Annotated in this window: 31 protein-coding genes and 3 pseudogenes (2 of these 34 running past the window's edge); 18 read left to right on the forward strand and 16 right to left on the reverse strand. The window is 37.4% G+C overall.

From position 1 onward, the window contains the following. The 4 genes from J0M08_01470 to J0M08_01485 all read right to left on the reverse strand — a co-directional run. Nucleotides 1–975: the start of a gliding motility-associated C-terminal domain-containing protein gene (locus tag J0M08_01470; GenBank protein MBN8701710.1), read on the reverse strand. It extends 2,919 nt beyond the left edge of the window; the window shows 975 of its 3,894 coding nt (coding positions 1–975); its start codon is at nt 973–975; its stop codon lies off the left edge, out of view. A 141-nt stretch (nt 976–1,116) separates the two neighbouring features. Continuing rightward, on the reverse strand, nt 1,117–5,253 hold the full coding sequence (locus J0M08_01475; protein MBN8701711.1) for a gliding motility-associated C-terminal domain-containing protein: 4,137 nt from the start codon (nt 5,251–5,253) through the stop codon (nt 1,117–1,119). A 9-nt stretch (nt 5,254–5,262) separates the two neighbouring features. After that, nucleotides 5,263–8,646, reverse strand: coding sequence for a gliding motility-associated C-terminal domain-containing protein (locus J0M08_01480; protein ID MBN8701712.1), 3,384 nt, complete (start codon nt 8,644–8,646; stop codon nt 5,263–5,265). 79 nt (nt 8,647–8,725) lie between these two features. Further along, nucleotides 8,726–11,584: a PKD domain-containing protein gene (locus J0M08_01485; protein MBN8701713.1), complete on the reverse strand. Its 2,859-nt coding sequence runs from the start codon at nt 11,582–11,584 to the stop codon at nt 8,726–8,728. 251 nt (nt 11,585–11,835) lie between these two features. Between J0M08_01485 and J0M08_01490 the strand changes: the two genes are divergently transcribed. The 8 genes and pseudogenes from J0M08_01490 to J0M08_01525 all read left to right on the forward strand — a co-directional run bounded on the left by J0M08_01490 (nt 11,836) and on the right by J0M08_01525 (nt 19,490). Further along, nucleotides 11,836–12,384: a YceI family protein gene (locus tag J0M08_01490; protein MBN8701714.1), complete on the forward strand. Its 549-nt coding sequence runs from the start codon at nt 11,836–11,838 to the stop codon at nt 12,382–12,384. Between the two features lie 21 nt (nt 12,385–12,405). After that, nucleotides 12,406–13,341 (forward strand): hypothetical protein, encoded by a 936-nt coding sequence (locus J0M08_01495; protein MBN8701715.1) that lies wholly within the window; start codon nt 12,406–12,408, stop codon nt 13,339–13,341. Nucleotides 13,342–13,369: 28 nt separating this feature from the next. After that, nucleotides 13,370–14,275, forward strand: coding sequence for a DUF4271 domain-containing protein (locus tag J0M08_01500; protein ID MBN8701716.1), 906 nt, complete (start codon nt 13,370–13,372; stop codon nt 14,273–14,275). Between the two features lie 94 nt (nt 14,276–14,369). Beyond that, nucleotides 14,370–15,110 (forward strand): annotated as a pseudogene (locus J0M08_01505) (uroporphyrinogen-III synthase). A gap of 378 nt (nt 15,111–15,488) precedes the next feature. After that, nucleotides 15,489–15,881: a ribonuclease P protein component gene (rnpA, locus tag J0M08_01510; GenBank protein ID MBN8701717.1), complete on the forward strand. Its 393-nt coding sequence runs from the start codon at nt 15,489–15,491 to the stop codon at nt 15,879–15,881. After that, nucleotides 15,874–16,098: a membrane protein insertion efficiency factor YidD gene (gene yidD / locus J0M08_01515; protein ID MBN8701718.1), complete on the forward strand. Its 225-nt coding sequence runs from the start codon at nt 15,874–15,876 to the stop codon at nt 16,096–16,098. Before rnpA ends, yidD begins: the two co-directional genes overlap by 8 nt. 37 nt (nt 16,099–16,135) lie before the next feature. Further along, complete coding sequence (locus J0M08_01520; GenBank protein MBN8701719.1) at nt 16,136–17,863, forward strand: S41 family peptidase; 1,728 nt, start codon at nt 16,136–16,138, stop codon at nt 17,861–17,863. A gap of 85 nt (nt 17,864–17,948) precedes the next feature. Next, complete coding sequence (locus J0M08_01525) at nt 17,949–19,490, forward strand: O-antigen ligase family protein (GenBank protein ID MBN8701720.1); 1,542 nt, start codon at nt 17,949–17,951, stop codon at nt 19,488–19,490. On the opposite strand, the gene J0M08_01530 is transcribed toward J0M08_01525, so the two are convergent. Then, nucleotides 19,461–20,465, reverse strand: a complete 1,005-nt coding sequence (locus tag J0M08_01530; GenBank protein ID MBN8701721.1) for a glycosyltransferase family 9 protein — start codon at nt 20,463–20,465, stop codon at nt 19,461–19,463. The two genes, J0M08_01525 and J0M08_01530, sit on opposite strands and share 30 nt — an antisense overlap. Nucleotide 20,466: 1 nt before the next feature. Then, entirely contained in the window at nt 20,467–21,219 is a 753-nt protein-coding gene (locus tag J0M08_01535) for a glycosyltransferase family 2 protein (GenBank protein MBN8701722.1), read from the reverse strand. Nucleotides 21,220–21,293: 74 nt separating this feature from the next. Between J0M08_01535 and meaB the strand changes: the two genes are divergently transcribed. Next, a complete protein-coding gene (meaB, locus tag J0M08_01540; GenBank protein ID MBN8701723.1) occupies nt 21,294–22,190 on the forward strand; it encodes a methylmalonyl Co-A mutase-associated GTPase MeaB in 897 nt (298 codons plus the stop codon). Nucleotides 22,191–22,209: 19 nt separating this feature from the next. Here the strand turns inward: meaB and J0M08_01545 are convergent, their stop codons facing one another. The 4 genes from J0M08_01545 to J0M08_01560 form a co-directional block, all read right to left on the reverse strand. Next, on the reverse strand, nt 22,210–23,166 hold the full coding sequence (locus tag J0M08_01545) for a glycosyltransferase family 9 protein (protein MBN8701724.1): 957 nt from the start codon (nt 23,164–23,166) through the stop codon (nt 22,210–22,212). 101 nt (nt 23,167–23,267) lie between these two features. Beyond that, on the reverse strand, nt 23,268–24,182 hold the full coding sequence (locus J0M08_01550; protein ID MBN8701725.1) for a T9SS type A sorting domain-containing protein: 915 nt from the start codon (nt 24,180–24,182) through the stop codon (nt 23,268–23,270). 59 nt (nt 24,183–24,241) lie between these two features. Beyond that, nucleotides 24,242–26,086 carry an ABC transporter ATP-binding protein gene (locus tag J0M08_01555; protein MBN8701726.1) on the reverse strand — a complete coding sequence of 615 codons (1,845 nt, stop codon included), beginning with the start codon at nt 26,084–26,086 and terminating at the stop codon, nt 24,242–24,244. A 101-nt stretch (nt 26,087–26,187) separates the two neighbouring features. Further along, a complete protein-coding gene (locus tag J0M08_01560) occupies nt 26,188–26,559 on the reverse strand; it encodes a hypothetical protein (protein MBN8701727.1) in 372 nt (123 codons plus the stop codon). Nucleotides 26,560–26,758: 199 nt separating this feature from the next. Between J0M08_01560 and J0M08_01565 the strand changes: the two genes are divergently transcribed. The 6 genes and pseudogenes from J0M08_01565 to J0M08_01590 all read left to right on the forward strand — a co-directional run bounded on the left by J0M08_01565 (nt 26,759) and on the right by J0M08_01590 (nt 40,243). After that, nucleotides 26,759–33,652 (forward strand): gliding motility-associated C-terminal domain-containing protein, encoded by a 6,894-nt coding sequence (locus J0M08_01565; protein ID MBN8701728.1) that lies wholly within the window; start codon nt 26,759–26,761, stop codon nt 33,650–33,652. 57 nt (nt 33,653–33,709) lie between these two features. After that, nucleotides 33,710–36,454, forward strand: coding sequence for a gliding motility-associated C-terminal domain-containing protein (locus J0M08_01570; protein MBN8701729.1), 2,745 nt, complete (start codon nt 33,710–33,712; stop codon nt 36,452–36,454). Nucleotides 36,455–36,519: 65 nt separating this feature from the next. Then, nucleotides 36,520–37,587 (forward strand): annotated as a pseudogene (gene prfB / locus J0M08_01575) (peptide chain release factor 2). 167 nt (nt 37,588–37,754) lie between these two features. Continuing rightward, on the forward strand, nt 37,755–38,105 hold the full coding sequence (gene arsC / locus J0M08_01580) for an arsenate reductase (glutaredoxin) (GenBank protein MBN8701730.1): 351 nt from the start codon (nt 37,755–37,757) through the stop codon (nt 38,103–38,105). Nucleotides 38,106–38,164: 59 nt separating this feature from the next. Further along, nucleotides 38,165–39,562 (forward strand): class II fumarate hydratase, encoded by a 1,398-nt coding sequence (gene fumC / locus J0M08_01585; protein ID MBN8701731.1) that lies wholly within the window; start codon nt 38,165–38,167, stop codon nt 39,560–39,562. Nucleotides 39,563–39,574: 12 nt separating this feature from the next. Next, entirely contained in the window at nt 39,575–40,243 is a 669-nt protein-coding gene (locus J0M08_01590) for a hypothetical protein (GenBank protein MBN8701732.1), read from the forward strand. Nucleotides 40,244–40,247: 4 nt separating this feature from the next. Here the strand turns inward: J0M08_01590 and aspS are convergent, their stop codons facing one another. Beyond that, nucleotides 40,248–41,993 (reverse strand): aspartate--tRNA ligase, encoded by a 1,746-nt coding sequence (gene aspS, locus J0M08_01595; GenBank protein ID MBN8701733.1) that lies wholly within the window; start codon nt 41,991–41,993, stop codon nt 40,248–40,250. 63 nt (nt 41,994–42,056) lie between these two features. Here aspS and J0M08_01600 point away from each other — a divergent pair, with 63 nt between their 5' ends. Beyond that, a complete protein-coding gene (locus J0M08_01600; GenBank protein MBN8701734.1) occupies nt 42,057–42,494 on the forward strand; it encodes a nucleoside deaminase in 438 nt (145 codons plus the stop codon). Between the two features lie 19 nt (nt 42,495–42,513). Here the strand turns inward: J0M08_01600 and greA are convergent, their stop codons facing one another. The 5 genes from greA to J0M08_01625 form a co-directional block, all read right to left on the reverse strand. Beyond that, on the reverse strand, nt 42,514–42,987 hold the full coding sequence (gene greA / locus J0M08_01605) for a transcription elongation factor GreA (GenBank protein MBN8701735.1): 474 nt from the start codon (nt 42,985–42,987) through the stop codon (nt 42,514–42,516). Between the two features lie 90 nt (nt 42,988–43,077). After that, nucleotides 43,078–44,139 carry a PorV/PorQ family protein gene (locus J0M08_01610; protein MBN8701736.1) on the reverse strand — a complete coding sequence of 354 codons (1,062 nt, stop codon included), beginning with the start codon at nt 44,137–44,139 and terminating at the stop codon, nt 43,078–43,080. Between the two features lie 43 nt (nt 44,140–44,182). Then, the gene (locus J0M08_01615) at nt 44,183–48,271 is read right to left on the reverse strand and encodes a T9SS C-terminal target domain-containing protein (protein MBN8701737.1); all 4,089 of its coding nucleotides are present in this window, start codon (nt 48,269–48,271) and stop codon (nt 44,183–44,185) included. Between the two features lie 22 nt (nt 48,272–48,293). Next, nucleotides 48,294–52,103, reverse strand: a complete 3,810-nt coding sequence (locus tag J0M08_01620) for a TonB-dependent receptor (protein MBN8701738.1) — start codon at nt 52,101–52,103, stop codon at nt 48,294–48,296. 139 nt (nt 52,104–52,242) lie between these two features. Further along, a complete protein-coding gene (locus J0M08_01625; GenBank protein ID MBN8701739.1) occupies nt 52,243–52,806 on the reverse strand; it encodes a hypothetical protein in 564 nt (187 codons plus the stop codon). 146 nt (nt 52,807–52,952) lie between these two features. Here J0M08_01625 and mutL point away from each other — a divergent pair, with 146 nt between their 5' ends. Together mutL and J0M08_01635 are read left to right on the forward strand one after the other, a co-directional pair. Then, nucleotides 52,953–54,761, forward strand: a complete 1,809-nt coding sequence (gene mutL / locus J0M08_01630; GenBank protein MBN8701740.1) for a DNA mismatch repair endonuclease MutL — start codon at nt 52,953–52,955, stop codon at nt 54,759–54,761. A gap of 3 nt (nt 54,762–54,764) precedes the next feature. Next, nucleotides 54,765–55,148 (forward strand): annotated as a pseudogene (locus tag J0M08_01635) (rhomboid family intramembrane serine protease) (it continues 510 nt past the right edge of the window).

Here is a 55,148-nt window from a genome sequence, read left to right on the forward strand (position 1 = left end):
ATTGCACAACACATTAGTAACACTTCCATTTATAGCCACAACCGATGGCTGCGAAATGTTTACAACAACAGACTTTGTACAAAGTGGGTCTGCCTCAGCGCTTCGAGCAGAAACAGTATATGTGCCAGGGGTTAGATTAGCAAATGTATTGGATGTGCCCCAAACTCCATTATTTAAGGCATATTGATGATTTTGATTCCCTCCCCAAGACATGGCAGTAATTTGTCCATCTCCACTACCATTGCAAAACAATGGCTCAGTAGTTGCAGATTCATTAAACAGTTTTATATCTCCATAGTTATAGGTCTTTAGAACTCTTGTAGCGCCAGTTGCGGTTGCAGTTCCTGTCCAAACACCAAAATTTTTCTGATTCGAAAAATCAAAATCATAATCATAATACGCTATCAAATTTGTTTCCATCCAATAGGTAGGAAGAGTGTTCATATTCGCCCTTATTTGAGTTTGCGTTCTAGCAGCATTCCAAATTCTCACTTCATCAATATATCCATAAAAAAGCTCATCCGGGGCACCGTAATTCCATCGACTCCCAATAGAAGTGTTGTGTGCATTCTGAACCATTGTGCCCGAACAACTCATTGTGCCAGTCAAACAACCATTTGTATAATAACACAATACTGTTCCATCGTATGTTGCTGCAACGTGTGTAGGAGTGTTAAGGGGAATAGATACCGAGTTCACAACACTTTTATATCCATTTGTAGTTGTAACTTCAAAAGAACCAGGACGTAATAAATAATTTACATCTGCAGGGGAGTGATGTTTTGAAACGATATTATTAGCAGATGAATTGTTTGTCACAGTAATAATTGCCTCTACAGTTATTTTATCCCCAGAAACATCCAAGTCGCCCAAATTAACTGCTCCCCCATTTGTATTTAGCCAACTATTTTGAGTGAAAGCGGAAAAAGTAAAAAGTAAAAAAAATGTTGAAACAATCAGATTATTGAAACGCATAAGCCTAAGAGTAGTTTATAAATTGACACTATAAAGCTACGCTTTAACACACTTTTATTCAAACCAATGTTGAAATAAAAGAATATATCTGAAATGCTAAGAAATAATCAATTTGGCACTTACGTGCTGAAAAACAACCACCTATCTTCTTATTTCCAAATACCCTTTATAGGTGTCTAAGCCCTCTATTGTAAGTACATAATAGTACGTACCCGCAACAACCTTCCCATCCCCAATATTTACTACACCTTTGTTAGGAACTCCATCCCAATCATTTTTGTATGGATTTGCTTCATACACCTTATCTCCCCAACGATTATATATCTCTACTTTGTTATTTCCATTTCCAAATCTATCTAAATTTCTTACCACCCATTTGTCATTTATATTATCTCCGTCAGGACTAAATCCATTGGGAACATTTAATAATACTTCCTGCAATACTCGAATATATAATTTTGCTGTATCGCATTTAAGTGCACAAAACTGATCACAAATTTCATAAACCAACGAATCGTTTCCTGTAAAATCTTGATTAGGCTTATATTCTATAAGTCCATTACTGATAGAAACTACCGTACCATTAACAGGAGCTATTAGAACACTAATGTTTGCAGAACTTACAGCAGTATCGTTCTGATACACATCAAACGATTTTGTTGTGTTGTATTCTGTACTATCATTATCATTTAGCGCAATTACTATTCCATTAGAAGAATTGGATATACTAAAAGTAAAATCATTAAAGCATCCTAAATTATCAGTAACTTGAACAGTATATGAACCTGCGGTAAGTCCTGCAAAAACTCCAGTAGTATTAGTAGCCGAAGATGGCTGAAGAAGATAAGAAAATCCGCCATTCCCACCTGTTGCAGTAACAGTAGCACTTCCATCTGCATCGCCAGGACAAGACTCATTCACAAGACCCGCATTAGTAGATATTGAAATTGCAGCAGGCTGTGTAATTGTATGCACAGCACCAACAGGAGATACACAACCAAGTGTATCGGAAACAACCACTGTATAGGTGCCTGCAGCCAGCGCAGTGAACAAGCCTGAAGTATTACTTACTGCACCCGGACTTAAAGAGTAGGTATAACTACCACCTCCGCCAATAGCCACTGCTGTAAGCTGAGCAGAAGAAGCTCCGTTACATGTAGCATTTGTACTGCTTGTAACTGTTACGGTAATAGGAGTGGGCTGTGTAATAACAATAGAGTTTGTTCCATTGGCAAGTGCCGTACAACCATTGGCATCACTAACAGTTACAGTAAATGTTCCAGAGCCTAATCCAGAGAAAACTCCGGTTGTATTCGTTGTATTACCAGGCTGAAGAATATATGAGTATCCCGAAGTCCCGCCTGTAGCAGTAACTGTAAGAACTGCATTATTAACATTTGCGCAAGCAAGTGTGGTGGTAACCGCAGCGCCTGCTGTTAAAGAAAACGTAGGTTCGGTAATTGTTACAGTAGCTTGAGAAGAACAATTATTTGCATCCAAAACAGTAACGGTATAAGTACCTTGAGCAAGATTATTTGCAACGGCACCAGTAGCTGCATTGCTCCACAAATAAGTTATAGCAGGTGTTCCATTTGTAACAGTAGCGGTGGCAGAACCATTATTTCCAGCGTTACAACTTACATTTGTCTGTCCTGAAACGCTCACTACCGGACCTCCCGAAGAAGTAACGGTTGTAGATAAAGTAGTTGTACAGCCATTAGCATCGGTAACTAAAACACTATATGCGCCTAAGCCTAATCCATTAATACTTTGTGTTGTTTGCGTAGTATTCCAAAAATAAGTATAAGCTCCTGTTCCACCAGTAGGATTAGCCGTTGCAACACCATTGGTATTTCCGGAACATGCTGAAACAGAATTTGAAATGACACCTCCTAAAGCCAATGTAGGCTGAGTAATACTAACGGTAGCAAAACTAGAACATCCATTAAAATCAGTTATTACAACTGTGTAGGTTGCGGCAGATAAACCATTAACCACTTGGGCTGTGGAACCATTGCTCCATATATAGGTAAACGGAGCTTGACCTCCTGTCATATTAGCCGTAGCAGAAGCATTAGAACCACCATTACAGCTTACATTACTATTGGTAGTAACGGATGCTGTTCCTCCGGACAAATTTGTAAGAGTTGTAGAAACAATTCCTTTACAACCATTTGCATCGGTAACAGTACAAGTATAAACTCCCGATGATAAATTGTTAATTACATTCGTATTCCCCCCATTACTCCAAAAATAAGTATGTCCACCAGTTCCTCCACTCGAAGTAATTGTTGCTGAACCTATACTGGTAGTACATCCGGAAGGAGTTGTTGCAATAGTACCTGAAACGGCAGTAGCAGGCTGTGTTACGGTTGCACTCACAACCGAAGTACAAGAATTTGCATCCGTCATAGTTACTGAATAAACACCTACAGTTAGTGTAGTAATGGTTTGTAATCCAAAACCATTGCTCCAACTGTAACTAAATGGTGCTGTTCCTCCGTTATTGGTAGCAGTAAGCACTCCAGTTGCTCCGCCAAAACACAATACATTTGTTTGAGAAGCAATGGTTACAGTACCCCCGGCAATATCTGTTAATGTGGTAGTAGAAACAGATTTACAGCCATTGATATCAGACACGGTAAGCGTATAAACACCCGCAGGCAAATTAGTTAAATTAGTAGTAGTATTCCAACTATAGGAATAGGTAGGACTTCCACCGGAAGCAGAGGCAGACACAGAGCCATTAGCAAATCCGCATTTAGGTGATATGGAAGTAACGGTAACACTAAGAGCTGCAGGCTGAAGTACAGTCGTTGTACGAACTACTGTACAGCCATTGTCGTCTGTAACGGTAACAGTATATGTTCCTGCCAGTAAGTTTGTATTGATAGAGGTAGTCGCACCATTGCTCCACAAATAGGTATAATTAGGCGTTCCACCACCGGCAGTAACAATTGCACCACCATCTGCAATTCCATTACAAGAAGTAGAATCAGAAGTAACTGTAGCCGAAAGTGCCGATGTAGGTTGATTGATAGTGGCAGTATAAGTAACAGAGCATCCGTTTGCATCTGTTAAGCGAATAGTATAAGAACCTGCGGAAAGTGAAGTGTTTGAGGCAACAACTCTTCCATTACTCCATGAATAAGTATATGCACCTGTTCCTCCAGAGGGAGTAATTAGGGCTGAACCTGTAGATCCTCCAAAACAAGCAACATTGGTAGTAGTTACAGTTCCTGACAAAGGAGCTGCTGGTTGAGTTATAGTAACCGTGGCAGTAACAATACAATCATTATCGTCTTTAACGGTAACAGTATAATTACCGGCCGCTAAACCTGTTTGGGTTTGGTTTCCAAATCCTGTACTCCAAGTATAACTAAAGGGACTTGTACCACCTGTCATTGTAACTTTTGCAGAACCAGTTGAATTTCCATAACAAAGCACATTTGTTTGGGTAATTGCAGCAGTACCTGCGGGGGTATTGGTAATACTTGTAGATGCAGAAGCAGTACATCCGTTATTGGCAGTAACGGTAACTGTATAAACACCTGCAGAAGCTCCTGTTATTGTTTGGGTTGTTTTTGCATTACTCCATAAATACGTATAAGAAGTTCCTCCCGTTGGATTGGCAGTAATGGAGCCATTTGCAGAAGTACACGTTTCGTTTGTTTTAGTAAAGGATATACCAACAGTAGGTGTAGAAACAACGCCACCTGCGGTAGCTTGACCATAGCAAGTATATGTATCGATTACGGTTACAGTATATGTTCCAGGACACAGACCCGATATTGCATGAACCGTTGATGCAGTAACAGCAGTAACACCATTACTCCAACTGTACGTGTAGGGTGGCGCCCCACCTGAAACCAAGGCCGTTGCAGTACCATCACAAGCCCCTAAACAATCACTTACATTGGTAGCAGTTAAAGTTACGGTTGGATAAGATGTAGGTGGCAAATAAACAGATTGAGAAACAGTATTGCCTTTATCATCCGTTACTGCCAATAAGTACGTGCGGTCAAACTCATAATTATACAACTTTAATGTTGTTTCACCATTACTCCATTTGTATTTGTAATTACCAGAACCTCCTGTTACAACAGGTTTAACAGGAGACAATGTTGCTTGAAGCGCGCATTGTGGTATTGGAATTGCTTGTAGTGAAAGTGAAAGTTTTTCAGAATTAACTGTTGGGTTATAAGCACTTTGTGCATTTGCTAACGAAAAACAAATACTCAATGCAACAACGAAATTAGCTAGTAGTCTTTTTTTCATAATTCACTTTTATCTTCTTAATTCAATATATCCTTTGTACGTTTCTTTTTTATTTACAGTTACATTCAAAATATAAAAATATGTTCCGGAAACAACCTTACTGCCTCCTATCTTTGGAGCATCTGTATTACACACTCCATCCCAATTATTCAAATACGGGCTAGAGGTATAAACCAAACCACCCCATCGATTATAAATCTCCAAACTATTTTCCGGAAATCGCTCCAGATTCTTTATCACAAACACATCGTTTACACCATCGCCATCAGGGCTAAATCCGTTAGGTATAGAAAGAACAAATTCCGGTAATACTTTAAAATAAACCCATGTTGTATCACATCTAGTCATACAAAATGGGTCGCAAATTACATATTTTAATGAATCATTCCCACTAAATCCATTACTAGGTTTGTACAAAACTATTCCATTAGCCAACGACTGCACCTGACCATTGATTGGAGGCACTAGGATAGTTATGCTAGAAACAGATCCTGTATCATTTTGGTAAATATTAATCGATTTAGAGCCATTGAACATAATACTGTCTTTATCGGCATTTGCTACAACAAATCCGTTTGAATTGCTTGTAATTTGAACCGTTGTGGAATACATGCAACCCTTTTGATCTTTACTTATTACAGTGTACGTGTTTACAGCCAGATTTACAAAATCTCCAGTTGTATTTATTTGTGCACCAGGCTGCAAGGTATATGAATAGGACGGAGTGCCTCCAATAGCAGAAAAATCAATAGCGCCATCCATCATACCAAGACAAGATTCGTTTGTAATAGAATCTGCTTGTAACAACAAAGGCGGTGGCGCAGAAATTACAACTACAGTATCTATACTACAACCAATAGCATCTGTGGCTTGAACGGTATATGTACCTGCAAGTAAGTTTGTAAATGAGCCTGTAGAATTTACTGTTCCAGAAGGAGCTAAATCAAAGGTATATCCAGGAACTCCTCCAATAGCTGCAACGGAAAGCTGTCCGACAGTATCAGTACTGCAAGACAAACTAGTTGTAGTAACTGTGTTAAGTAAAAAAGCGGAAGCCGGTTGTGTGATTACAAACGTTTGAACAGTAGGGCATCCATTAGCATCGGATATAATACAAGAATAGGTACCCGCTGCTAAATTAGCCGCAGACGGACTTGTTGAAACGACAGTACTAGTAGAATTAAGCCATGTATACTGATAAGGTGGTGTACCGGAAGAAATAACCGGTGTAGCCGAACCGGTACTTGCTCCTTTACAAAGCACATTAGCAATATCAACAGAAAATGTAGGCGCAGGTGCAGTAGTAACAGTAACCGTCTTAATCAATGTATACGGTGGACAAGAACCATCTCTAATTGTTACGTTATATACACCGGCATTCAATCCTGTTATGGTAGCTGTAGTTTTGCTATTGCTCCAAACATAAGTATAACCACCCGGGGCGCCTCCGGTTATATTTGAAACAGTTGCAGTTCCTTTAATACTGCCACATACAGATGTAGCACTGATGCTTGCACTCAATGGAGCCGAAATAGTACAAGTAGTTGTAAAAGCCGTTTCCGAAACAAATCCATTTCCGCAAGCATATACTTTTCCATTTCTACCTACTATCACATCAAACACGTTACCTGTTGTTGTTTGCAAACCTACTTGGTTCAAATTAAGGTCGTATTGATATACACCATTCTTTGACCCTACAAATACATTTCCGCAGGCATCAACCGCTAAACCGCCAACAGTATAGAATTGACCATTGGGTACATTCACAAATGCAGAAGAGTTCCCGTTTGATTTATCCCACCTTTTAACTGTTAGCCCATCGTACGTAAAAACATAATTGCCGTAGTTTGTAATGCAATTCATTCCCATCCCCATACTAGCAGTACTGAAACCGGTATTAACAGTTGGATAAATATTATTTGACATTGTTTCAACAATACTATATCCACTTGGTACTGTCCACTGAATGTTGTATTGAAATACATTAGGTCGCACTTTCATTAAATCGTTTCCATTTGAAATATTCATCGGTTGTGCAAATAAAAGATATGCATCACCATTATCATCCAACGTAACACCCACCGCATCATTACAACAATTTGTATTTCCGCTATATAAAATGGTTTGCTTGTCAATTCCCCAAAATGCAGGCTTAACCAACCCAATATTTACAGGGGGACCGCTACCTCCAGGACCAAAAGGATTGTACTCCTTACCTGTTCCACCTCCAACAACTAGTATTTCGTTCGATTTGCAATTGTTGGTTAACCTCCACGCCTCTTCCATAAAATTATCGGTGGTGTAATAAATATAGTATGAACCACCGGAAGTAACATTCTCCAAATAAGCCCCTCTTACAGGAGGAACAACACTATTGGCTAATGAAAAACCTTCTGATAAATAACACTCTCCATTAGGCATGGTAAGTAAATCACCATAATACGTTGTCTTAATTTGACCGGGAGAATAAGTCCATTGCTTTGACCCAAAACTATTGTATTTGATCAATTTTAAATTATTTATTCCACCACCATATACATAAACATTTCCGGCAGTATCAACTCCAATATCATATGCTTTAGCGCCAGACAAATCGCTATTCGTAATAGTAGTAGTCCAAGGGTCGATAATAATTTGTTCTGTTATCTGTGCAATTCCTCTTAATTCAAATTGTACTGCGTCAGGTTGCAAAATAAAATCACATACAATATTCCTTTTTTTTGCAGACGATGCAGATGGAGCATGATCTATAATATCTCCGGAACGGGTATGAATAATGAGGTTTCCAATTTGGTCCTTTTCTATGCCCGATGTGTTTTTATAAGACAGTTTAATGGCATTTAAATCGGCTCCAGGATTTAAAATCAGATTATATTTTATTCCTCCTCGTGTATCTGTAGTATATTCAATATCTACCTGGGGATACATGTTTTTGAATACAATTTTTTTAAATGCATTACAAAATAAGGTGGTCGCCTTTTTTGTCTTACCCTCTGCCTCCAATACATAATGGTGCTTGAATGGCAATGCTGTTGAGGTTTCTATGGCAGCTGATGAGCTACCTCCCACCCATTGGGCATTTACAAAGGCTTGATTCAACAAAACATCGCGTTCTTCTTTTTTAGGATTATCGTCCGGCTCTTGTTCTCCGTGCTTTGACGCAATTTTTACTACTTCATAGGTAAGGGTAAAATCGGAATTGAAGTATACATTGAAAAGTCCCTGATGCGCAGCAAAAAGAATTGTTTTGCCATTTTCAGATTTAAACTGCCCTTTATTTTCTACAAAATAGGTTTCGCCAAAAGTAGTATCTACCCAAGGAGCTTTTTCGAATGAATAAGCAAATTGAGAAAAAAACAACAAACTAATTATTGGCAATAATCTACCAAACATAGGTGTAAAGGAGTCTTTTGAATATCGCAATATACTGAAAAATATAGAATTTATATACTTTTAGAACCCACCATTATTGTTAACGAATTAAAGTAACATGCCCAAGCAAATTATGTATTTTACTTTGGGTGTCTTTTATTCGCACCTTCCACACATACACATCTTGCTGCGCAATTCTTGTATCTCCCCCAACTCTTCCATCCCACCCTTTTGTAATATCAGTAGTATAGTAAATTGATTTTCCCCATCTATTAAATATCCACATTTCAAACTCATCTACCCCAACACCTTGTCCCCTAAAGGTGTTATTTACATCGTCTCCATTACCCGGAGTAAATGCGTTAGGTGCAAAAAAGATAAAGCCCGGTTTTATTTCTACGGGCTTAGTGGCTGTATCTCTACAACCATAAGAGTTTTCAACAATAAGTTGTGTTTGATACGTTGCCGGATTGTAACTATCGTAGTAATGAGAAATATTAGTATTTACAGAATCTATGGATGAAAAATCGCCAAAATCCCACCACCACTTGGTATAATCAACTGAGTTGTTGATGTAGTAAATAAGAGGAGTAACTACAGTTGTATATGGTGGATCTGGAGTATAATCTGCTATGGGGTTTGGGTACACTGAAATAGCGCTAACATCAACCACAGAGTCTTTACAGCCTTTATTGGTAGTAACAACTAGCTTAACATCAAACAAAGCAACTTGGGTGGTGCTACTATTATCGTAGCAATGCAATTGAGTAGAATTTGTAGTTGAAGATATTTTTGAACCGTCTCCAAAATACCAATCCCATATAGCATTTTGAGAAGGATTTATACCGGAAGGTGTTGCATCTGTAAATGTAACGCAATGAAGCGGACAGCCCGCTGGCTTATCTAACGTAAATGCCGGAACAGGATTTGCAAAAACATTTACCGGCTTAGTAATAGTATCCGCACAACCATGCACAGATGTTGCAATCAAGCTTACATCATAAATTGCATTCGCATTGCCACCGAGCGAATATTGATGCGTTGGATTTGCATTCGTTGAAACAACAGACCCATCGTCAAAATTCCAAGTGTAGTTGGGTGTGCCGCCTACATTGGCGTTGGTAAGAATATCGGTAACGTCCGTAAAAATTGTTGAGCTTCCAAAACAAGCATCTGTTGCAGTAAAATTTGCTATTGGATACCCCCAAACATCAACAGGCACAGCAGCGGTATCTTTACAGCCGTTTTCCGAAACAACTATCAAACTAGCGATATAATTACCGGATGCAGGAAAAACAAAGGTTGGAGAAGCGGTGGCATTATCTACAGTGCCATTGGTTGTAAAATCCCAATACCACTCGGCTACCTTATTGGGCAATGGATTGGCCGGTGTAGATAAATCAGCGAATGTGGTAGCAATTCCTTCGCAAACCGATGTTGCATTAAATGCTGCAATTGGCGCAGGCTTTACGTTAGCCGAAAAAGAAGTATCGTTCGTGCACCCAAAATTATTTGTTACGGAATAGGTATAGGTATAATTGCCCGAAAGCGCTTGTACCGTGCACAATGTATCTCCATTCGAAGAAAGAGAAAAAGCTCCCGGACCTGTAAAGCTTGTTCCAGTTACCGTTGCAGAGAGTGCAGGTAAATTTACATACAAACTGGTATCAAAATTCATCCCCCAAGCCCAAACATCTCCTTGGTCTTGTGCCCACATATCGCAAATGCGAAGTGTCCAAGTTCCGTTTAGCTCGCTGCCTACAAGTCCAGATAGTGGCTGCACACTCTCGTATGTTCCAGGTCCACTATAATTAGTAGCCCACGTGCCATTAGTTGAGTTAGGATCCCAATAATAATCGCCTCCTAAATTGGCGCCACCACCACCTTGCTGATGTAGGATTACAGATTGTCCAGAAGGGCTGATAATAGTAATGATTAAATCGCCAATAAACGTATGCGACATGTTTGCATAAATATTATTTAGCTGAGAAATGTTTGTAAGCAATGCCCCCACAGGGAAAACACTGAAATATTGGGTAGCTTCAAAACACTGACCCACATTATCGGGAATGTGAATTCCATCGGCAAAAACATCGTTCTTTGGTTTTGGGAATGGAGGTAATTCGGCAGCAACATCCAAGCAATAAGATTCATAAGGGCAAACAGCGGGCGGAGTTGTAATAGTATAGGTTGGCTCCATAGCTACCAACACTTCTGTAAATGCAGCATTCTTATTTTTACATCCATTGTTATCTAATACATCTAAACTAACAATATAGCGTCCGCTACTTGTAAATGTATGATTCGTGGTAGGAATAAGAGTTGTATCGATATCACCATTCCCAAAATCCCAAATATATTTTGAAATAGTAAATGTTGGCATGGCTGTAGATGCGCTCCCATCAAAAGCCACAACTTGATCTTTACAAATTTGGATTGTAGGTGTGGTAGGTAAAACAACGCCTGCATTAGGATATGCACATGGAATTTCACATTTAACTGCTCCATTAAACACACCATGATTTGTGGCATCGGAAACAAAATGCAATGTTAAACAGCCGGAAGGATTATTAATTGAAGCGTATGAAACTTTATTGTTTAGCTGGCTTCCGGAATACGAACCAAGACTTGGAGCAGACATGGAGTTGCCATCATACAATTCCATAAAATCTCCGGAGCCTAAATTAAAGGTAAACCATGTAATGTTTATTGCCGACCCAGGATTATCTGGACAGATTGTAAGAGTAAAATCTTGATTGGCTGAATATCCTGCAGCGCTTACTCCACCTGTATCATAGAGCGTAAAGTCGCAATCACTCTCTGTTCCATTATGAATTAATATTTGTTGTGCAAAGTAAGATGGAGAAAACAACCCAAAATAGAAAAGTGCAAATAAAGAATGGATAAAATTTGTGCATCTACTTTTGCTGAACACAAAAGATTGAAAATGGGGTTTCATAAATTGGGTAATAGGGTTAAGCATTAGTAAGTTACCTTAAAAAAAAATAAAAATCAAGTACTCTCTGTACTTTATTATTACAGCACACATGGCAAGAAGTAACCGGTGTTTCAAAATTAGCTTTCCTATTTAACAGTTAGCGTTAGAAAATTGTAAATAAATAAGAAAAACCTGGCGCTGTTAATTTTAACTCACATAAAAATTTATTTATAATAAATGTTAAATTGCATGATATTTGCAATCCATACAATATGAAAAAAACAACACTTATCCTTTATATACTTTTTGTTACTACAATTGTAGCAAAATCTCAGATTTACAAATCTAAATCGTGCGAAATAAGTTTCTTTTCCTCCTCACCGCTAGAAAACATAGAAGCTAAAAATAAAGTGGCTGTGCCTATTATGAATACTGCTACCGGAGATTTTCAAGTGCGAATTCCTATTGTCAGTTTTAAGTTTGAGAAACCTTTAATGGAGGAACATTTTAATGAAAACTACATGGAAACAGACAAGTTTCCGTATGCCATTTTCAAAGGAAAAATTTCCGAAACCATAGACTATACAAAAGATGGAGAACACAAAGTAACCGTAAAAGGGAATCTTGAAATACATGGAGTAACAAAAGAAAGAACTATTGATGGAACTCTTACCATTAAAGGCGGAGAAATTACCGTTGTTTCTAAATTTAATGTACACATAGCCGACCACAATGTGAAAGTGCCCAGCTTGTATGTAAAAAACATTGCCGAAGATGTAGAAGTAAAAATCAACTCAACACTTGAACCTTTTAAAAAATAATTAATTAGCTCTTTTTAGATTATGCAAAAAATAAACACCCTACTTGTTTTTATCTTTATTACAACCAATGTTTTTTGTCAAGAAGACTTACTTAGCCTTGTAGAACCGGATGCCAAAAGCGAAGCATTAAACGAGAAAGTAAGCGCTACCTTTAAAACTACCAAAATCATAAACGCACAAACAACTGAATCGGTAAAAAAAAACACGCTAGATTTTAGAATAACACATCGGTTTGGGAATATGGGTGAAAAAAGCAACGGTGGAGTACATACACTTTGGGGATTAGACAACTCCAATGACATCCGCTTCTCTTTTGACTATGGAATAACCGACAAACTTGCCGTTGGAATTGCTCGCAGCAAAATGAACGAATTAATAGACGGTTCTATAAAATTTAGGTTTTTAGAACAAAAGAAAAAAAAGATGCCCATTTCGGCTGCACTTTTTTTAATGGCTGGCTATAATCCACAACGATCTACCGACTTTTACGCAGGAACAGTGGGGGTAATTGAAAACAAAGCAATACACCGAATTTCATATACAAGCCAGCTGATTATTGCCAGCAAACTTTCCGACAGAATCTCAATAGAAATTTTACCAACATATGTTCATCGCAATTTTGTAAAACGCTATATTAATCCTGATAACGGAAAAGAAGATGAAAATGGGATACTATCCGTTGGATTTGGAGGACGTATTAAAATAACAAAACGCTTTTGTTTATTAGCCGACTACTTCTATGTAGTTTCTGATTACAGAACTAAAAACCCAACCACCCCTTTCTACAACCCTTTGGCAGTAGGATTTGAAGTAGAAACCGGAGGGCACGTATTTCATGTCGATTTTACAAATGCAACAGGCATTGTAGAAAACAATTTTATTCCCTTTACAAACGATACTTGGACAAAAGGGGGATACAAGTTAGGATTCAACATTTCTAGAGTATTTAATTTTTAATTATTCTTAATTTCTGTTTGCCATATTCATGCTTGACTCATTAAATACAAAAAAGAAAAAAGAAAAAAGGCAGGAGAGGAAGAGCAAAAAAAAAGAGAAATTAAAAGAAGAAAAAAAAACTTCTAAAAAAAATCATTCCGAGCCACAAACAAAGGCAGATGATTCTTTACAAACAAAAAGCGTAATTAAGGTAGCCGAGCCAACTAAACCAGACTCGTTAGCCTCATTCAACCTTTTTAAAAACCACGAACTCCAGCCCAAAAGCACCAAGCCCAGCATACACTATTTTAATAACATCACATGGTTGGGATGGATTCTCATACTTTGTTATGCCCTATTTATTTTGGTACGGAAAAATTATCGCAAACGCTTAACTGGCTTATTGGAATCTTTTTTGTCTAACAGAAACACAGAAGGTGCAACACGAAAAGACAATCCAATAGCCAATCGGTTAACTATTGTTCTTTCCGTATTGTTTTTAACCTTGATGAGTTTGTTTTGCTTACAAGTAAACACCAACTTTCATTTTTTTGACTCTTACATTGGATTAACACCGCACAACTACTTTCGTATTTTTACTTTTGTTTTTATTTTCTACGCAATTAAGATTGCTGTTATTTCATTAATAGGAAACACCTTTAGCGCAACAGCACAAACCAATCATCATATTTCAAGTGTAGTGCTTTACAACTCGATATTGACCTTTTTTATATTTCCGATCATTGCCATTATTCAATTTACCCCTTTTGTTTCTTCGGATAAATTATTTGTTACATCCTTCTTTTTATTATTGTTATTCAACGCATACAAGCTTTTCCGAATGTTTGAGTCGGGATTTTCGCAACTTAGAGTTGGAAAATTCTATTTGTTTTTGTATCTTTGCACCCTTGAAATTTTACCATTGGTCGTATTAATAAAGCTTTTAATAAGTTAATTTTTTGTTTTGGCAGAAAACCAAATTGAGAACCTATAAAAAGCTATTATTAAGTTAAAGTGGGGCATTAACAACTTAAAAAAAATCTATTCACGTGAAAATAAGTAGCATTCTAGTAGCGCAACCTAAACCCGAAACAGAAAGATCTCCCTATTTTGACCTGGCTTCTAAGTATAAAATAAAAATCGACTTTATTCCCTTTACACACGTTGAAAGCGTAGTTGGAAAAGAGTTTAGAAAAGAACGTGTAAATATCTTAGAGCATCATGCCATTATAATGACAAGTCGTAATGCGATTGATCATTTTTTTAGAGTATGCAGTGAGCTACGCATAAATGTTCCTGAAACAATGAAATATTTTTGCCCTTCGGAAGCTATTGCTTATTACTTACAAAAGTACGTGGTGTATCGTAAACGTAAAATATTTCATGGCGTAAAAGCGCTTAGCGATATTGCTGATGTATTAAAAAAACACAAAGAGGACAAATTTTTGTTCCCTTGCTCAGATACCCACAACGAAGACGTTCCGGAACTGCTTAAAAGCCTTAATATTAATTTTTCCGAAGCAGTTTTGTTTCGTACAGTATCTAGCAACTTATCAAAACTTGCAAAAGTTAATTACGACATGCTGGTATTCTTTAGCCCGAATGGCATCCGCTCGTTGTTTGATAATTTTCCAAAATTCAAACAAAACCAAACTAAAATTGCAGCTTTTGGCGTAAATACAGCCAAGGCGGTAATTGATGCCGGACTAAAGCTAAACCTGTCTGCCCCTACTCTAGAAGCTCCGTCTATGCCTATGGCAATTGAACTTTTCATAAAAAATCCTGATAAGGCTCCACAAATTTTACTTACCAAACCCGAACTGAAGCCTGTAGTTATCGAAAAACCCAAAAAAGAAGAAACGAAAAAAGCTGTGGTGGTTGTAGAAAAAACCGCTACAAAAAAAACAAAAGCTGCAAAAGCGGTTGCAAAAAAGACTATAATAAAAAAAGTAAGCAAACCAGCAGCAAAAAAGATAAGTAAGCCAATCAAAAAAGCTGCAAAACCCAAAAAGGCTGTAAAGAAAATAAGTAAACCCGCAAAAAAAGCAACTAAGCCTGTAGCAAAAAAGACTTCAAGCAAAACCAAAAAAATTCAAAAAAGCCCAAAACCTAAAAAAGCGTTAAAAAAGAAATCAAAAAGATAATTTTTTAATGCACATTTGTGCTTTATGGTTTTAGCCAACTATCCTAAAGCATTGCGTATTTGCAGCAAAGCTGACTTTGATTTACTTTTTAAAAAAGGAAAAGGATTTACTGTTTTTCCAATTAAGCTCAGCTATTTAAAATCGGACAACCATCCATCACAACAACCTTTTTTATTTGCAGCAACAGCCCCAAAAAGACTGTTTAAGAGGGCTGTTGACAGAAATAGGATTAAGCGCCAATTAAAAGAATCGATTCGAAAAAATAAGCACTTGCTATTGGCAAATACTAATCTAAATAGCCCCAACCAAACCAACTTACTGCTATTTACATATATTGCTGCCGAAAAATCATCGTCTGAGGTAATTGAGAACGCAACAATTAAATTAATCAACCGTTTAATACAAAGTAATGAATAGGTTAATTGGCTCTATTTTTGTATATTTAATTAAAGGGTATCAGGTGTTTATTTCGCCATTGCTAATGCCATCGTGCAAGTACACACCAAGTTGTTCGCACTACGGTATTCAGGCAATAAAAAAACACGGTCCTTTTAAGGGCGGATACTTAACGTTTAAACGCATTTTGTCCTGTAACCCATGGAACAAAAAAAGCGGATACGACCCGGTACCTTGATTTAGTTTTTTCTAGTAGCTATTTTATACATTTTTATATGAAAAACATTTTTTCTTTCGTAAAAAAAACAAAACATTTCTTCATCGGGCTTTTAATCGGAGCCTCTGTAATAAGCTCCTTTGCCTTTGTTGATGATTACTTCGAAGTGTCTAAAAACCTAGACATTTTTGCCACCCTTTATAGAGAATTAAATGTGTATTATGTAGATGAGACGAAGCCAGGAGATTTGATGAAAAAAGGAATTGATTCTATGTTAGAGTCGCTCGATCCTTATACTAATTACATACCCGAATCAGATATTGAAGACTACCGATACATGACTACCGGGCAATACGGTGGAATTGGTTCGCTAATTCGGCAAAAAGACGAATATGTAGTTGTTTCAGAACCATACGAGGGCTACCCAGCACAAAAAGCTGATTTAAGAGCTGGCGACATTATTTTGGAAGTAAATGGCGTTTCTGTAAAAGGAAAAAAAACAGATGAAATTAGTAAGCTCCTAAAAGGTCAGCCGGGAACATCGGCTAAGCTATTAATTAAACGAGAAGGCGAAGCCGCAACGATTGAGAAAACAATTGTTCGCGAAGATATTAAAGTAAAAAATGTTTCATATTACGGAATGATAAATGAAAATAGCGGATTGATAAAGCTTACCGGATTTACAGAAAATGCGGCAGGCGAAGTAAAAAGCGCTTTTTTGGAACTTAAAAAAAATCCGAATTTCAAGTATTTAATACTCGACCTGAGAGGAAACCCGGGAGGTTTGCTAAAAGAAGCCGTTGATATTGTAAATCTTTTTGTAGAAAAAGGAACTGATATTGTAAACACGAAAGGGAAAATAAAAGAATGGGACAAATCTCATAAAGCTACAAACAACCCTATTGACACAGAAATTCCGATTGCAGTATTAGTTGATAGAGGCTCGGCATCTGCAGCGGAGATAGTTTCCGGAGCTATACAAGATTTAGACAGGGGCGTAATCATTGGTCAACGCACTTACGGCAAAGGCCTAGTTCAGCAAACTCGTCCGTTAAGCTACAACGCGCAATTAAAAGTTACTGTTGCCAAATATTACATTCCTAGTGGAAGATGTATTCAAGCACTTGATTACGCGCATCGTAACGAAGATGGCGGAGTTGACAAAATTGCCGATTCGCTTATTACGGCATTCAAAACAAAAAATAATCGTATTGTTTATGATGGTGGTGGAGTAAAGCCGGACATATCGATGGATGACAAGAAATACAGCAACATTTCGGCTACCCTCAGTTCTAAGGGACTAATATTTGATTTTGCTACCCAATATCGAATTAAAAATCCGACTATTAAAAGTCCAAAAGAGTTTACACTCTCTGATAGCGAATACGAATTATTTGTAAAATCATTAGAAGGAAAAGATTACGAATACACCACCTTAAGCGAATCAGCACTAAAAGAGTTTAAGGAAGATGCTGAGAAAGAAAAATACTATGAAAGTATTAAATTAGAATACGAGGCGTTGAAAAATAAAATTGCAAGCAACAAAAAGGAGGATTTAAAAACGTATAAACAGGAAATTAAAGAGCTACTTGAGTCTGAAATTGCATCACGCTACTATTACCAAACCGGACGACTTGAATCTAGCCTTAAGTATGATGTAGAAGCTAAAGAAGCTATTGCATTACTAAACGACAAGGCTAAATACTCTGGTATTCTAACAACAATAGAAAAAGCAGACAAACCTTTCAATCAGCAGGTTTTAAACAAAACTCCAAAAGACAAATAAAATCAATTTTAGTACTTTGATTAGCGCGTTGTTTAATACCCCCGAAAACAAAAGGAAGTTTCACTATTACACTTACCTAATTGGCATGTCCATGCTAATGATTGGCATGCCATGGTCAAAATTTCTATTAAGTGTTGCACAATTTACATTGCTCGGAAATTGGATACTTGAAGGTGATTACAAAAAAAAGTTACGTGTGTTTATTTATTCTACTCCCGCTATACTTATAAGTATTATTTTTTTCATTCACATACTAGGGCTTTTTTACTCTTCCGATTGGGCCTATGGATTTGAAGACATACGAAAAAAAATCCCTTTACTACTGCTACCTCTATTAATTTCAACCGGACCACAATTAAAAAAGGAACACAAATATTTTTTGGTCTACTTATTTTTATCTTTTGTCTTAATTAGCTCCATTGTTAGCGTATTAGTATTAAAAGGCTATACAAGCACCATCGTAAACGATGCAAGAGACATTTCCATATTTGTATCCCATATTCGCTTTTCATTAATGGTTTGTTTAGCAATATTTTTTTCGTTCAATTTGATTTTCACACAAGGAAAATTGAGTACAAAAATAATTTGTATTCTACTGGCAATTTGGTTTACCTATTTTCTTTTTTTACTTCAATCGCTTACAGGAATTATTGTAATTGCATTTACGGGCACAGCAGTTATTTTATTTTACAGCTATAAGAATGTACCCCCTTTTTACAAAATGGGAATTTCGTTTGTTGCAATATCATTAGGGATTAGCGTTGTTGCATTTATATATTACCAAACAAATAGTTATTACAAACTAAAAAACAAAGCCTTAAACAGTAAAGAAATTGCATTGGAAAAAACTGAAAAAGGAGCATACTACTTGCACGATTTAAAATCGAGAACAAGTGAAAATGGGAGATTAATATGGATAAATGTTTGTTTTCCTGAATTAAGAGAAGAATGGAGTAAACGAAGTCAACTAAACTTTGATTCACTAGATAAAAAAGGAAATACGCTGCAACACACACTCATCCGCTTTTTGACATCGAAGGGTGAATTGAAAAATGGCGAGGCGCTGAAAAGACTTACAGATAAAGAGATTCTGGCAATTGAAAATGGAATTCCCAATTATACCTATCTGCAAAAAAATTCTATTGCGATACGAATACATCAAATAATTTGGGAGATTGATAGCTATATTGATGGCGAGAATCCAAGCAACCATTCCGTTACCCAACGATTTGAATATTGGCAAACCGCTATTCGAATTATAAAATCAAACCTATTTTTTGGTGTAGGAACGGGGGATGTGAAACAGGCTTTTGCTCAAGAATACGAAAAAATGAATTCTCCGCTAACACCAGAAAACAGGCGAAGAGCTCACAATCAATATTTAGAAATTGCCGTGGCACTTGGTGTTGTGGGCATGATAATATTCTTGGTTTGTCTTCTTACGATTGTTAACTATAATAAGTCGCTTTTATTTTTGGCGTTTTACGCTATGCTTTTATTGTCAATGCTTACAGAGGACACGCTAGAAACACAGGTAGGAGCAACATTCTTTTCGCTGTTTACATGCTTCTTCTTATTCATTTACAACCCGCGTTTATCAAGCAGTATAGCTAGTAAGTCGGAGTAAAACCTGCTTAGGAGTAATTTCATTAATACATTTACACAACCTGTTTTTCTTGCAATCGTTACACGATTTATCTAACACTAAATATTCGGCCTTTTTTCCAATTGGCGCCCATCTACCCGGATGAATCGGTTTCATTGGAGGATAAATACCCAATGCAAATTTACCCAAGGCAGCTGCAATATGCAGTGGACCTGTACTACAAGCCAATAATCCATCGCACATAGAAATTAAAAGTATAAATTCATCCAATTTCAACTTACCTACCACATTTACCACATTGGGTTTATTTACAAGCACTTTTAGAGCCTCTGCATCTGCAGGTACTCCACTAATAATAATATTATATTTTTCCGGAGGTAATGCATCAATTAGTTGGCTATAATTTTCTATCGGCCACTCCCTAGCGCTGCCTTTAGATTTGGCGTGTATTATTAAATTAAATTTTAGAGGATCGATAAAAGTTTTCGGAAGCGCGTGCGTTGCCGATTTCAATTTAGTTAATCCATAATACGCATGCATCTCCGAAAGTGTTGGAATGGCAGTTATTCCTAATGGTTGTAAAAGTTTAAAATTTAACTGCGCTTCATGTAAATCAGATTTCTTTCTCGTAAAATTTACTAGCCTATTACATGTAAACAAATGAAAAAAACGATGAGAAGTTCCAATTCTATTTGGGATCAGAGCCTGCTTAGCTAGCTTTGCCACCAACTTATTAGGGAAAACATGAATCAGTATATCAGCCGAATAGTTCTTTAATTTTTCTGCACCATCTCCGCTTTTCAGCTCATCGAAATTTATTATTTCATCTACATACTCGCAACAAGCAACAACCGGTATCGTATAAGCACTTGCCAAAAAATAAATTTTTATAGCAGGATACTTCTGCTTTAAATATCCACACAGCGGAAGTGTTAAAATAACATCTCCTATGCTATCCGTTCTGCTAATAATAATTTTGGAATTTTCTTTCAACATGCTATTGTAGCTTCATCATTTTTCTATATTTCAAAAAAGTTGCATAGGCAGATATTATACAAATCTGTAAGCCATACCAACCATCCAAAAAGCCAAGTTTGAAGATATAATCTTTAAAAAATTTTACAATGGGACTAACAAGCAAATGAAACACAGTAGCCCGGCTTCCCTTTTCGTAATTGGCTTTAGCGGCTATATCGGTAAAATAATTTACTTGCTTAAAATGGTCTGCTTTGGTGTAATAACTATAATGCAATATATCGCCCGTCAATTGCCTTACAGTACTTTTAGCTTCGTGCAATTCGAATTTATCATGTGGATTAACACCCGCCCAACTTCCCTTCCTGCTATCCCACAAACGTAATTTCGTATCCGGATACCAACCACAATGGCGAATCCACTTTCCACAATAATTTGTTAGCCGATTCATTGCATATCCGTCTGCTTCCCAATTTTCCTTTACATGCATAATCGACTTTTGCAGTTGCTCATCTAGCGCTTCATCTGCATCTAGCGACAATACGTATGGATATTGAGCTTGCGTAATAGCATAATTTTTTTGTTGAATGTGTCCTTCGAAAACATGTTGCACAAAACGAACGCCTTTCGATTTACAAATTTCCTCAGTCTTGTCTTTCGAAAATGAATCAACAATCACAATATCATCAGCAATTGATAAAACCGAATCTATGCAACGAGCAATATTTTTCTCCTCGTTATAGGTTATTATTACTACAGACAATTGCACTTGCATATACTAAAATTATAAATAAAATTGAATACCTAAGGCACTTCCTTTTTGTTACAGATAATTAGTATTTTAGGGTTATGCATCCGTTAGCAATCGATTTAAGTTACTCCAATTTACGCTCGTTAGCGAGATGTATTACTATTGTAGAAAATGAGCTAGATGGATTTGAAGATATTCTATCTAGTTTAAAAAATGTAACCACAATTCCTGTTATAGGAATAACAGGGCCTCCTGGAGCCGGGAAAAGCAGTTTGCTGAATGAACTTATTTCGAAAATAACACTGCAAAAAAAACGTGTTGCAGTGCTTGCAATAGACCCAACATCGCCTTTTACCAGTGGTTCTATCTTAGGAGATAGAATTCGCATGAGCGACCACTTTAACAATCCCGATGTATATATACGTTCTCTTGCTACGCGAGGTGCACTTGGAGGCTTATCTGCAAAAACGGTTGAGGTGGTTGAGGTTCTTAAAAATGCACACTTCGATTATATTTTTATAGAAACAGTTGGGGTAGGACAATCGGAAGTAGAAATTGTTGGATTGGCGGATACGGTGGTGCTGGCGCTGGTACCCGAATCCGGAGATGAGGTGCAAACCATCAAATCTGGCATTATGGAAATTGGGCACATTTACGTTGTAAATAAAAGCGACAGGGCGGGAAGCGACAGCTTTATAAAAAATTTAACGCAGTTGGCACAAAGCCGACACACCCAAAACTGGGAAGCTCCGGTACTTAAAACCGTTGCCACAAAAGGAGAAGGGATTGACTTGCTTTTAAGTAAAATAAACGAGCATCAAAAAATTGCAGCAAACACAGGCAACAGGGCTATTTTACTTGCTGAAAAAATTTTTTCATTAATTCAACACAATAAAATGAGAGCCATAAATAAAAATGACATACGAAAAGAGGTTGAGCAAGAAATAGGCAAAGATAATTTCAACCTTTACTCTTTTGCTAAAAAATATTTTTAATTCCAACCCAACACTTACATCAAATGCTTTTCAAAATACTGTTTTCATCAATAGCATTCATGCATTTAAAATGCTTTTTCGGGCAAGCATTAAATCCAATTTTAGAACACGGACGACACGAAAGATTTTTAACCTCAATTAGTTGAGAAGCCGGCCCCGGCAAGTAGGGATACATTCCAAATTCCGGAATTGTATTGCCCCATATAGAAATAATTTTTTTCTTTAATGCAGCTGCAATATGCATCATACCACTATCGTGTGTTAATACGGTGTTTGCATACTTTAAAACAATTGCCGATTCATGCAACGTAAGCAAACCACACAAATTTATAACATCTACCTTCGATGCTATACTGGCTGCATTAGCAACATCTTCCTTCCCTCCTATCAGTACAATCGGTTTATTAACCTTAGTTAGGAGCGAATAAATTTTTTCGTTCGGCAAACGCTTTGTTGCAAATTTTGCTCCAATTGCAAACACAACATACCTATTCAGAACGGCTCCCAGCTTCTCCAATAAAGGCTTTTCATCTGTTTGAATAAAGAAATCTAAGCCATCATTATCGTTTACAACACCTAACTTCTCAACTGTTTGCAAATACCTATCTACAATATGTGTGTTGGGTAGTGCTTTTAATTTAAAATTAACCGATAGCCATTTTTCGATATTTAATTTTTTAAATGCAACTGACTTTTTTCCCAAACTAGACTTCACTAAAAAGGATCGAAGGTTGTGGTGCAAATCAACTACATAATCGTATTGCTCTGCTTTCAAGCTAGGCAATACTTCCTTCAAGCTCGCATCCAAAGTATATACCTTAGATACATAGGGGTTTGGAGCCACTAAATCTACGTATGCTTTTTTGGTTAGGTAATGAATTTCAACATCGCTTAATTGCTTTTTAAGACATCGAATAACAGGCGTTGTTAAAACGATATCTCCAATAGAACTAAAACGAATAATTAATATTTTCATTTTTATGTAAACCGAAAGCCGAAAGTAAATATTGTGTTGTATATAAACAAAGAAAGGGCTTATCGCCCTTTCTTTGTAATCAAATTTTAATTTATGCTATTCTAATGTTTTATCAAGACCTTACCTCTGTAAACTGCATTCGACTTACTGTCTAGCAACTCATAAGAATATGCTCCTGCATTCCACGATTGTGTATCTATATTCAAACTAACACTTGTTAGATTTTGCTCTAACTGTTTTCTACCGGCAATGTCGTACACAATAATTTTTGTGGCAGAAGAAGGAACGTTAGAAAAATTTAACTCCGTGTTTGCTGGATTAGGAAACACAGATACTTCCGGTGCATCTATTGCATTCACGCTATTGTATGTTCCAGTAAGAGTAACATCATCAACATACAACACACTTCCAACTTTTCTGTTTGCCTCATACAATGCACTTGACGAGAACACAACTACCATTGTATCCGGTGTTAAATGCGCATAATTAGGATTGTAATTCAATACGGTTGTATATTGAGCATATGTGGATGTTGTACCTGTTAGAATAGTCCCACCAGCAGCAATTGTATCCACTTGAGAACCATTTCTTTTTTGCAACCAAACTAATGCAATTGCAGTATCAACTCCGTTGGGAGTGTACTTTGCATAAAACTCCATTTGCAATGGTTTTTGAGTACTTGCAAAACCTTGCTTTAGATTAGGAAACGCAACATAACCTGTCATACAAATCCCCCAAACGTCATCTAGCATAGTTGGTAATGGATTTGTTACTAACGAAACAGTATGTATAGCCATAGCAGAAGCACCACCGTGCACATCGGCTGTTGCGGTAGCTTGGTAAACCGAACGAGGGTTGCTTGGATTTGCAAACACCAAAATATTGGCAGATGGCCAACCCACTGGATCGGGATATGTGGCAACTGTCCAGTTTTCAAATCCTCCATTAGGAACTTGAGCAAATCCGCTAAGTACAAAAGAGGTGATAGCTAAGATTGATAGTAGATATTTTTTCATCTTTTAAATTTTATATGTGAAAGGCTAATTTAGTAAGATATAGGGTTAAAAGCAAACAATTATGCAGTAAACGATTGCATATCGTATAGTTTTTTATACGTGCCGTTGTGCAACAGCAATTCTTGGTGTGTACCACGTTCTACTATCTCTCCTTGCTGCAACACTACAATTTCGTCTGCATGCATAATCGTTGACAAGCGATGTGCAATGATTATAGAGGTTCTATTACGCATTAAATTATCTAATGCGTCCTGCACCAATTTTTCCGATTCAGTATCTAATGCAGATGTGGCCTCGTCCAAAATTAAAATAGGAGGATTTTTTAACACAGCACGAGCGATGCTTATCCGTTGGCGTTGTCCTCCGGATAATTTACCACCTCTATCGCCAATATTAGCATCGTAGGTTCCATCCATTTTCATTATAAAATCGTGGGCATTGGCAATTTTTGCAGCATTTATAACTTGTTCTTTAGATACGCCTGGTATTCCAAAAGCAATATTATTAAAAACGGTATCATTAAATAAAATAGATTCTTGTGTAACAATACCCAATAAGCTTCGCAAATCTTTTATCTTCAAGTCTTTTACAGAAACACCATCGATAGACAAATTTCCCTTATCGCAATCGTAGAAGCGAGGAAGCATATCTGCCATTGTTGTTTTCCCGGAACCGGACTGCCCAACAAGTGCAATTGTTTTGCCTTTCGGGATAACAAGATTAATATCTTTTAACACCCATCCCGAATCGCCCTTTTTATAAGAGAAAGAAACACCCTCATATTTAATTTGTTTCTGAAACGAATCAATTGGCTTGGCCCCTTCCGATTCATAAATTACAACATCTGAATTAAATATTTTTTCGATACGTTCTATAGAAGCAACTCCCTTTTGCGCATTGTACCAAGCAATTGTAAGCGCCTTAGCCGGTGCTAAAATTTGCGAAAACATGGCAATGAAAGTTATAAATAACGATGCTTTCAAATCTTCGTCAATTACCATTTTCCCTCCTACATAAATTAATACTACCAAAACAGCAACTCCCAAAAACTCGCTTAACGGGGAAGCCAAATCGTTTTTTCGATAGGTTTTAATTTGTATATCGGTGTATTCTTGATTTAATTTATCAAACCTATTTTGCGTAAACTGTTCTGCATTAAACCCTTTAATAATACGCATTCCCGAAAGAGTTTCTTCTAAAATAGAAAAGAGCAATCCTAATTTTTCTTTTGCGTTAAACGAACTTTTTTTCAAACTAGAAGCTATCTTCCCAATTACAAAACCCGGAACAGGCAGTAAAATAAACACAACCAAGGTTAGTTTTGCGCTCATAAACAACAGCGTAGCTAACACCAAAATAATATTTATTGGGTCTCTGAATAGCATTTCTAGCGAACTCATAATTGCCCATTCTATATCGTGCACATCGGTTGTCATACGCGACATTACATCTCCTTTTCTTTCGTTATTGTAATAAGAGATTGGAAGTTCTAATGTTTTCTTATACAAATCATTGCGCAAATCTCTAACAACACCATTGCGAACATTTGCCAAAAAGAATTGGGCAAAATAACGTGTGATATTCTTAAGAAAAATAAATACGATAATAAGGATGCAAATAAAAATTAATGCGTTCAGTTTTCCTTCCTCTACTATTAAGGAGCTGAGTTGATAGTAAAATACATCCACAATAGAGTCGACATTTGCCGCAAGTTCGGGCTTACCCTTCAACAAATACTTTTCATATTCTTTAGGGTCCTTCATAAATAGCAAATCCAGGAATGGAGCTACCATGGTAAGAGAAAACAACGAAAAAACAATGGAAAGTCCGTTCAAGAATATATTTAATGCAGCATATCCTTTGTAGTTTTTAATATACTTTAAAACAGTGGCAAGTCTTTTCACTTGGTTATTATTTTGTTTTCACAAGAAATCAAAGGTACTTAAAAGAATTTGTTTGTAGAATTTTGTAACGGTAATTTAAAAAACGAACCCTAAAAGGTGTTCTAATTATTCTGGGCTCCTTCATCTAGCCATTTTCTTATCAACGCTTTTTCACACTTTGTAAGTGCACCGTACTTTGACCCTACAGGAGGCATTGGTGATGTTTTACTTGCAAAAACCCTATTATAAAAAGACTTATTAGTTACTTTGCTTTTGACAGTAGAATAATTATTAAAATTTCCTTTATAAAATCCCGGAGAATGACAGGCTGTTCCAGTTGCACACTTAGCAACAATAATTGGTTTTACAATAGTATTGTAGGTGGCAACGGAACTATCACACGGTCCATTGTCTTGAATAGTTTCCAAACCATCTTTTTTACATGAAAAAAAAAGTAAAAAAAATACGATACTTACTCCAACCAAATTACGCATATCCTTAATTTACAAAAAATATAAAGATGCTGCAATAATATGGGTACCCACGATAAAGCTATTTTGCAACTTTATAAACTATTCTTCGTAAAACGGCAGCATGTTGCTTCTAATTCTGAAGAAATTCAATCAAGTTAGACCTTTTCATTTAACAACATATTTGATTGGAATACGAAACTTTTAAGTGTAAATTGAACATATGTCTAAAGGATTACAAAAACGTCCATTTTCAATACTTCTACTTTTCTTCGCATTACAATGCTGCATTTTAAAAACCCAAGCTCAATTAATTACTGTAAACTCCACCATTCCGCAATCGTTAGATGCGTGTGGCGATAATGGCTTATTCTCTATAACCATAAATAATCCTTCTGCATTTAATTTAAGTGCTATAACAGTAACAGTAACAATGCCAGCGGGGATTACATACCATACAGGCTCTGTATCTAATGCTTTTGAATCAAATATTAGCAATTTAACTGCTCCAACTTTTTCACTAAATCCAATTGCATCACAAACAGCCACAACATTCACATTCTTTGCTTATGCCAATTGTAATGTTCAACCGTCTCAGCTAACGCAAAACACAATGGCTGTAAAATATACCAGCAGCAACTCATTAACATTTACCAACACGTTCACTTCGGCAACATATACAATTAAGCAAGCCAATCTTACTATTCCTGCATTTTCCAATCAATCGTTTGCAGGAACTGTGGGTGGAAGCTTTACACGATGTGCTACAGTAACAAACGGAGGACTAGGCTCCTTAAAACAGTTTGTATTTACAGATATACATGGCAGCGGAATAACGATAACTTCTGTTAACAAAGGAACATGGACATCGAACGCGAACACAGAAACTGTTACGTTAAATGGCGTTGATTTTACTTCTATTGGTGATGGAGACACCTTATTTGAAAGTGGAGAGAGTATTGTGATATGCGAAAATGTTTCAATAACAAATTGTGCTGGCGTTCAATCGAACATACAAGCATCGTGGGGTTGTGATAACCAAACGTGTCAAAGTGCATCTACAACAGCAAACATAACCTTTCCAGGGCTTACACCTAACCTTGTTTTTACTCCAACAAGATCGCAAAGTGCTTGCCTTGGTGTTGGAAATTACAATACTCAATCAGTAGTAATAAGAAATGCAGTTGGTGCGGGTAATGCCGTAAATGTGAACTTGAATATTTATCAATCAACAGGATCCGGGTTTCATATTGGGCTGCTTTCGCAAATTGTTGCAAACAGCATTACTATAAAAACAAATAATGGAGCACCTGTTCCTGCTACAATTATAAATCCATTATACTCTTCGACAGCAAATGCCGGAGCTTGCTTAAACACAACAACACCACTAGGTGGGTTTACCATACAAATACCTGTAATTAATGGAGGGGATTCGGTAATTATAAAATGGGATGTTGAAACCTGTTGTACAAGAGGAACAATGAATGGATGGATGTTTAGCGGCAACTACGAAGACATTTGCCAAAATAATTTTAACATAACACCTACTTGGGGAAGAGTTTATTCTTCACTTACCGGTTTTCTAACAAACAACAACTCCCCATCAAGCTTGGTTTCCGGCAACACCGGGACATTTAATTTTATGGTTAACAGCTACCAATTTACTTATCCTACAAGCACCGGAGGGCATTGGAAAGTTGTGTTTACATTGCCTGCCTGTGTAACATTTAGCAACACAATCGGAGCTGTGTCCATTCTATCTGCCACCAGCTCTGCCACTTGGATGCCCACATCTGTAACACAAACAGGAAATCAGGTTACAGCAATTTTTTCTCCCGGAACTCCTCCATTTAGCTTGCAGCAGGCGCAGATTCTGATTAACCTAACAGCCAATTGTACTAGTTGTTCGGGAGGAGTGGGTAATGTTAATGCCTCATTACTCTATGTTCCAACAACATCTGCTTGCACATGCGAAATACCTATTTCCAATACCAATGCAAGTGTAAATATTATTTGTCCTGTAAGCTGCCTAGGGCTAAATTTTAAAAATTTTGACGTAGGAAGAGTTAATTTTGGAAAGCCGGATAATAATGATGATGGGCTACCCGATGCATTAGGAAACCTTAACCCGAATACAATTAGAAAGGACAGAGCAATGTACGGAGATACTATAAAGACTACTTTCTATGCTACTATCGCTACCAATTCCGTTTTCGCATCTTGGAAAAATCTAGTAGTTCATTCTGTTATAAGTCCTGGTGGGAATAATCTAGCTCCTCTTGGTGGAACAATATTAATTTACAGAGGCGGAAATCTATTTGCAACTTGCAATTCTATAAAACTACATGCCACCAGCGGAGCTGCCACTTTTAGATATAGCTTACATGCAGATACACTAGTAAAATATGGTTGTGTCTCACCTGGTTTTACTTACCAAAACAACGACTCTGTAGTTTTTTCAGCCAGTTACAGAGTTAAAAATAATATTGGAGCCCAAATTGTTACATGCAATGTAACAAACTCCTTTTTTGTATCAACATCTAATTTAATTAACCCCGGAGCAGCAACAAGATATACATGCAATTCGTTTCAAGGTAATTTTTCAATTTTAGGATATGCCTTTTCTAATTGGGGGCCTGGCAGCATTTCTCTTAATGGCTGTGGAAATATTGCAGTATCGCAGAACTATTATTTTTTCATAGGAAACAGTAATGGAAATCTTGTTAATTGGAGCAATTTCTTCCCTTTTGAGTATAGAAAATTTATTACACTAGATACCGCTTTTGCAATCATCCCAACAGGCTTTAGTTTAGTAGGCGCAAGTATTTATGAAAGACGAACCTCCGGAACATTAGTATTTACACAAAGTCCAACATATCCAATTACTCCTATAAATGCCAACACCACCAACTTGGCTTTTCCAATAAATAGTTTTTTTCAAGGAACCAACCCTCAAATTTACCCAAGTGATGAAGGCTTTGTTGGAACCATCACACTTACGCTTACATCATCTTGCAATGCAAGCAGTGCTGTGCAACCAATTGACTACAGGTGGAAATTCAACAAGAATACTATTTTGGACACCACCTACAACAAACTAGTTTCTAGTGGCATCAACCAGGATTTTGTAACCTATTCGAGTCCAGATTTTTTTATTCAATCTAGTCTCCCCACTATTACTGCACCAGACAGCACCGGCTGTTGGGATATTTTCATAACGAATGTTACAAATGTAAATGCCCCTAACACTTGGATAGCCAAACAACCCGGAAGCGGAATTACTATTACCGCAATCACAGACATGTCTAATGGCACAACTGTTCCACTTTCTGGAAACGGATTTTATCAACTTGGTGTGCTAAATGGCGCAACTACCAAAAACTACAAAATTTGCGCAACTTACACTTCATGCAATCCGGACAGTATAACTATAGAGGCGGGGTGGAATTGCGGCAGTTATCCAACAAGTTTAAACACATTGGCTTGTCCAAGCAAAAAAATAAAATTAAAATTGATACCGGAAACACCGCTGTTTCAACTATCGGTTACGCAACCTCCATCTAACATTAGCTTGTGCGACACAGCTGAATACTCAGTGCATACTACGAATGTAGATATTGGAACTGCCTACAATATTTTTTTATCGACTGCACTTCCTCCTGGTGTTTCGATTATTAATAACTCTTCTACAATTAAATTTACAGGCTCATCTTCTACATTTTACTCAATAGCTGATCCTACCGCCATTTCGGGGAACAACTATCAATGGAATATATCATCTTCCGATACATCGATAGGAGCAAATGGCTTAAGAGGAATTATTTCGGGATCATTAAATACGTTTGATCTAAAGTTTAAGGTAATTACCAATTGCAGCTATTTTTTAGGGTCGCCTATATCGTTTACCATCAAAGGCAAAAGTGCGTGTGGAAGCAATTTCAATAATGCTCTTACACTTGCAAGCCAATTAGCAACAACATCTGCAGCAAACTATTCCACTGAAATCAATCTATCTAAAGCATTTATTTCTTCTTGCAATGGCGCCACCACGTTTAGTGTGTCTGTTGTAAATATGGGGCCTGGCTCATTTGTTAATCAAGACTCCATTACAATAGCATTACCCAAAGATGTTGTTTATGCAAATGGAAGCTTTACCGGAATTCATAATGCACCAACCTTACCTTCTCCTGTTCACAAACAAATAAACGGACAAGAATATTACACCTGGCAAATGCCTCAAGGGGTAGTAGCAGGAGATAGTTGTACATTTAGTTTTGCATTCACTGCAAATCCCGATAGTTTAAGTTGTGGACTATACAAAATACATGCTTCTACAAAAAGTAGCTCTCAAGCGTTCTGTTCGCTTACAGGAAACAACTGTGGAATAAATGTTTTAACAGGTGCTGATTCGCTTGACATTCACTCTTTCAAAGCCTATCTTTCCCTTGTAAACATGAGTGGATATACTGTGCCAAATCCACCTTCCGGAGAAAAAGCATTTTTACAATTTGACATACAAAATATTGGCGAACAAATTATTGCTGCTAATGGAACGACTATTAAATACTATCAAGACTTGAATAGCAACGGAATTATTGATGGGCAAGACACCGTTGTTGTTACCGATATTATTAATGCTTTAATTCCTAAAAATGGAATTTATTCGCATACAGATACAATATTATTTCCTGCAGGAACTGCATGTAACATAATTATTTCGATTGAAGAAGAAGACAACCCATGCTCATGCCTTTCTGCATCAATGGGACTTAATTTACAATTAAAGCAACTCTCGTTTGACACAATTATTTGCAGTGGACAACCGGTTCAGCTTGGCACTAATGCTATAACAGGATATAGTTACTCTTGGCAAAGCACGCAAGGGTTGAGCAATCCATTAATTGCAAATCCTACTTTAGTATTGCAGAACTCAACAACAACACCCTTTACAACAGATTATTACCTCACTGTAAACAGGATTAATTGTTTGTCGTACGACACATCTTCTGTAACCATATACAACATTCCAGTTGCAGCACTACCAATGGACACAAACTATTGTGGGGCAGCCCAAATAAATATTTCCGCAAACACCCCTACAGGAGGAGCTAACGGAACATGGACTCAATCATTTGGACCAAGTTTGACGAACATTTCTTCAATCAATCTTCCACTAACAACAATTAGTAACCTACAAGAGGGTTCATATGAATTCATTTGGTCTGTAAGCAACTCTGTATGCCATATTATTCGTGATAGTATTACCATAAATTTTTTCAATCCACCAATTGCACAGGCTGGTAGCGACAGTGCCTTATGCGGAATTCATACTATCAAAATGTATGCAAACAATGCCATTGGAAGTGCCTTTGGGAATTGGACTCAATCAAGCAATAATAGTTCCATAGCAACAATTATTAACGGAGATAGTGCAAACACAACTATATCAAACCTTTCAGAAGGCACCCACCATTTTATTTGGACCATGAACAATGGAACGTGCCCTGCAGCAATTGACAGCATTAGAATACTTGTTTACGATTCTGTTACTGCAAATGCTGGTAGTGATATAAATTTGTGTGGAATTTACAACACCTCGCTCGCTGCCAATGCTATAATTGGAAGCGCTAATGGTACCTGGAGCCAGACTATTTCGAACCCTATTGGAGCAACCATATCTAGCGCGAGCACAAGCAACACAAATATCTCCTCACTTACAGAAGGCTCTTTTAATTTTATTTGGACAATGAGCAATGGTGTCTGCCCGCTAGCAATGGACACTGTGGCAGTTTCAGTATTCGATTCGGTAACAGCCAATGCAGGAAATGATATAAATTTATGTGGTTTATACACTACAACTATTCTTGCAAATGTGCTTAACGGAACAGCCATAGGCAGTTGGAGCCAGTTAAGTGGACCGTCAAACGCAACATTTAATCCAGCTAATTCAAACAACACAACTACGTCTGCTCTGCAAGAAGGTGTTTACAATTTTGTTTGGACTACCGTTAACGGAATATGCCCTATTTCAAAAGATACAATGACGGTAAATGTATACGACATGCCTATATCAAATGCAGGATTAGATCAGCAAGTGTGTGAATCAACAACATCACTACTGCTTAATGGTAATAATCCTACAGGAACAGCAAAGGGCGTGTGGAAGCCCTTTCCTACCAATGCCTCAACAATTTTTACTGATAGTAGTTCTTACAACACAACTGTATTAAATCTTCAAAGTGGCAACTACGCATTTACTTGGGAGGTTTCTAATGGAACATGCCCAACGGCAATGGATACTATGCTTATAAAAGTATTTGAAATGCCTGACTTAAACTTTACTTCAACAATTACTGCTATTTGCGAAAACACATGCATAGACTTCAACAACATTTCTTTTGCATCACACGGAGACTCCATCACTCAATTTTACTGGAGCTTTGGAGATGGAAATTTTTCAAACAACAAAACACCTAAAAATTGTTATACAACAGCCGGCATATATGATGTACAACTTATTGCACATACATCTATTGGCTGCATTGACACCATTACAAAAACAAGCTTTATTACAGTAAACCCTAATCCATATGCCGATTTCGACATAACAACAAATGAAATTACCTTGGCTCAAACTACAATTCAATTATCTAATAACAGCGGTGGTTATACTAACCTAGTATGGGATTTTGGCGACTCGCAAAAAGATAGTTCAACAATCGATCCAACACATACTTACAATCCGAGCATTCCAACTATTTATACAATAAGTCTTGTGGTAACAAACACCTTTAATTGCAAAGACTCTGTTTACAAAGTTGTAGATGTTGGTCCGGACTATACAATTTATTTCCCAAATACATTTACACCAAATGGAGATGGACTTAATGATGCATTTGTTGTAAAAGGTGTAGGAATAGACACATACAGAATGCAAATATTAAATAGATGGGGAGAAGTACTATTTACAAGTGATGATATTAATACCTCTTGGGATGGTCTTGTTTCAGGCTCAAGCGAAATTTCAAAAACAGATGTATTTGTTTACAAAGCAAGAGTAAAAGACATTTTTGGAACGGTTCATGTATATGTTGGGCATATAGTTGTGTTGAAATAAAGAAATTAGTATCTTATGGTAGATAACCCCATTTACTTGGTTTACTACCCCCTCAACTTGAAAAATTATATTCAATATACATTCATTCTTTTTTTGAATCTACTTGTTTCTTTTTCTAATCCTGCAAAAGCCCAATACAACCAATGGGTTTGGATGCACGGAGATACTATTGGAGCTGCCGCAGTGCATGGCACACAAGGAGTAGCAAGCCCTCTTAACTTTCCTGGCGCTAGATACAATGCTGCAGAATGGACAGACAGCCAAGGTAAATTTTGGCTGTTTGGCGGCTCATTGGTAGGCTACATGAACGACATGTGGATGTACGACCCTGCAACAAACATGTGGACATGGCTAAAGGGATCAAACACCTTTGGACAAGTTGGAGTGTATGGAACACAAGGTGTTGCGGCACCTGCAAACACACCGGGTGCAAGGGCATGGGGATCGGCCACCTGGACAGATTCAAACGGAGACCTTTGGCTATATGGCGGACAAGGCCCTTCTGGGAGTTATAGTGATTTATGGAAATATACTATAAGCACCAACGAATGGACATGGGTGCATGGAAGTAATACAACCAATCAGGCTGCAATACATGGAACAAAAGGAATTCCGGCTCCGGCAAATACACCAGGGATGAGATACGAAGCCACGTGTAGCTGGATTGGAGCAACTAATCAACTGTGGTTTTTTGGAGGCGAAGGAAAAGATGCAACATCTTCAAATGGTGTAATGAATGATTTATGGAGATATGATATTTCAACAAACGAATGGACTTGGATAAGCGGAGACAACCTGCGTAACCAAGCCGGAATATATGGAACACAAGGCGTGGCAGCTCCCACTAACAAACCTGGAGGAAGAGGTGTTTATGCAAATTGGGTGGACGAAATTGGCAATCTGTGGCTTTTTTCTGGCTACAACTCCACTGGCACAAACAAACATAACGATATGTGGATGTTCGATATATCAACAAACGAATGGATGTGGGTTAGCGGAAACAACACACCTAACCAAGGAGGAGTGTTTGGCAGTAAATGCGTACCCTCTGTTTCAAACATACCAAGTGGCAGGTTTGAAAACAGAGCAGAATGGACAGACGATTGCCACAACTTTTGGACATTTGGAGGGTTTAGCATTGGCGGAGGAAAATACAATGATTTATGGCGCTACAACCCAAAAAACAATACATGGGTTTGGGTAAGTGGAGATAATATTCCAAATCAAGGAAACATATTTGGCTTGCAGGGAGTGCCTGCTCCACAAAACAAACCCGGTGGACGATTTGGAGCTGTAGGCTGGCGAAACAACGATGGCATTTGGCTTCAAGGTGGCGTGAATCAATTTAACAATGGGAAAAATATTTTATGGAAATATATTCCCGATACCATTTCCGCATTTTTTTCTTACGCACCACTTAAACCTTGTAAAGGAGACACATTACAGTTTACTGATTTAAGCACTCCTAATTGCAACGAAATAAAAGCATACCTGTGGAACTTTGGAGACCCTGCAAGTGGATCTTCAAATACATCAACAGAAAAAAACACATCTCACCAATTTTCCGGCACAGGTGTATTCAATGTAAAATTATTAGTTACAAGCTGCACCGGAGGACAAGACTCTTCTTTCAATCTAATTTCAGTTTACGAGCCAACACTTACAATTACCGGAGACAGTACATTTTGCACCGGAACTACTGTAACACTCACTGCAAGTGGAACAACGGCATACTCTTGGAATCCGGGAAATACACTTAACAACAACTCCTCCGCAATAGTCATTGCAACACCCACCGCCAATACAACCTACACCGTTGTAGGTACTGACATAAATGGATGTACCGATTCCGAACAACATACATTAACACTTGTATCATCATTGCCATTGTCTGTTAGCAATGACACTGCAATATGCTACGGCAATAGTATTACCCTTACCGTTAGCGGATCACAACAATATTCATGGTCTCCCTCAACAGGACTCAATACAACCAGCGGTGCGCAAGTAATTGCAACTCCTACACAAAGCACTACTTACACCATAACAACAGGTAATGCAACCTGTGGCTCAGACACCTCTATTAGTATTACGGTCAACCCCAAACCAACACTTATACTTTCTCCGGATACAACTGTTTGTAAAGGTCAACCAGCAACACTTAGTGTAATTGGAACAGACAACTACAACTGGAATCCAGGCAACAGCCCAGGTAATTCGCTAGTTGTAACACCTACACAAAACACCACATATTCAATAACCGCTACCACTAATACCAACTGTAGTGCCGATTCAACGATAGACATTACAGTAACCTCCATTCCGCAACATACCATCACCTATACTACAGATTGTGATTTCGTACTATTAGAATCCACCTTACCAAATGCTCTTTACTATTGGAATACAGGAGATGCCACACAACAAATAACAGTTTATGAAAGTGATACATTCTGGGTACAACTTACACTTAACAATTGCTCCGATACAGATTCGGTAGTTGTAGCTGTAGATTTAAGTAGCACTGCATTATACTTTCCAAACACATTTACTCCAGATAACAATTCGCTAAACGAAGAATTTAAAGGGTATGGAGACGGAGTGACAGAATACAAACTTGTACTATTTAACCGTTGGGGCGAATTAATTTTCGAAACAAATGATATCACAAAAGGCTGGAATGGGAAAACAAATTCTGCTAGTGCACAAAGCGATGTATATATTTGGATTGCTTCGTATCAACTAAACTGCTCCGGAAATAAGCGGTACAAGCAAATGGGGCACGTTTGGGTAGGACGTTAAACAAATATGTATCATTCCATGTATTTAGTATATTTATAACATGATTACAACAGAATTAATTAAAGATGTTACCGATAGATCGGTTGCGCTGAGGAGGCATCTTTGACATCGACAACAGATTACTTACCATTCACGAAAAAGAAAGCTTAACTCGAGACCCTAACTTTTGGGACGACCCTAAAAAGGCAGAAGCTGTTTTAAAAGAAATCAAAATCAATAAAAATTGGACGGACGGTTATGCCAACCTTATGAAACAGGTTGATGACTTAGCGGTAATGTATGATTTTTACAAATCAGGTGAAGCATCTGAAAGCGACTTACAACAGCAGTTTCAAAGCACCTCTAAACAATTAGAAGATTTAGAGTTTAAGAATATGCTGAGCGGGAAAGAAGATCACCTTGGAGCCGTATTACAAATAAATTCGGGAGCAGGCGGCACAGAAAGCCAAGATTGGGCAGAAATGCTGATGCGAATGTACTTGATGTGGGGTGAAAAAAATGGCTTCACAATTAAGGAAGTTGACTTACAACCGGGAGATGCTGCAGGAATAAAATCTGTAACACTAGAATTTGAAGGTGATTATGCTTTTGGTTATTTAAAAGGCGAGAACGGAGTACACCGACTGGTGCGTATTTCACCGTTTGACGCCAATGCCAAACGACACACTTCGTTTGCCTCTGTATATGTATATCCGTTAATTGATGAAACTATAGATATTAAGATTAACCCTGCAGATATTGAATTTGAGACATTCCGTTCGGGCGGTGCAGGAGGACAAAATGTAAACAAGGTAGAAACCGCTGTGCGTCTATTCCACAAGCCAACAGGGATAATTATCAAAAATCAAGAAAGCCGATCGCAAAGCACCAACAAAGAAAAAGCGTTGCAATTATTAAAATCACAATTGTACGAAGCAGAAATGCGCAAGCGCATGGAATCGGTTGCCGCAATCGAAAGCGGAAAAAAGAAAATTGAATGGGGTTCTCAAATACGCAATTATGTTATGCATCCATACAAATTGGTAAAAGACATACGTACAGGTCACGAAACATCAAACGTGCAGGCAGTAATGGATGGCGATTTAAATGATTTTATTAAAACATACTTGATGGAATATTCGAGTAGCTATTAAGAGAATGATAAATGTTGAATTGTGAATGTAGAATAAAAATAATTTGAAAATGTGGCAATTTGAGGATGGATTGAAGAACACACCACTAACACCTCTCAAGAGGAGAATCATCCACTTTCCATCCTTGAGGAGGGCAGGGAGGTGTTCCTTTTAATAAAAAAAACAAAATGAGTAATACAATAAAAATATACCACAACCCTCGCTGTACCAAGAGTAGAGAGACATTGGATTTGATTCAAAAGAAAAATAAAAATGTGGAAGTAATTGAATACATAAAAACTCCCCCAACGGAAAAGGAATTGAAAGAAATTATTAAAATGCTCGGAATTAAAGCCGAACAACTGATTCGAAAAAAAGAAAAATTATTCGAAGAAAAATACAAAAACAAAAAGCTTTCGGAAGATGCTTGGATAAAAGCAATGGTAAAAAACCCCATTCTAATAGAACGACCAATTATAATAAATGGCAAGAAAGCTGCAATTGGAAGACCTCCGGAAAAAGTATTAGAAATTTTATAATACTAATACAATCTCCTAACTTTAAACTTTTGAACCTTCAAACTTTAAACTAATTATATATGAGCTATAGAATCGAAAAAGACACCATGGGCGAGGTAAAAGTACCTGCCGATAAATATTGGGGAGCACAAACAGAACGTTCTCGCAACAATTTTAAAATTGGTCCTGAAGCTAGTATGCCAAAAGAAATAATTTATGCCTTTGCTTATTTAAAAAAGGCTGCAGCACATGCCAACTGCGACCTAGGAGTTTTATCTAAAGAAAAACGAGATGCAATATCACAAGTGTGTGATGAAATTTTAGCAAAAAAACTAGACGACCAATTCCCTTTAGTTATATGGCAAACAGGCTCTGGCACACAAAGCAACATGAACTTAAACGAAGTTATATCTAATAGAGCTCATGTTCTTGCAGGAAATAAATTAGGTGAAGGGAAAGTTGCCGTGCATCCAAATGATGACGTAAATAAATCACAATCATCTAACGACACCTACCCAACTGCATTAAACATTGCTACCTACAAAATGGTGAAAGACATTACCATTCCTGGCATTGAGCTACTGCGTAATACCTTGAAAAAGAAAAGTGATGAGTACATGAATGTGGTAAAAATTGGAAGAACCCATTTGATGGATGCTACACCACTTACACTAGGACAAGAGTTTTCAGGATATGTATCTCAACTAGACCATGGATTAAAGGCGCTGAAGAATACACTTGAACACCTTGCAGAACTTGCACTTGGTGGCACAGCTGTTGGAACAGGCATTAACACACCAAAAGGATATGACGTAACAGTAGCAAAAAAAATTGCTGAATTTACAGGTCTGCCTTTTGTTACCGCCCCTAATAAATATGAGGCTCTTGCATCACATGATGCTATTGTAGAAACACACGGAGCATTAAAACAATTAGCGGTTTCATTAATGAAAATAGCAAATGATATTCGCATGCTGGCATCAGGCCCACGCAGTGGTATTGGGGAGATATTAATTCCGGAAAACGAACCAGGATCTTCTATTATGCCGGGCAAGGTAAACCCAACACAATCGGAAGCCATGACTATGGTGTGTGCACAAGTAATGGGAAATGATGTTGCGATAACAATAGGAGGAATGAGCGGACACTATGAATTAAATGTATTTAAGCCTGTTATTGCGCACAATGTTCTTACATCGGCTCGTTTGCTGGGCGATGCATGCGTTTCCTTTAACGACCACTGTGCAATTGGCATTGAACCAAATTACTCTGCTATCAAAAAACATCTTGACAACTCCCTAATGTTGGTAACAGCGCTCAACACTCATATTGGCTACGAAAATGCCGCCAAGATTGCTAAAACAGCTCATAAGAATGGAACAACCTTAAAAGAAGAAGCGTTAAAATTGAGTCTTTTAACATCTGAACAATTTGATGAATGGGTAAAACCGGAAGACATGATCGGCTCATTGAAATAAAGCAATTTGAAAATGTGTCAATTTGAAAATTTGAAAGTTGAGTCAACAAAGTGCTTGTCAGTTCGAGCGGAGTCGAGAACTAGACAAGCACTACTGCTTTATTGCAGCCAATTTTTAGTGTTTTATTTGTGTATAAAAACTCAACCTCTTTTTTCTCAACAAAAGCCTGCCCAGGAAGATGACATAAAAAAAGAAATTATTTTTGATGGAAAAAGATACCGCACTTACTCTAACTGGCTTAGTTTTGGAGGAGGACCGGCAATAAAAGAAAAATCAAAATCGACACAATTTGCAGCCGACATAAGCTATAACTTCCATATCAAAAAAGAATATTTTCAAGTAGGAGTTACAGTCTCCGGAGATAAATTTGGAGTAAACAATAATATTTTATGGCATGGTGCTTATGGCAAACGAAAAGAAACAACAAAATACTGTTGGTCCACTTGGGGTGGAGTTTCTTATGCTTCCTATTATCCGTATGTAGATAGTTTAAATGGATACCTAAGAAAAACGACTACCAGTCCCGGAATATATGTTGCTACACAATTTATCGGGAAGTTAAAATACGACATCGGCCTAGGTCCATCAGCTTTTTTTAGCTACTATGCCGACAAGCAATATATTGTTGGTCTAAGAATTGATGTCTTTTTCTCAGGCTCTTACAGAGGAAAAGAAGAGTGATAAATTACACTGTTGTCCTTATACATAGTTCTTTCAACTGCTCTTCACTTATAAGAGAAGGCGAATCAATCATCATATCTCTACCTGCATTATTTTTAGGGAATGCAATATAGTCCCTAATAGAATCGGCACCTCCAAACAATGAACACAATCTATCAAAACCAAATGCAATGCCACCATGCGGAGGTGCACCATATTCAAACGCATTCAACAAAAATCCAAATTGATATTGCGCATCTTCGTCTGTAAATCCTAATCGCTTAAACATAAGTTGTTGCAATGCTTTGTCGTGGATTCGTATTGAACCTCCTCCTACTTCTACTCCATTTATAACTAAGTCATACGCATTGGCACGAACTTTTCCAGGATCTGTTTCCAATAAATGAATATCTTCCGGATTGGGTGATGTAAACGGATGGTGCATAGCATGCCATCTGTTATGCTCTTCATTCCATTCTAGCAACGGAAAATCTACAACCCATAAACACGAAAATTTGTTTTTGTCACGCAACCCCAATCTAGTGCCCATTTCGAGACGCAACTCATTTAGAGCTTTTCTTGTTTTATCGATAGTACCCGCTAACACTAGCATTAAATCTCCAGGCTGCGCTCCAAAAGCTTCAGCCCATTTTTTTAGTTCATCCGCATTGTAAAATTTATCCACACTTGATTTTAGTATTCCATCGCTTTGGTAGCGAACATACACAAGCCCGGTAGCGCCAATTTGCGGACGCTTTACAAACTCTGTTAACTCATCCAACTGCTTACGAGTATATTCTGCACATCCTTTAGCACAAATACCCACCACCAATTCAGCATCATCAAACACCTTGAAATTTTTTCCTTTCACCACCTCATTCAACTCAACAAACTTCATATCAAAGCGTGTATCTGGCTTGTCGCTACCATAATACTTTGCAGCATCAGCATATGTCATATGCGGAACCACAGGTATATCAATACCTTTCACTGTTTTAAATAAATATTTTGTTAGCCCCTCGAACGTTTGTAAAATATCTTCGCGCTCTACAAAGCTCATTTCACAGTCTATCTGGGTAAATTCAGGTTGTCTATCTGCACGCAAATCTTCGTCTCTAAAACATTTTACCAATTGATAGTATCTGTCAAAACCTGCAACCATCAACAATTGCTTGAATGTTTGCGGAGACTGAGGCAATGCATAAAACTGTCCCGGATTCATGCGCGAAGGAACCACAAAATCTCGAGCACCTTCCGGTGTAGATTTAATCAGAACAGGTGTTTCTACTTCAATAAAATTTTGTTTATCTAAATAGTTGCGTGTTTCAATTGCCATTCTGTGCCTCAACAGTAACGCCTCTTTCACTGGATTTCTACGCAAATCCAAATAACGATATTTCATTCGCAAATCATCCCCACCATCTGTATTATCTTCGATTGTAAAAGGAGGTGTAATAGATGAATTAAGTGTTTCCAAGGACTCCACCACAATCTCAATATCTCCGGTAGTCATTTTTGAGTTTTTAGAGCTTCTCTCCACTACTTTTCCAATTGCCTTTACAACAAATTCCCGACCCAATTTTCTTGCCAACTCACACAATGCATTATTGGTGTCCATATTAAACGCCAATTGTGTAACTCCATAACGGTCGCGTAAATCAATAAAAGTAAGCCCTCCCAAATCTCTCGACTTTTGAATCCAACCACAAAGTGTTACTTGTTGTCCTACATTTTTAATTGTTAATTCTCCGCAAGTATGTGTACGTAGCATAAAAATATTTTTGAATGTTTAATTATAAATGTTTGGTAAAGATAAAGTTTGTAATTTCAGTAAATGCAATTCTCTGACGAATATTTTATGCGCGAAGCCTTAAAAGAGGCTAAAAAAGCTTTTGATGCCGATGAGGTGCCCGTTGGCGCTGTGATCGTTTCCAATAATCAAATTATTTCGCGTGCACATAATCTTACAGAAAGATTAAATGATGTAACCGCACATGCTGAAATGCAAGCTATTACGGCAGCTGCAAATACATTAGGTGGTAAATATTTAAACGAATGTACACTTTATGTAACACTAGAGCCATGTATAATGTGTGCTGGAGCAATAATGTGGGGACAGTTCGGCAAAATAGTTTTTGGTGCAAGCGACCCCAAAAAAGGGTTTTTAAACTTAAATCAAAAAGTATTACACCCTAAAACAAATATTACGAACGGAATACTAGGGGAAGAGTGCGCTATACTTTTAAAAACATTTTTTGAAAAAAAAAGATAAAATCCAAACAATAGGTAGATTATCTTGAAATTTCTAAAACTTCTATTTTAATTTTTCCGGACGGAACTTCTGCTTCTACTTTATCTCCAACTTTTTTTCCCAAAATAGCTTTTGCAATAGGAGAACTAACGGATATTTTCCCCAATTTTAAATCAGCTTCATTCTCAGCAACAAGTGTATAGGTCATAGTTGCTTTATTTCCAAGATTCTTGATTTTAACTTTTGATAAAATATATACCTTAGAATTATCCATTTGGGTTTCATCAACAATTCGAGCATTTCTTACAATTTCTTCTAACTTGGAAATTTTAAGCTCTAATAAACCTTGTGCTTCTTTTGCCGCATCGTACTCTGCATTCTCCGACAAGTCTCCCTTATCTCGCGCCTCTGCAATCTGCTTAGAAATGGATGGTCTTTCATGAGCCTTTAGCTGATGTAATTCATCCTTTAATTTTTTTAATCCTTCTTCCGTAAAATAAGAAATTTGTGACATGACCTCTAATCTTTTAATCAAACAATATGTAAATACAAGAGAGAACCCTTGGAGGATTCTCTCTATGCAAGAACACAAATATACTAATTTTTATAAACTTAATCTAGCGCCAAAAGAATGTACCCCATTAAATGGATTCGTAGCTCTATACGAGTAATCTATCCCAAACGTAGATTTTTTTTCTTTCCCAAATGGAACCTCTACACCAAAACCGGCATGCGGACCAGTAAACGCGGTAGTTCTTTCATCCTCCTTATGTATTCCATCTTCAAACAAATAGCCTGCTCTGAGCATTAAAAATGATTTTAAACCATACTCTAACCCAACAACATATTGATCTTTTGAAAACGAATTCGAAACAAAATTACCCGCTACCGTCAAACGGTGCATTTTTATTTCAGCAGTATCCTTTTTTAAATAAAAATCATACGACCCACCAATATTAACCATAGATGGCAATTCAAAATCTGATGAACGTTGCTCTGCAGTTAAAATAGTACCGGTAGATAGTACAGACGCATTAAAAGATAAACCGTCTCCTCTATATGTCATTCTTGGCCCTACGTTTTTCAAGGCAATACCAAACTTCACTCTGTTCCACTTACCTGTTACATACTGAATACCGGCATCTAGCGCTACGCCTCTAGCTTTAACATCTGCAATACCTTCCGAAATAATTTTAAGGTTTAAACCTCCGTAAATATTATCAGAAAACGCTTTTGCGTAAGATAATCCCATATTAAAAAATTGGGGTGAAAAAGTTCCAATTCCTCCTTCAGGTTGATCTGTTGTTGTAATTTCTATATCCCCCATATCCATAGACATGAAATTAAGTCCCAACACACTTGTTTCTCCAATGCGCTGAGAAAGACCAAATGCATTGATATTAATATCGGTTCCTTTCAACCATTGAGTTCTGGTAAACAACAACTCTGTTTTAGGGGTAAATGCCAAGCCTGCAACATTCAAATAGGTTGCCTCAATTCCTCTTACAGAAGCAGTATTAGCACCACACCAACCGGAGCTACGTGTCCATGGGTTTATCAAAAGCTGTGTTGCACCTGCTTGTCCAACGCGCTCTTTATTACCTGCTAGTACAGTCGCTATTCCTGCATAAAAAGCTAAACTGAGTATTAAATATCTCTTTACCATCTTACTAATTTTTAATTCGTAATTTTTTCTTTCTTAGTTTTAATTAGAACGACTCCAAATCAATTGGCCTCATTACTCCAAACCATTTCACTATTTTTTCTCCTACTCCCGGAACATCAACATGTATAATATACATACCGCTTGCTACCGGAATATTCGATTGATTTTTCAAATCCCAATCTTGAGATGTTTTAGGATCGTCCTTCTTAAACCTACGTACCAACGAACCATTAATTGTATAAATAGAAATGGTACATTTTTCAGGCACATTTGTAATCTTCACTCTATTATCCAACCTATTTGTTTCGTATGCAGAGTAAGCATAGTAAGGGTTAGGGACAACATTAATTAACTCTAACGCATCTTTTGCCGACATTTCATCACTAGTAACAGTTTCTAAATCGTATGTATTAAACGTGTACATAGGATAGTTTCTGTTTTGAGGAGTGGCTGCAACATCCGTTTGGTAAGTAAGTTGAAATGTAGTGTTATTAAAATACCCAGAATAGGCTCTTGTATATCTCTTTGCTACTCTCAATCTAATTTTCAAGTCAGACGGGATAGCTAAATTTTTATTTACTTGCGACATACTAGAAAAACTTGAATTAACAAGTGGAATTCCTGTCCAAATACAATGATTCCAAATAGTACCATTCATTGCAGTGGCATTACTTGCTGCAGGTATTTGATTTCTTATGTACTGACCATGGTCGTATCTAGGCATATCTTTTGCAAAAGCGGAAGAGCCTGAATACAATCCTGAGCTATTGAAAACAAAAAGATGGTGTTTCCCTCCCCATAATAGAGTACCCAAATTGCTGTATGAATTTGATGTCGGATTCCATATCATATCAGCACCATTTTCTGCCACCAACCAAGAATCTTCGCCAAAAGCAAGATTCAAGCGTTCTCCGGTTTCTATGTTAATTGCATATCCAGGAAACCAGCCCATACCGGTAGAGCTGATAAAATTAGGATCGTTTTCACTACCATCACTAACAGTACCTGGGTCTCCAGACTTTCTTCCCTCTTTATCAACAGAAGCAGAAGCTCGTATTGCATGCTTGGCAACACCCCCAACAGCTAACTGCGTTTCCTCCTGCATTTCCAAAACAACACATCTCGACCATTTTGATTTATCAGAAGTAATAACAATATCAACACTTGCCAAAAACGGCATATCGTTTAACGTATTAATTGAATTAAACACACCATACTTAGGCCCTCCCTCTGCATAAACAAATCCTCCAGTCTTGTAACTTGCACCCGTTAAAGCATAAGGGGCTATCAAACCGCCTAGTATATTCTCATATACTTGCTCTGCATCAGCAGGAGAAGTCGTTGCGCCAATAAACCTATCTTGATAAACTGTTTCTTCTGTTGTAGGATTAGTATTTGGCGCCTCTGTTACTCCTGATCTAATCCAGTTTTCGGAGAACTCTCCATCTTGATCTGCTATTCCAGAAAACCAAGCCTTCGTAGGGTCGGTATATGATATAGATGCTTCTAAAAAGCCATTGTCTTTTATATTATCAGAAGGACCAGGGTTTCCTGACTTGCTAATTGAGATTGATATCCCCCACTGAGGTATAATTTGTTCTGTCTGCAATTGAATAGATTGCTGAGAAGAAATTATTTCGCCAGTTGTATTGTTCTTTATTTTCCACTTAGCTGTATCTATTGCTCCCTGCTGAACAGCTGCATTAGTACTATTCGTAATACCAGGCAGCATGTAAAACGTAAAATCCCCTTTTACCACATTCAAAGGATCTATAACGCGCACATTAATTGGTCCTTTACCGGCTTGGTATTCAGGGTCAATTACCCTATGCTCCGGACTAGTTAAAATACGAGCTACCGTTTCGTCAGTTAAATCAAGAATGTTCCCACCATTTCCTTGGCCTTCAATTCTTTTGATTTTAACTCCGGTTCCATATCCTGCATTCATTTTAGTTCCGTTAGCTTCCGGTGTAGGAATGTGTGGTATGGCAGTATAAACTTTTATATTTTTTCTACCAGCTTTATAAGGCTGAGTTTGTCCATCATATAGCGCAGGGTCTGTTTGACTATAATTTTTGTAATTATTATGCGCATACGATATTGCCATAAAGTAATACTGCTTATGATTAATAAGGCGTTTATCTCCGGAAGCGAATTGATCTTCTGTTACACGGAACGATTTTGCAATTCCCTTATCAGCACCATTTACTTCTTCTCTTGGGGTATACCCTTGTAAAGCCTCGTCATAGTAGTAATTAATAAGTTGCTTTACTCCATTTGTAACATCTACTTGTGCTACTAAACGAGCCTTATCCGGATCGGACAATTCTGTTTGAGAAACCGAAGCGTTTTTCAATTGAAAAATTTGATACCCTTCAAAATCATAAGTTCTGTCATACCCACTAATTGCAGGTATTGCAGGATCTACTTCCGTGTATTTTTGAAGATAGTTATTTGACAGTGGAGAATGAGACAAATAAAGTATTACTTCTTTGTCTAATTCTTGCAATGTAACATCTGGAGCATCCGGCCCATCTAATACCTTAAAGCAATTGTCGAACAAACGTTGAGCTTTATCATCAGCAGCTTGCAATAAAGTAATTGCAGCCTTATTCCCAGCTCCAGGCAGAGCTCTAGCCCAAACAGCACCCACAGTAATGTAGTTTCTTGCTCCAGGTTGCAATGTAAAAGGTCCTGCTGATTGAAAAAATCTTCTATCTGCCGGTTTTATTGTTTCATACCAAGGTACTTGAGGTACATTACCGGTTCCAATTCCCAGTGGATCAGTATCACCAGGGAACATAAAATTACATGCTAAACTACCACCACGCCCACTACCTCCGTATGTCATTGGCAATCCATCTCTCCACATACCTCTACAATAATTGTAAAAATCACTTGCTTTATCAGGGTTTCCCTGTAGTGAATTATCGTTATTGTAATACACAAACTTAGACATGATAATTTTTTCGCGCAATTGAGTTTCCGGAACCTGAATAGTAGTTGTTCCATTATTTACATTGGTACAATCAACACAACCATCTCGGTCGTTATCAATACCATCTCCTATATCCGCTACCGGACCTTCAAAAAAATCAACCCCAACAGCCGGAAGTGCATCCCCGTATCCGGTAACACCCAAACAACTCTCATCATCACCATCTCCGTTATACGTATAACCTAACCCTCTTGCCACATCACATCCAACATAATCATCGGTAGCACAGCCCAAATCGGCATCTACCCACTTTCCAAAATACGTTTGATTTAATGAGGAAAATGAACGATTAATAATTTTATACTTATAAAAAGTCATGTTATTAATTTCATCGTTCGTGCTATACGCAAATGCTTGCGCTTGAATTTCTAAACCAATTGGAGGGGAGCTAGACTCGGTATGTACATTACCCTTATCGTTAAAAACCCACCAAATTGTTTTATCCCCAAATAAAAAATTGGTATCGCATGAATTACTGTTTGCAATATTGTAGTACGGATAATCTCCACTTCCTTCCGGGTTGTAGTAATTATCACCGTCAGCATCAAAAAACGGAGCTAACTGATTTCCGTTTTCTCCATTAGCCGGCCAATTTAAAATAGAACTAGGAATTTGATACCCTGGATAGGCAGCAGGATCGGCTTTTGCACCTACAAAATCTTCTACTTCTTTTCTGGTAATAACAAAGTGTTTATCGTATTTACGACACATTTGATCATCTGTACTAACAGTAACCGGATCAAGCGGTCCAGGCCAAAAATCATTTCCTGTTTGGCGGTATGTCATAGCAGCTACTCTTAAATTTGAACCTGCATCCAACCCTCCAACCCAAATAGACGCAGCAAACAATGAGTGAGAACCACTGTTTTTAGGTATTTCGTAGCGTGCATTTTGAGTTCCAAAAATATCCCACCACATATCTCCCGCATTCAAGATAGTTGCTCGAACATTGTTTAAATCAAATGTTATTTGGGCTCTAGCAGGCTCGCATAAAGCGGCTACAGAATTAACTGTGCTCGCGGTATTATTTTTACCACTACCCATTCCAATATTTTCTCTAGCTGTAAGCGTTGTAAAACCTGCTGTTATAACAGCTAACAGAATTACACTACGTTGTTTTCTACCTAATATCATATCGCTCTCGTATTATGGTTTATTAAAAATCTAATGTTATACCTAATCTTATTCTACGCGGCAAGCTGTAGTTGTAAGGGTTGTTTACTTTTATAGAATACAAATCAATGAATGATGCAGGACTAATATTTGCATTTATTTCAGACTGTGCAGCAGCAGAAGTTAAATAACCGTCATCATCAGGATTTCCGGTATAAGGGTAAACACCTACCACATTCTTGGTGTTTAATATATTATACACCAATACATACACATTTAAGTTAGATTGCTTTCTGTTGTCATCGTCTTTATCGCCCCATTTAACAATAAAGTTTTTATCAATACGGATATCTCCTCTAAATTGCCATGGTAAACGAGCTCCTCTAATATTTCCCTTTAAGAAAGCTCTTTGTGCAATTCCGGAAGCTGCTGTTTGGGTTGGGTTTGCTTGCTGTGTATAAGGTGTACCGGAACCCGCATTTAATGTCAAGTTAAACCCAACATCTTCTAACACTTTAATTGTTTTATCGGTATCGTCTTTTTTACGCGTAACAGTAGGCCCTTTGTATTCTGTTTTAGTTCCAAAACGGTAATCAAGATTTAATACAAGTCTATGTCTTTGGTCAAAATCAAGTGGTACTAATGTTCTTAAGTTTGGTTGACCGGAGTTTGCAAGATTAAATGCGTCTGTTGCCCCGGATCCTGTTCCATCGGCAAACTGAAGCGTATAATTTGCACTTAATTGAACTCCTTCAGCCTCTGCAAATGTTGATGAAGATGCTCTTCTACGCAAATCGTATGCTACAGATAATCCTTTTACTGTACCAAAATCGATATTTCCGGTAGTTAAATAACTTACAGGATATGCACCGTTGATACGGATAATTTGTTGCATATCTCTCAACTCACGATAAAATGCAGAGATAGTAAGTGATGAGTTTTTACGCTCATTTAATATTTGGCTAAAACCTAATTCATAATCTGTAGTACGAGATGGTTTTAGGTTTGGATTAGGTGTATAAGCACCACCTCTATTCTGCAAGTACAAATAGTTAAATGGATTTACTGCATTATAACCATCGCTTGGGCGCTGTGTTAAGATATCGTAATGAGCAAAAAAGTTAGCAACGTCCGAAATAGGAAAAGAGAATGCAATACGAGGCATTACATTTACTTGCGGAGTATAATCCTCAAATGCTTTTTCTGAAACTCCCGATACATTTGTTGGATTTTTTAGCATTGGTGCAATTCCTGTAGGACCTGCAATTAGCTGCCAATCGGTAACTTCTTTACCATCTGCTGTGTACCATTGGTCCCCGTCTCTGTATCCATTAATGGTAGTAGCTTCTACACCTGCAGATGCATCGTTTACATACACCACAAAGTCATCTCCAATGTTAGATGGTCGAGTAGCATTGTATTTATCAAAATCAATTTCTTTCGCAGTATAAACTTCATCAAATACATACATATCTTTTGGTACATATTGGTTAGCATCGTATCTATCAATACGCACACCAACATTAAACTTCATATCTCTAAAGTCGAATTTATCTTGTATGTAACCAGCCATGTAAACCGGAGTAAATGCAGGCACTTCTCTAGTAAAGTAAGAATCTGTTGCATCTCTTTTGTTAAAGAAATCGCTAAACGAAGCACGGCCTTTGGTGCGTTTACCGGTATGGTATCCACGATACGAAACAATTCCATTTCCTTGGTTATATAGTTCGTCCGGACTAAACATATCTAAAGAGAATAAAGATGGATCTAAGCTGTTTACATCAATAAAATCAGTTCCGTCAACCGGTAAGCCTAATTTTTCGCGAAGCTTTTTATCGAAATAATATTGTTGAGACGCATCGTATCTTTTATCGTATCTGTAGTAGTTGTAAGTTCCGGAAAGTTCAGGAACAAAAATAGGTACTGTATCTAATTGCGATAAATGGAAATTAGCAAAACCTCCGCTATTAGCACCGCCAGCCATTAAATCCCACAAACCGATAGAGGTTAAATTATAATCTCTGTAAGAACGTTGTTCCCACTCCAACCCAACTTGCAACGCATGTTTTTTAATATCTGCCGAAAAGCTAGTAGATACCCTAAATCGAGTATTGTCTCCAATAGCATATCCTCCGTACTGACGACCAGTGTTATACCATAAGCCATATAGGTTACCGGGACGAGTACCATTTAGCAATCCATTGTTTTGTATGATATCAATACCTGTAGTAATGCCTTGGTTATAGTATTCACCCGCAGCTACATTGCCTTGTTGCAACATAAAGTTACCTTGAGCAAATCCGTACTGCCCGCCATTTGTAGTATATCCTGTTCCAACCAAATTATAAAGTTGCTCAGTCCAATTAGTAGCCTCTGTGTTTACATCTCCCGGTTGAAATGTTAGTGCAACATCTCCTTCTCCAATCATGTAAAATGCATCTCCCATTGGTCCATCCGATTTAAATTGATAGTAGGGAGATTTGTATTGTTTGAATTTTCCTACGTATCCATAGGCAAAATGGTCGTCTTTATGTGTATCGTCTTCAGTTATACCTTTACTTCCTTCGTATTCTCCTTGTAAGGTGTAATACGCATTTTTTATAAGTGCAGTCGATTTTTCTATCTCCTCCTTCGTTAAGTTAGGATCGCCAAAACGTTGTGTTATACGCCCAAATACTCGCCATGTATTGCTTCGGTACGCGGGATTATTTACCGGATTTAACAAAGCATATTCATAAACAAAAGAGTGTCCGCTTCCGTAGTCAATTGAACCACCAAGTGTAATATTCAAATTGTCGGTTGGCTTATAATCTACTTTTGTGTTAAGTCTAAAAGCACGAGACGCAACATTTTGGCGTACTTTAATTTCTTCCATATCATCTTTTGTGATAAACTCTGCCTCTCTTACTAACGCATCGCTTCCTGCAAATCTACGTAATGGGTTTTCTTCTAGATATTTTAACTTATCGTCCTTTACTTTCCAAAATCCAATGGCAGATGGATATGGATCTTTGTCCAACTCTATTTCACCGCCAACAAAATAACCCAAAACCGTTTTAGTTTTTGCGGTATCACGCTTTGTAATAATAGGCCCACCAAGGCTAAATCCAATGTAATTGTGTCCATAAGGATCTAAAAACTGAGATGTACGAGCTTCTACGCCACCCATAAATTTACTTTGTGGGCCACGTGTGGTAATAGCAACAACACCACCAGTAACATCTCCGTATTGAGCAGGAATACCACCGGTAATAGTTGTAATATTCTCAACCGATTGCTGCGACACATTTGCCGAACCAATTACACGCATACCATCTACAACATACTGTGTGTTTTCAGCACGAGACCCGCGGAAGTTAAGACCTCCACCATCATTTTGATACACCCCTGCGGTAAGAGCAGCTGCGCCATTTACATCTCTTGTTGCTAAATTTTGAAATTCTTCGCGTGTTACCGTAGAGCCTGATTTTGTGTCCGGGTCAATTAGAGGCTCGGTATATTCAACAATAACTACCTCATTAATTGTTATAGAACTTGCTTGTAATTCGATGGTAACGTACTCTGTTTTATCTGGAGATACGTTTACACCCGTAATCATTACCGCTTGGTATCCTACATAGGTTGCTTTGACATTGTATTTTCCAGGAGTTAGTGGTTTTATAAATGCCTCTCCATCAATATTAGTAGTAGCTCCACCGGCTTGCACACCATTAAGCTCAGCTACCACGTTTGCAAAAGGAATGGTCTCCTTTGTTGCTTTATCTTTTAAGGTAACTTTAATGGCTCCACTTTGAGAGAACAGGTACCCACTTGCTAGAATTCCAACGAATGTGTAGAGTAATTTTTTATACATGAGCAGTAATTTTATTTTTTAAAAAGCCGGTAAATATATGAAATTTTTAATATCTCGTTTAACAAATTTTAACGCTTACTTAGCCGCTGATTTACAGCGTCATACTTAGTATTTTGGGGGAGGGATAAAAATTCTAAAATTAGTACGCGGGTCTTTTAAGTATTTCGCTATATAATATTGCTTTTGTTATGTCTATTGTTCCAAAATCGTCATCGTCTATTGGAGCTTCTTCTTTTTTACTTTTTAACTGTTCAGTAGCATCTTTTTCCTTCGCGTCATTTACAGTAGCTGTTTCGTACGAAAAAAATTTATTGTTTTCTACTTGTTCAGTTAATTCTTCTTCTAAATCTGTAGATTCTAATGTTTCGTATTGCTTTACTGCTTTTCGCTCTTTAGGATTTTGGTATTCTGTTTCGGTATCAAATTCAGTTTCATCAAAAGTTTGTTCTTGAGAGGAGGTAGTTGGTTGTGGATTTAATAATTCCTCAAAAATACTTTTAGGTTTATTGTATGTTGGGGTTGGATATTGATTTGTATTTGATCCTTTTCTAGTTTGCGCTGCAGAGCCGGTTATCTTTTTTACCCATTTAACTATTGAGCTTATGGCATAAAAAAGAAATACTAACGCATAAATGGCTATTTCTATATTTGATGCAGCTTCGTATTTCATACTGCAATTATACAAATCTATTTTAACAAACATTAACAAAACTTTATGAAAGGTTAGTTTACGGAATGAGCGGTTGAATTTACGATTGTAATAATCGGATTGTATAGTCGAAATAAATACCTAAACAATTTCAGCAATACCACGTAAAATGGTATTTTTATTGAATTATTTGAAATACGATGGCTGATATTATTCAATTACTCCCTGATTCGGTTGCAAATCAAATTGCTGCCGGAGAGGTTATTCAACGTCCTGCATCTGCGGTTAAGGAGTTGATGGAGAATGCCATTGATGCAAAAGCCACACAAATAAAACTCATTGTAAAAGATGCCGGCAAAACCTTGATACAAGTAATTGACAACGGTTTAGGAATGAGCGAACGAGATGCACGGATGAGTTTTGAAAGACACGCTACTTCTAAAATAAAAAAAGCTGACGACCTATTCAGCATACGCACCATGGGCTTTAGAGGCGAGGCACTTGCATCCATTGCCGCAATTGCTCAAGTAGAACTTAAAACCAAACGTGCAGACGATAGCCTTGGTACACTTATCGAAATTGAAGGAAGTGTTTTAAAAATACAAGAACCATGCGCTTGTCAGAACGGAACAAGTTTTGCTATTAAAAATTTGTTTTACAATGTTCCGGCCCGTAGAAATTTTTTAAAATCAGATCCGGCTGAGTTTAGATATATTTTAGAAGAGTTTCAGCGAGTTGCGCTTGCCTTCCCGGAAGTAGCTTTTTCTTTGAATCATAACGGGAATGATGTTTTTCAACTGCCTTCATCTAACCTAAAACAACGAATTGTAGGGCTGTTTGGGAATAATTACAACGAACGCCTGGTGCCGGTTGAAGAACATACAGACATTTTAAATATCTCCGGATTTGTTATAAAACCTCAGTTCTGTAAGAAAACCAGAGGAGAACAATATTTTTTTGTAAATAATCGATTTATTAAAAATGCCTATTTAAATCATTCCGTTCAAAGTGCCTTTCAGCATTTAATTTCCGGAGATGTATTTCCTTCGTACTTTTTAAAGTTGGAAATCAATCCACAAACTATAGACATCAACATCCATCCCACAAAAACAGAAATAAAATTTGAAGACGAACGCTCTATCTACATGATACTGCAAGCTTCGATTAAACGTTCGTTGGGTATTTTTAACATTACGCCCACCATTGATTTTAACAGAGAACAAAGTTTTGATATTGCCTTTGACAAAAACAAACCTGTTGTTGCCCCTACCATAAAGGTTGATAAAAACTACAACCCATTTAAAACTACAACAGGACAAAACTATCAAGAAAAGTATTCTCCCGCTATAAAGCAGAATTGGCAAGAGTTGTACGATGTATTAAAAACGAAACAACAAGAAAGCTCAGAACCACAGCAAGAAATAGAAATAAACGAAGGCGAATCTCCTAGCCAAGCTCCTGTTTTTCAATTGTTGCGCAAATACATTGTAAGCTCTGTAAAATCAGGGCTTTTACTTATAGACCAGCAGGCAGCACACGAACGCATTGTTTTTGAAAAACTACAGCAAACAGAAGCCAATACCAACACCCAACAATTGCTTTATCCGGAGCAAATGGAGGTTTCTACGCACGAATACCAATTGATAAATGAACTTAAAGATGATTTGAATGGTCTTGGATTTGACATACGAGATTTTGGCAAAAACACGTTTGTTATTCACGGCATTCCCGCTGATGCAAAAAACAGTAAGCCTGCGGAGTTGCTAATGGACACTATTCATCAGTACGAAAAAAACACGGATGCTATTTCTTCATCGCATCGGGAAGGATTGCTAATTGCAACAGCAAAAAGCGCTTCTATTAAAAAAGGGCGACAATTAAAGGAACAAGAAATGCTTGCTATTATTGATCAATTATTTGCTTGCGAAAACACACAACTATCTCCTTCGGGCAAAAAAATTTATTTTATTTTAACAGAAGAAGAACTGGACAAAAGATTTAATTACTAATTTATGAGCTACGAACAGTACCGCCCAAGCGGATTTAGCCTACTTACTCCGGTTATAAAAAACCTGTTAATTATAAATGCTATTTTATTTTTAGCAACCATTGTTTTTGAAAACCGCTTTGGCATTGACCTTTCTGACCTGTTAGGGCTTCACTACATACAGGCCGAAAAATTTAAACCTTACCAATTAATTACCTACATGTTTATGCATGGTGGATTTACGCATTTATTTTTTAACATGTTTGCTTTGTGGATGTTTGGCAATGTGTTGGAAAACTATTGGGGAAGCAAACGTTTTTTAACCTACTACCTAATTACAGGTGTTGGTGCGGCCTTTACACACTATGTTATTTTTTATTTTAACAGTGTACAACCTATGATGCAGGTA

Source organism: Bacteroidota bacterium (genome assembly GCA_017303975.1).
Classification (GTDB): Bacteria; Bacteroidota; Bacteroidia; order JAFLBG01; family JAFLBG01; genus JAFLBG01.

What these genes read in the sequence shown, in the direction of transcription:
- J0M08_01475 (MBN8701711.1), bottom strand. Translation starts at nt 5,253, where the DNA reads ATGAAAAAAAGACTACTAGCTAATTTCGTTGTTGCATTGAGTATTTGT.
- J0M08_01480 (MBN8701712.1), bottom strand. Translation starts at nt 8,646, where the DNA reads ATGTTTGGTAGATTATTGCCAATAATTAGTTTGTTGTTTTTTTCTCAA.
- J0M08_01485 (MBN8701713.1), bottom strand. Translation starts at nt 11,584, where the DNA reads ATGAAACCCCATTTTCAATCTTTTGTGTTCAGCAAAAGTAGATGCACA.
- J0M08_01490 (MBN8701714.1), top strand. Translation starts at nt 11,836, where the DNA reads ATGAAAAAAACAACACTTATCCTTTATATACTTTTTGTTACTACAATT.
- J0M08_01495 (MBN8701715.1), top strand. Translation starts at nt 12,406, where the DNA reads ATGCAAAAAATAAACACCCTACTTGTTTTTATCTTTATTACAACCAAT.
- J0M08_01500 (MBN8701716.1), top strand. Translation starts at nt 13,370, where the DNA reads ATGCTTGACTCATTAAATACAAAAAAGAAAAAAGAAAAAAGGCAGGAG.
- rnpA (MBN8701717.1), top strand. Translation starts at nt 15,489, where the DNA reads ATGGTTTTAGCCAACTATCCTAAAGCATTGCGTATTTGCAGCAAAGCT.
- yidD (MBN8701718.1), top strand. Translation starts at nt 15,874, where the DNA reads ATGAATAGGTTAATTGGCTCTATTTTTGTATATTTAATTAAAGGGTAT.
- J0M08_01520 (MBN8701719.1), top strand. Translation starts at nt 16,136, where the DNA reads ATGAAAAACATTTTTTCTTTCGTAAAAAAAACAAAACATTTCTTCATC.
- J0M08_01525 (MBN8701720.1), top strand. Translation starts at nt 17,949, where the DNA reads ATGTCCATGCTAATGATTGGCATGCCATGGTCAAAATTTCTATTAAGT.
- J0M08_01530 (MBN8701721.1), bottom strand. Translation starts at nt 20,465, where the DNA reads ATGTTGAAAGAAAATTCCAAAATTATTATTAGCAGAACGGATAGCATA.
- J0M08_01535 (MBN8701722.1), bottom strand. Translation starts at nt 21,219, where the DNA reads ATGCAAGTGCAATTGTCTGTAGTAATAATAACCTATAACGAGGAGAAA.
- meaB (MBN8701723.1), top strand. Translation starts at nt 21,294, where the DNA reads ATGCATCCGTTAGCAATCGATTTAAGTTACTCCAATTTACGCTCGTTA.
- J0M08_01545 (MBN8701724.1), bottom strand. Translation starts at nt 23,166, where the DNA reads ATGAAAATATTAATTATTCGTTTTAGTTCTATTGGAGATATCGTTTTA.
- J0M08_01550 (MBN8701725.1), bottom strand. Translation starts at nt 24,182, where the DNA reads ATGAAAAAATATCTACTATCAATCTTAGCTATCACCTCTTTTGTACTT.
- J0M08_01560 (MBN8701727.1), bottom strand. Translation starts at nt 26,559, where the DNA reads ATGCGTAATTTGGTTGGAGTAAGTATCGTATTTTTTTTACTTTTTTTT.
- J0M08_01565 (MBN8701728.1), top strand. Translation starts at nt 26,759, where the DNA reads ATGTCTAAAGGATTACAAAAACGTCCATTTTCAATACTTCTACTTTTC.
- arsC (MBN8701730.1), top strand. Translation starts at nt 37,755, where the DNA reads ATGAGTAATACAATAAAAATATACCACAACCCTCGCTGTACCAAGAGT.
- fumC (MBN8701731.1), top strand. Translation starts at nt 38,165, where the DNA reads ATGAGCTATAGAATCGAAAAAGACACCATGGGCGAGGTAAAAGTACCT.
- J0M08_01590 (MBN8701732.1), top strand. Translation starts at nt 39,575, where the DNA reads ATGTGTCAATTTGAAAATTTGAAAGTTGAGTCAACAAAGTGCTTGTCA.
- aspS (MBN8701733.1), bottom strand. Translation starts at nt 41,993, where the DNA reads ATGCTACGTACACATACTTGCGGAGAATTAACAATTAAAAATGTAGGA.
- J0M08_01600 (MBN8701734.1), top strand. Translation starts at nt 42,057, where the DNA reads ATGCAATTCTCTGACGAATATTTTATGCGCGAAGCCTTAAAAGAGGCT.
- greA (MBN8701735.1), bottom strand. Translation starts at nt 42,987, where the DNA reads ATGTCACAAATTTCTTATTTTACGGAAGAAGGATTAAAAAAATTAAAG.
- J0M08_01610 (MBN8701736.1), bottom strand. Translation starts at nt 44,139, where the DNA reads ATGGTAAAGAGATATTTAATACTCAGTTTAGCTTTTTATGCAGGAATA.
- J0M08_01615 (MBN8701737.1), bottom strand. Translation starts at nt 48,271, where the DNA reads ATGATATTAGGTAGAAAACAACGTAGTGTAATTCTGTTAGCTGTTATA.
- J0M08_01620 (MBN8701738.1), bottom strand. Translation starts at nt 52,103, where the DNA reads ATGTATAAAAAATTACTCTACACATTCGTTGGAATTCTAGCAAGTGGG.
- J0M08_01625 (MBN8701739.1), bottom strand. Translation starts at nt 52,806, where the DNA reads ATGTTTGTTAAAATAGATTTGTATAATTGCAGTATGAAATACGAAGCT.
- mutL (MBN8701740.1), top strand. Translation starts at nt 52,953, where the DNA reads ATGGCTGATATTATTCAATTACTCCCTGATTCGGTTGCAAATCAAATT.